Source organism: Myceligenerans halotolerans (assembly GCF_054782975.1).
In genome coordinates, this window is record NZ_BAAGRL010000026.1 from 1 (window position 1) to 57328 (window position 57328).

The following is a 57328-nucleotide window of genomic DNA, read 5'->3' on the forward strand; positions in this document are numbered from 1 at the left end:
CCGCGAGGCACGACTGCCAGACCAAGCAAAATCACGCCTCCACGGTTTCAAGGGATTGCCACCCTTGCCCCGCCCAGGCCGCCGGCCCGACGAGGTCCGCAGGCTCTTGTTCGCGGGCTTCTTACCCAACCCGTCCAACGACGGTGGCCCACCGCTGTTCGACGAATCCAGACCCACCCGCCGTCGCGGCTCGGCGTTCTCCAACGCCAACGCCGCGTTCGACCGCTCCAGATCCACCAGCCGCGCTTCCAGGCGCACCATCATCGCGAGGGCTTCCTCAAGCGACGGCGCGGACACACACCGAACCTACCCCACACCACCCCATCACCGCAGGTCAGCCACTACGCTGAACAGTCACAGATGCCGGGTGATTTTGTCGCTGGTCGCCTCGGAGATGAGCGGTTCCTGGGATGGGCAGAGGCCTATCGAGCATTGCCGTGAGAACGGTGGCTTGCGTGGGTGTTCTATGTTCCCGGTCGGAGACCTGAGGTAGACGCGATTGCAGTCCGCTTGCCGCCTGCAGTCAGCCCCAGCACAACAACACCGATCGCGGCCGCCAGCGCCAGGAACGCCCCTGCATACCCCGCCCCGGCGATCACGAACCCGAGCGTGAACGCACCCGCGCCGAGTCCGCCGTCGTAGGCGATGTTCCAGATGGTGCTGGCTGCGCCATGGTGGCCGGGCCCGAGGGTGCGCATGACGGAGACGAAGGAGTCGTTCTGTGTCGCGCCGAATCCGATGCCGAGCAGGAACGCTCCGAGGAGGAACCACGGGCCGCCGGCCAGGGACACGGCGATGAGGGCGACGCCTGCGGCGCACGTCAGGCCTGCGGGCAGGAGGAGCTTCCCGGTGCCGATCCGGTCGCCCACGGCTCCGGCGGCCAGGCGTGCCGTGACCAGCGCGACCGATGCGGTCAGCAAGGCGAGAGCGATGTCCCGTTTGCCCGGCCCGGCTACCGGGAGGAAGGTGGTCGCGGCGCCGAAGGCGGCCGCGGCGAGGAGGAAGATCCCGATCGGGCGGACGATGTGCCGTGCTGCGGCCAGTGACGCGAACGTGAAGCTCCCGCGACGACGGCCGGGCAGGCCGACGGCGATGAGTGAGCCGGCCAGGGACGCGGCGCCTGCGAACCAGAAGGTGACGTCGAACCCCCAGGTCTGGGCCGCCCAGACACCACCTGGCAGCGCGACCAGGTTGGGTAGGGCCGCCGACGTTCCGTAGAGGGCGGCGGAGCGAGCGAAGCGGCCGCTCGCCGCCAGCTCGCCGACCAGGGTTCCGCCCGCGACGACGACCAGCGCGAACCCCGCACCCCGCGCCACGGACAGCGCGAGGATCGGTGCCAGGTCGGTGGTCAACAGGTAGAGAGGCGTCGGGATGCCCAGAAGCGCGGCGCCCACGACGACCATCGTGCGCAGGTCGAGCAGGCGGAACAGCCACGGCATCGCCAGTTGTGCGGCGACCGTACCGGTCATCATCACGCCGGTAGTGCTGCCCATGGCCGCACTACCGGCACCGCCCTCGGCGGCCCACAGCGGCACGACCGACAGCAGGGCCGCGTAGTTCGTGAGCGCGAGGAAGGTGACGACCAGGAGCACGGTGAAGCCGCGCGACTTGTGAGTCACGTCGCCTGGGTTCCCTGCCGTCGAGGTCGTGGTCATACGGCGAGTGTGGGGCCGCCACGCCGCACGGGACAAGCGAGTTCCGCTTTACCGGGATTCACGCGGGCTGAACGGTGGAAGCTGCTTCAGGGGACAGGGCGCCGGTGTCGGCGCAGCCCGGGACCACGAGACCATACGCCCCATAGTGCGCGGCCCGCTCGCCCGCTCCAAGCCGCGGGCTCGACCGTCACCCGTCAGGGCGCCGTCTGCGTCCGCTGGTGTTCGGCGCCTGAGATTGGTAGTGGAGGTCCGTTGCGGTTCGTCGCGAACCGCAATCGTGCGTCGGCCGGCGTCGGCGAACCGCAGCCTGCGTCCGCCGATCGCCGTCGAACCGCAGCCTGTGTATGCCGACCGCCGCCGAGCCGCAGGGACACGCCGACAACACCGGGAATTGTCGGCGTGTCACTGCGGCTCGGCGACGGAAACCGTTCTCGAACTGCGGTTCGACCGACACTGGCGCACTCAGGGTGCGGTTCGGCCGACACCGGCGGACTCAGGCTGCGGTTCGCCGACGCCAACGAACTCACGGTGCGGTTCGAGCGCAGGGAACCGTCGCGCGGCTGCGGTTGGACCCGTGGGGTCGGCATGACGTTGCGGTTCGCCGGAAACAGCCGGTATGAGATTGCGGTTCGCGACCAACCGCAGCGGACCTCCACCACGAATCTCCGGCGCAGGACGCCAGCTCGTGTTCGGCGCACCCGCCAGTCGGTTTTCAGCACACCCGCTACCCGGTATTCAGCACACCAGGCGCCAGCGTCCGGCCACCCGATCAGCGCGCCCCGGCCCGCCCCCCTCCTCACCACGTCGTCTTCATCGGGCGGTACTTCTCGTCGCTCGGCGGGACGTCCATCGTCTGCAGGGTGAAGCCCATGACGTCGGCGAACACCGGTGCGGCGACGTCGCCGCCGTAGATGCTGCTCTTCGGGGAGCGGAGGAACACGCCGACGGTGTAACGGGGGTCGTCGGCGGGCGCGACGCCCACGAACGACGCCATGTAGGTCTGCTTCCCGTTCTCCAGCCACATCTGTGCGGTACCGGTCTTGCCGGCCACGCGGTAGCCGGGCACGTTCGCGTTGGCGGCGGTGCCGTCGTCGTCGGTCACGGCCTCCATCATGTGCAGCAGGGTGTCGGCGGTGTCGGTGGAGATGACGCGCTCGCCGTCGGGCCGTTCGGCGGCGGACTCGGCGCCCTCGGCGTCCGTCGTCCCGGCCAGCAGCGTGGGCTGCAGGCGGATGCCGCCGTTGGCGACGGTGGAGAAGACGCCGGTCGCCTGGATGGCGTTCACCGCCACGCCCTGGCCGAACAGGATGGTGTCGCGGGTACGCATGTCCCACGTCTCGACGTCGTCGGACGGCATGAGCCCGGCCGACTCGCCGGGCAGGCCGAGGCCCGTCATCTGCCCGAACCCGAACTTCTTCAGGTAGTCCAGGCGTGTCTGGAGCGGGATCTTCTCGCCCGCCATGACGGTGCCCACGTTCGAGGACTCCGCGAGCACGCCCGCCAGGGTGAGGCGTTCGACGGCGTGCTCGTGCGAGTCGCTGAACGTCTGGCCCGTCGGCGCCGTCCACCGGTACGGCACGGTGAAGCGCGAGTTCGGCTTCCAGGCGTCGGTCTCCAGCGCGGCGGCCATCGTGATCACCTTGCCGGTGGAGCCCGGCTCGAACACCGCCGTCACGGCGTTCGACTGCCGCGCCACGGCGGCCGTCGACCGGTCGTTCGGGTCCGGCGCGTCGGAGTCGGCCAGGGCGACCACCTCGCCGGTCCGCACGTCCTGCACGACCGCGATCCCGTAGGCCGCACCCGTCTCGCGGACGGCTTCGTCGACGGCGTCCTGCGCCTTCCACTGCACGTCGTGCACGAGCGTCAGGCGCACGTCGTCGCCCGGCACGGCCGGAGTGTTCTCCTGCTCCGCCGCAGGGATGCGCAGGCCGTCGCGCGAGCGCTCGTACGTCTCGGAGCCGGGAGTGCCTGCCAGCACGTCGTCGTACGCGGCCTCGACGCCGGCCTGGCCGGCCTGCTCCCCGTCGACGAAACCCAGCAGCCCCGCACCCACCGTGCCGGCCGGGTAGGTGCGCTTGCTGACCAGGTCGGTCCGGATGTACGCACGCAGCCCGAGCTCCGCGATCGCGCGCTGGGCGCGCGGCACCACGTCCTTGGCGAGCACGACGTACCGCGACTCGCCCACCAGCTGGGCGGCGAGCTCGGCGTCGGGGATGTTCAGCACGGGGCCCAGGAGCTGGGCCACGCCCAGCGCGCCGTCCTGGACGGCGTCGCCCCGCGAGTCGACGCGGCCGTGCCCGCGGAAGTCCTTGATGGCGACCGGGTCCGCTACGACGGTGTAGCGGTCCACGGAGGTGGCCAGCACGACGCCGTCGGCGTCGGTGATGTCCCCGCGGTGCGCGGGCGTGACGGCGGTGGCCAGGCGGGCCGCCTGCGCGTCCGCGGCCAGCGCCGGACCCTGGATCACCTGCACCTGCACCAGCCGGGCCACGAACACCAGGATGATCACCGCGGTGACGCCGATCAGCCAGCGCTGCCGCACCTCCGGCCGGCCCGGGGCCGGGCGCGTCGGGGTGAAGCGGCGGCCCTCCAGGGGTGCCGGGCGCCGGGCACCGGCCGCGCCCCGCGTCCTCTCGGAGGACGCCCGCCGCTGCTCCGGCGGCGCCTGGAGGCCGAGACGAGACGTGGCGGCGGGCTTCTTGCGGGCGGGCGGGCGGCCGCCCGCCCGCTTCGCGCCCGACCGTTTCCTGGCGCCGTTCGTGCCGGACGGCTTCGCCGCGCCGTTCGTGCCGGACGGCTTCGCCGCGCCCTTCGTGCCGGACGGCGTTGCTGCGCGCTTCGTGCCCGACGGCCTGGCACGCGGCGTCGCGCCCTTCGTCTCCGGCCGCTTCGCCCCCGACCGTTTCGTGCCCGACGACGCCCGCCCGGCCGCCGCCCCGCGCGACGAGTCACGCGGGGCGGACTTCCGGGCGGACGCGGCCTTCGCGGTGCCCTGCGGTGCCGCCCTGGCCCCGCTCGCCCGCCCGGCCGCACCTTTCGAGCCCTTCGACGGCGCGCCGCGCCCCGACGACGCCGTCCCCCGGGGCGCTGGTGAGCGACCGGGCTCGCGCGGCGTCGTCACTTGTCGTTCCCCTGCACCACCTTGCCGGTCTTCACCGAGAGCATGGTCGGGTTCTCGGCCGGGACCATCCCGTACAAGCGCGCGGTGTCGGCGAGGTCCGCCTCGGCCTGTGCGATGTCCTCCTGGAGGCCCTGCACGTCCTGGGCGGTGCGTCCCACGTCGCTCTGGAGCCGCGCCATCTCGTACGAGCCGCGCGCCAGCGTCGTGTTCAGCACGAGCGCGGTGACGAGCGCGCCGAGCAGGATCGTGGCGCACAGCACGAGGAACGGGACCTTGGACCGGGCATGCAGGGGCGCGCGGACGACGTCGAACCGGCGGCCGGTCCGTCCGGCGCCGCCGGGGATCGCCGTCAGCGAGGGCCGGCGGTTCGCCGGGCGCGACGGCGACCGGGTGGGTGCGGTACTGGTCCGCGCGGCGGTGGCGCGTGCTGCGCTCATCGGCGGTCCTCCTTGCGTGCCTGGTGCTTCCGGGGGGTCTCGTGGTCTGCCCGGGCACGCGTGCCGCGTGCCTCGCGCAGATGGTCCGGGGTGGGGCGCAGACGCCGGGCGGCCCGCAGGCGGACCGACGCCGAGCGCGGGTTGCGCTCCAGCTCCGGCCCGTCGGCGGTCTCCGCTCCGCGGGTCAGCGCCTCCAGGTAGGGCTTGTGGGTCTCGGGCTCGACGGGCAGGCCGGGCGGGGCCGACGACGTCGTCCCGCGCTGCAGGGCCCGCTTGACGATGCGGTCCTCCAGCGAGTGGTACGACTCGACGACGATCCGTCCGTCGGTGGCCAGCGCCTCGATCGCCGCCGGGACGGCCCGCTCGAGCACCTCGATCTCGCCGTTCACCTCGATTCGCAGCGCCTGGAACGCGCGCTTGGCGGGGTGCCCGCCGGTCTTGCGGGTCGCGGCCGGGATCGTGGCGCGCAGCAGGTCGACCAGGTCGCCGGAGCGTTCCCACGGCTCGGACTCGCGCCGCCGGACGATCGCCCGCGCGATCCGGGGGGCGAACCGCTCCTCGCCGTAGTCCCGCAGGATCCGTGCGAGCTCCCGCTCGTCGTAGGTGTTGAGCACGTCGGCCGCCGTGTGCCCGCGGGTCGGGTCCATCCGCATGTCGAGCGGCGCGTCCTGGGCATACGCGAACCCACGGTCGGTCTCGTCGAGCTGCAGCGAGCTGACGCCGAGATCCATGAGCACGCCCTGCACGGCGCCCGGGGTGCGGCCGCCGGCGGCGTGGTCGGCGACGACGTCGCCGATCTCGTCGTAGACCGCGTGCACCGGCGTGAACCGGTCGCCGAAGCGCGCCAGGCGCTCGGACGCGAGCCGGAGGGCCTCCGGGTCGCGGTCGATGCCGATCACGCGGGCCGTGGGCACCTGCTCCAGGACGCCCTCGGTGTGGCCGCCCATGCCGAGCGTGCAGTCGACGAGCACGGAACCCGGCCCGGCGAGAGCCGGGGCGAGCAGGTCGACGCAGCGCTGCAGGAGGACGGGCAGGTGCCGGTCCTCCGCGCCGCCGGCGCGTTCCTGGGTCGCGTTCATCATGTCCCGCCCTCCTTCCATTTTCATGCCGTTATCGTTACTTGCCGGATTCTTTTGTTTTGCCCAGGTGCCGAGGGCCACGCCCCGGCGAGCGGGGCCGCCCGGTCAGGTCTCCCTCCGCGCTTCTGGCGCCGGGGAAGTGCGCCAGACCTCGCGGGAGGAGGCCTCACCGGACGGCCGGGAGTCAGATGCCGAGGTCCGAGATCGCCTCGGCGATCCCGGCGTAACCCGCCTCCTTCTCCTCCGAGTAGGCCGCCCAGGTCTCCGCGTCCCAGACCTCCACGCGGGTGCCGACCCCGATCACGACGACGTCGCGACCCAGGCCCGCGTACTCGCGCAGGGGTGCGGGAATGGATACCCGGCCCTGCTTGTCGGGCACCTCGTCCGAGGCGCTCGACAGGAACATCCGCAGGTAGTCGCGCGCCTGCCGGCTCGTCACGGGCGCGGAACGGACCTGCTCGTAGATCCGGCCGAACTCGTCCATCGGGAGCAGGAACAGGCACCTGTCCTGACCGCGGGTCATGACCAGCCCCCCGGCGAGACGACCCCGGAACTTGGCGGGAAGGATGAGCCGGCCCTTCTCGTCGAGCTTCGGGGTGAACGTGCCGAGAAGAAGGCCCAGGCCGGTGAACGCGCCCGCCGGCAACCCGGATGTCGCAGTGTCCACGGCCCGCACCTCCCCTCGCGCTCCCGCGGCCTCCACGCTACTCCACTTTGCTCCACATAGCCTGAGATTTGATCGCGGCAACTCGTGCAGGTAATGTCAATGTGCAGGTCAAGAACATAAAGACGCGGTGGAGGAGTTGCGGAAATCGCGCGTGTTCCCTTCCGGGCCATCCGGGCGCTCGACGCAAAGCGCCGGGGCGGGCGCCCGGAGGTGCCGGACGCCCGCCCCGGCGGACACATGACACGGGGTGGACGACCGGCCGGAACCGGACGTCCACCCCGTGGTCTACGTCGAAGACCGGTCGACGGTCAGGAAGAACCGCAGACGCTGCCTCCGAGACGGATGTCGTCGGCCGACGGCGTGGTGCCGTCCGGCATCGTCGCCACGAAGCCGACCGTCGCCGACTCCCCGGGGTCGAGGCCGGTGTTCCACGACGGCGCCGCGGCCGTGACCGCCGTGCCGTCCTGGTCGACGTCGGCGCCCCAGCCGCTGGAGATCTGGATACCCGCCGCGAACGACCACTCGATCACCCACGGATCCACGGTCTCCGAACCGGTGCTGGTCACCGTGACCTCACCCTGGAAGCCGCTGCCCCACTCGTTCACGACCTGCCATCCGGCCACACAGTCCGGCGCCGGAGCCGTCCCGGTGGGATCGGGGCTCGGTGTCGTCGTCGGCGTGGGAGTGGGTGTCGGAGTGGGCGTCGTCCCGGTGAACTCGCCCATGACGATGCCGCGGCCGTTCGTACCGACGTAGACGCGGCCGTACACGTCCGGGTCGCCGGTGACGACCTGGCCCGTCCATGCGAACTGGTGCTCGTCGTCGTTGATCCGGACCCAGGACGCTCCGGCGTCGTCGGACCGGAACAGGCCCCGAACACCGTCCACCTGCGCCGAGACATAGACCGCCGGGTGATCGAACCCGGGGGCGGGCGCACCGAAGCCGACGGCGTCGGCCTCGTCGACGCCGGCCAAGGCAGCGAACGTGGCGCCGCCGTCGGTCGAGTGCCACAGCCCGTACGGACCGTCGTCGTCGCTCCCGGCGACGAAGATCTCGCCGGACCGTCCCGGCACCGCCCCGAACCGCACGTCCCCGGTCGGCAGGCCGGCGGCGTCGGAGGCCGTGAACGTGGCGCCGCCGTCGTCGGAGGCGTAGAACGTCCCGCCCGCCATGGCGTAGAAGCGCTGCGGGTCGGAGCGGTCGGCCTCGACCCGTGCGCCGGCGGGCACGCCCGACGACGCCGTCCAGCTCGATCCGAGCGTCGTGGACACGTGCACGTCCGCGCCGTCCGGGCTCCACAGGATCCGGGAACCGTCCGCGTTCAGCGCGACGGTGCCCGGCCCCGACACGCCGCCCGGTTCCTGGGCGGCCCACCACGAGTCGCCGCCGGACGTCGACACGCCCAGGTGCCCGGCGCCGTCCTCGTCCGACTCGCCGACGCGCACCATCGTGTCCGGTGCGTCCTGCGCGAAGTCCACGCCCAGCACGCCCGTCTGGTACGGCTGCGTGTAGTGGAAGCGGTCGGGGACGGTGGCGACGTCGTCGTGCACGAAGCCGCCGATGTCGTACATCCCCGAGATGAGGTCGACGTCGCCGGGCGGTGCGGCGAGGTCCTGGACCGCGGTCTCCTCGATGCCCTGGGCGCGGACGCCGATGCCCACGATGCCGCCCTCGTCCCACGCGGTGAGGTTCTCGCCGCCGTAGACCGTGGCGCCGGTGCCGTACAGGAAACTGTCCGAGTCGAACGGGTCGATCTCGAAGGACTCCGTCATCCAGCCGAGCTTGGGGCTGGGGTCGTCCGGCGCGTCCTGGTTGCCGAAGTCGAGCCACGGCGCCCCGGAGATGTCGAGCGAGTAGCGCAGGGTGCGCTCCGGGTAGGCGGCCCATTCCCAGATCGGGCTCCACGTCTCGCCGCGGTCGGTGCTGCGGTAGACCTGGATGTCCGGCCACCACGAGATCTGGCTGACGACCATGATCGTGTCCGGGTCCTGCCGGTCGATCGTCAGGCCCGAGTAGCCGAAGTAGGCGTCCGGGTCGTCCGACGGCACGGGGCTGATCCGCGTCCACGCGCCGGTGGCGGTGTCCATGCGCCACGCGTCGCCGAGCGCGCCGTCGTAGGGGCCGCCCGTGTCCGAGGTCGCCAGGTAGAACTGGCCGCCCGCGGTGTCGAGCACCGCCTTGTGCGGGACGAAGCCCGTGGGCTGGCCGGGCACGCGCTCCCACGTGGCGCCCGCGTCGGTGGAGCGGTAGACGTTGTTCTCCTTGTCGGCGACGCCGACGTAGACGGTGTTGCTCGGACTGCCCGCCGGCGCGCCGGCGGGGTCGAACTCGGCCCACAGCACGCCCTGGTTGCCGGTGAGGTAGTCGTTCGGATCCGACGGGTCGGCGACGTAGTTGCCCGGGTTCGGGAAGTTGCCGACCTCGGACCAGGTGGCGCCGCTGTCGGTGCTGCGCCACAGCCCGTGGCCGCCCTCCGTGCCGAGGTACAGCACGCTCGGGTCGCTGGGGTCGACGGCGAGCCGCTCGCCCATGCCGCGCCCCGGCATGTTGCCGCCCACCTTGAACGGCAGATCGGTCCTGGCCCAGGTCTCGCCCCGGTCCGAGCTGCGCAGGATCGCGCCGTTGTTCGGGTCCCAGGAGTTCGTGTAGGAGCCGACCATCGCGTAGACGTTGTCGGCGTCCGTCGGGTCCGGGGCGATCGACAGGACGCCGCTGTGGCCCCAGTCGTCCCAGCCGACGTGGTCCAGCAGCGGGATCCAGCGACTGGTCCCCGGGTCCCGGCGGTACGCGCCTCCGACGTCGGTGCGGACGTAGGCCAGGCCCTGCTCGGCCTCGCTGTACACGATGCCGGGGACGAAGCCGCCCCCGACGATCTCGACGTTGCCCCACTCGTAGTCGGTCTGCTGCGCGGTCACACTCCGCGCGGCGGACGCGGGCGTGGTCTCGGCCGCGGTGCTCACCGCGGCGACCCCCAGCCCGGTCGCTCCGAGTCCCAACCCGGCAAGGGCTGCGACGACTGGCCGAAGTCTCATCCGTGCTCACCTCTTCGTGCCGACACCTCAGGGGCCGGCCTGGCCCCCGGCGGGCACGGCTCTGTGCCCGGCACGGGCAACGTAGTTGAAGCGCTTCGACGATCGGAGGAAGCTAAACGGTTAGGCCTGCGGGTCGCGCATCCCTCGAGCGACGAGAAGTACCGCCCGATGAAGACGACGTGGTGAGGCGCGGACCCGCCGGGTCAGGATCGTCACAACACCGCTGCGTACGGCAGCCGCGCCCGCAGACGGTAGGTTCTACCCCGTGACATCCCCGCAAGCTCGGATCCGCCCGGATCACGTGACACCGCATCGGGCGAGCGACCTGGCGGCGGCCCTCGGAGCAGCAGTCCCCGACACGGACGCCGAGGTCACGGGCGTCGTCTCCGACAACCGCGCGGCAGGACCGGGAGATCTCTTCGTGGCCCTGCCCGGTGCGCGCGTGCACGGAGCCCGGTTCGCCGCCGACGCCCTCGCGCGCGGCGCCACGGCCGTCCTCACCGACCCCGCGGGAGCCGCGCTCCTGGCCGGGGAGAGCGCACCCGTCGTCGTCGTCCCCGACCCGCGCTCCGCGGCCGGACCCGCCGCCGCCCGCGTGTACGGCACGCCCGCCGAACGGCTCCTCACCTTCGGTCTCACCGGCACCAACGGCAAGACGACCACCACCTACCAGCTCGACCACCTGCTGCGGGCGCTGGGCCGGACGAGCGGCCTCGTCGGCACCGTGGAGACCCGGTCCGGCGACCGCGTGCTGCCCAGCGTCCTGACCACGCCCGAGGCCGCCGACCTGCAGGCCGTCCTCGCCGCGATGGTGTCCGACGGCGTGGACGCGCTCGCCATGGAGGTGTCCTCGCACGCCATCGCCCAGCACCGGGTGGACGGCGTCGTCTACGACGTGGCCGGGTTCACCAACCTCACGCAGGACCACCTCGACTTCCACGGCGACCTGGACACGTACTTCGCCACGAAGGCCGAGCTGTTCACGCCCGCGCGCTCCCGCCGCGGCGTCGTCGTGGTCGACGACGAGCACGGCGCCGCGATGGCCCGCCGCGCCGAGGTCCCCGTCGCGACCCTGTCCACCGGCACGGGCACCCGGCCGCAGGACGCCGGCGCCGACTGGACGGTGTCCGGCATCGCGCCCGACGGCACCGGGTCCGCCTTCACGGTCACCCACCGCGACGGCCGCACCCTGCGCACGCGGACCGCGCTGCCGGGCGGCTACAACGTCGCCAACGCGGCGCTCGCGGTCGTCATGGTGCTGGAGTCCGGGGCCGGCCTCGACGCGGTCGACGCGGCGCTCCGGTCCTCCGGCGGCCTCACCGCCACCGTGCCCGGCCGCATGGAGGTGCTGGCCACCGCGCCGCGCGTCGTCGTCGACTTCGCGCACAACACCGAGGCGCTCGAGCTCGCGCTCTCGGCGCTGCGCCCCACGACGCGGGGCCGGCTGTCGGTGGTCTTCGGCGCGACCGGCGACCGTGACCCCGGCAAGCGCCCCTTCATGGGGGCGGCCGCCGTGCGCGGCGCCGACGTCGTCGTCGTGACCGACGACGACCCGCACGGCGAGGACCGCGCCGCCGTGCGCGCCGCCGTGCTCGCCGGGGCCCGCGAGGCGCTGGCGGGCGCCGGCCGCGACGTCGGGCTGACCGAGATCGCGGACCGGGCCGACGCGATCGCGCGGGCCGTCGCCGAGGCAGCTGCCGCGGACACCGTCCTGATCGCCGGACGCGGCCACGAGACCATCCAGGAGATCGCGGGCGTGGACCACCACCTGGACGACCGCGAGGAGGCCCGCGCCGCACTGGCGAGGCGGCCGGAGTCCGACGTGGTCGGCGCGATGGCGCGAGATCGGTCGCCCGAGGGACCGATCACGCGACGTCCCGCCGACGACGTCGACCATCACCACGAGAGGACAGACGGAGCATGATCGAGCTGACTGCGGCGGAGGTCGCCGCAGCCACCGGGGGGACGCTGCACGGGGAACCGGACGCACGCGTGACCGGACCGGTGGTCACCGACTCGCGGAAGGCGGAGCCCGGTGCGCTCTTCGTCGCGTGGGAGGGCGAGTCCGCTGACGGGCACGCGTTCGTGCCGGCCGCGGTGGCGGCCGGTGCCGTCGTCGTGCTCGCGGCGCGTGAACTGCCCGGCGCCGGCGTGCCCGTCGTCGTGACGCCGGACCCGCAGCGCGCGCTCGGCGACCTCGCCCGCCACGTGCTGGCGCGGGTCCGCGAGGAGAACCCGGACCTGCGGGTGGTGGCGGTGACCGGCTCGGTCGGCAAGACCACCACGAAGGACCTGCTCGGCGCGCTGCTGCGGCCCGAGGGCGCCACGATCGTGCCCGCCGGCTCACTGAACAACGAGGTCGGGCTGCCGATGACGGTGCTGGAGGTCACGCCCGCCACGCGGTTCCTGGTGCTGGAGATGGGCGCCGACGCGCCGCGCAACATCGAGTACCTCACCTCCGTCGCGCCGCCCGACATCGGCGTCGTGCTCGCCGTCGGCGTCGCGCACGTCGGGAAGTTCGGCGGCGTCGACGCGATCGCGCGGACCAAGGGCGAGATGGCGGAGGGCACGCGGCCGGGCGGCACCGTCGTGCTGAGCGCCGACGACATGCGCGTCGCCGCGATGGCCGAGCGGGTCGACCGCGCGGCCGGGACCGCCGTCGTCACCTTCGGCACGATCCCCACGGCCGACGTCCGCGCGCAGGACGTGACGACCGGGCCGGACGGCCGCGCGTCGTTCACGCTGCGGGTGCGCCCGGAGGTGCTCGGACCGGCCGGCTCCGCCCGGAACGGGGCCGACGACGGCGAGCCGTCCCGCGCGGACGGTGTGCCGGCGCCGGAGCCCGCGGAGACACCCGTGTCCCTCGCCCTGGTGGGCGAGCACCACGTGTCCAACGCGCTCGCGGCGACCACGGTGGCGTTGCGCCTCGGTCTCGACCCGGTGACGATCGCCGGCCGGCTGGCCGACGCCGGACCGGCGAGCCCGCATCGGATGGCCGTCACCGAACGGCCCGACGGCATCACCGTGATCGACGACGCCTACAACGCCAACCCGGACTCGATGCGGGCCGGGCTCAAGGCGCTGGCGATCGTGGCCGGGCGCGAGCGGCGGTCGGTCGCCGTGCTCGGCGAGATGCTCGAACTGGGCGACGACTCGCGCGTCGCGCACCACGACGTCGGCCTGCTGGCCGTCCGGCTCAACATCAAGCTCCTCGTCGTGGTGGGCGAAGGGGCGTACCACATTCATGAGGGAGCTACCCAGGAGGGTTCCTGGGGGGAGGAGACGGTGTTCGTGCCGGACATCGAAGCGGCGGCGCACTATCTGGACGGCGAGCTGCGCTCGCGCGACGTGGTGCTGGTCAAGTCGTCACTGGGGGCCGGGCTCTGGCGCCTGGGCGACCACCTCGCCGGAACCGGCGCGCCGATCGCGGCGCCGACCGGGCAGGAGGCCGCCCGGTGATCGCGATCCTGGTCGGCGCGGCCGTCGCGCTCCTCGTGGCCCTGTTCGGCACGCCGCTGTTCATCCGCTTCCTCATCCACAAGAACTACGGCCAGTTCGTCCGCCAGGACGGGCCCACCGCCCACTTCACCAAGCGCGGCACGCCCCAGATGGGCGGCGTCGTGATCATCGTCGGGACGCTCGTCGGTTTCGCGGTGTCGATGATGGTCAGCCAGCGGCTGCCGAGCGTGTCGGCGCTGCTGTGCCTGTACCTCATGGTGGGCCTCGGCTTCATCGGCTTCCTCGACGACTTCACGAAGATCCGCAAGCAGCGCTCCCTCGGCCTGACGGCGCGCGCCAAGCTGATCGGCCAGGGGTTCATCGGAGTCTCGTTCGCGGTGCTCGCACTCGGCTTCCCGAACGAGAACTCCCGCACCCCGGCGTCCACGAAGATCTCGTTCCTGCGCGACACGAACATCGACCTCGCGTTCTTCGGCGCGACCGTGGGTCTCATCCTCTTCGTGGTCTGGGCGAACCTGCTGGTCGCGGCCTGGTCGAACGCGGTGAACATCACCGACGGTCTCGACGGCCTCGCCACGGGCGCCTCCCTCATCACGTTCGGCGCCTACGTGCTGGTCGGCGTGTGGCAGCTCAACCAGTCCTGCCAGCGCTTCGCCGCCGCCGGGCCGAGCTGTTACGAGGTGCGCGACCCGCAGGACCTCGCGATCATCGCCGCCGCGATCATGGGCGCCTGTTTCGGCTTCCTGTGGTGGAACGCGAACCCCGCGAAGATCTTCATGGGCGACACCGGGTCGCTTGCGCTCGGCGGCGCATTCGCCGGCCTGTCGATCCTGTCGCGCACCGAGCTCCTCGCGGTGATCATCGGGGGCCTGTTCGTCATCATCGTGGCGTCCGTCCCGATCCAGATCGGCTCCCTCAAGCTGACCGGGAAGCGCGCCTTCAAGATGGCGCCGCTGCACCACCACTTCGAGCTGTCCGGGTGGGGCGAGGTGACCATCGTCATCCGGTTCTGGCTCATCGCCGGCCTCTTCGCCGCGCTCGGCATGGGCATCTTCTACGCCGAATGGGTGGTGTCGTGACGCAGGGACCGGCGTCGTCCGGTGGAGGGCGCCCGGCGGCCGGCGGCGCAGATGCGGACCGGCCGGTCATCGAACCGGCGGTGCCGCTGGAGCGCGCCCGCGTCGTCGTCGCCGGATACGGTGTCACCGGCCGTGCGGTGGCGGCGGCACTGCGCAGCCGCGCCGCGAGCGTGACCACGGTCGACGCCCGGTCCGACGACGCCGACATCCGCCTCCCGTCCCCAGCGGCCACCGACGCCGCGGCCACGCTGCCGACCGACGACGCCGCCACGCCGTCGGCGACCACGCCATCTCGCCCGGCGGGAGCGCGACCACCCAGTGAAATGGCGTGGTCGCGCGCCGACGACGTTGTCGTGGCGGACGTCGTCGCCGGGGCCGACCTCGTCGTGGCCTCGCCCGGGTGGGCGCCGTCGTCGCCGCTGCTCGTCGCCGCGGGGGCGGCCGGGGTGCCCGTGTGGAGCGAGATCGAGCTGGCGTGGCGGCTACGGGTGGAGCGGGCGCCGTCGGACGGCGCCGGTCCCGGCCCGGCGCAGGACGGAGCGGGGCGCGGCCCCGCGCCCTGGCTCGCCGTCACCGGGACCAACGGGAAGACCACCACGGTCGAGATGCTCGACTCGATCCTCACGTCCGCCGGGCTGCGGTCCGCGGCGGTCGGGAACGTGGGCCGTCCGCTGATCGAGGCCGCGCTGGACCCGGAGCTCGACGTGCTCGCCGTGGAGCTGTCCAGCTTCCAGCTCCACCACACCCACACGATGGCCGTCCAGGCCGCCGCCGTGCTCAACATCGCCCCCGACCACCTCGACTGGCACGGCTCGCTCGACGCGTACGCCGCGGACAAGGGCCGGATCTACGAGCGGGCCCAGGTCGCGTGCGTGTACAACACGACCGACCGGCGCACCGAGGACCTCGTCCGCGCGGCCGACGTCGGCGAGGGCGCGCGGGCGGTCGGGTTCGTCGCCGGTGTCCCCCGGCCGGGCGACGTCGGCCTCGTGGAGGACGTGCTCGTCGACCGCGCGTTCCACCTCGCCGCCGACGACCCCGCACGCCACGGATCGGCCGCCGAGCTCGGCACGCTCGCCGACCTCGCGCACCTGGCCGGCGGCAGCACCCCGCCCGCGCACCTCGTGGCCAACGCCCTCGCCGCCGCCGCGCTCGCCCGCGCCCACGGGGTCCCGGCCGCCGCGGTCCGCGACGGACTGCGCGCCTTCGCGCCGGGCGACCACCGGATCCAGCGCGTGGCCGAGATCGGCGACGTCGCGTACGTGAACGACTCCAAGGCGACCAACGCGCACGCCGCCGCGGCGTCGCTCGCCGGGTTCCCGCACGGCACCGTCGTCTGGGTGGCCGGCGGACTGGCCAAGGGCGCCGACTTCGACGAGCTCGTCGCCACCCGCGCGGACCGGCTGCGCGCCGCCGTCGTCATCGGGGCCGACGCCGCGCCGATCACCGGCGCGCTCGCGCGACACGCCCCCCAGATCCCCGTGGTCCGGATCGATCCCGGCGACACTGGGACAGTGATGCGGCGGGCCGTGTCCGCCGCCCGCGGCCTGGCCCGGGCGGGCGACACGGTGCTGCTGGCCCCTGCCGGCGCGTCGATGGACCAGTTCGCCTCCTACGCGGCCCGCGGCGAGGCGTTCGCCGCAGCGGTGCGCCAGGAGGCGGACCGGGACGGCGCGCACGACGGCGCCGGGCGCCGTCACTGACGAAGCGAGGGGAGCATGGCGACGACGTCGTCGGCCGGACGCGCGCGCGGCGAGCGCGAGTGGCTCGGCCAGTGGAACAACGCCGTGACGAGCTACTTCCTGCTCATCGGCGCCACCGGACTGCTCACCGTGATCGGGCTGGTCATGGTGCTGTCCAGCTCCGCGGTCACGTCCATCGCCGACGGCGACTCCCCGTACCGGGACTTCCTCACCCAGGCGCAGTACGCGCTCATGGGCCTGCCCGTCATGTTCGTCGCGTCACGCGTGCCCGTGCGCTGGTACAAGCGCCTCGCCCTGCCCGCCCTGCTGGTCGCGGTCGCGCTGCTGATCCTCGTGATCTTCCTCGGAGAGATCCGCAACGGGCAGCAGAACTGGCTCGTCCTCGGGCCGGTCAGCTTCCAGCCGTCCGAGCTCGCCAAGTTCGCGCTCGCGCTCTGGCTCGGCACGGTCCTCGGGCGCAAGCACGCCCTGCTGGGCTCGTGGTCGCACGCGATCATGCCCGCGGTGCCGGGCGCCGTCGTCGTGCTCGGGCTGGTACTGGCCGGGGGCGACCTCGGCACGGCGATCACCGTCGGTCTGCTGGTGGCGGGCGCGTTCATCGTGGCCGGCGTGCCCGCGGGGCTGCTGGGCCTGGGCGCCGCGGTGGCCGCCGTCGTCGGCTACGCGTTCGTCGTGCTGCAGGAGAGCCGGGACCGCCTCGACCGCATCCTGGCCACCTACGGCGCCGACTGCGACGTGACGAGCGAGTGCTACCAGTCGCTGCACGGCAAGTTCGGCCTCGGCACGGGCGGGCTGTGGGGCGTCGGGCTCGGCGCGAGCCGCGAGAAGTGGTCCTACCTGCCCGAGGCGCACAACGACTTCATCTTCGCCGTGATCGGCGAGGAGCTCGGCCTGCTCGGCACACTGCTCGTGCTAGGCCTCTTCGCCGTCCTCGGGCTGGCGATGAGCCGCATCGTGCGGCGGCACGAGGACCCGTTCGTCAAGGTCACGACGGCCGCGGTGGCGTGCTGGATCGTCGGGCAGGGACTGGTGAACATCGGGGTGGTCATCGGCCTCCTGCCGGTGATCGGCGTGCCCCTGCCCCTGGTGTCGGCGGGCGGATCCGCCCTCATCACGACGATGGGGGCCCTGGGAATGGTGATCTCGTTCGCACGGACCGAGCCCGGCGCGTCGGAGGCGCTCGCCGCACGCGGTAGCGTCGTCCGCAGATCGCTGGCCGTGCTCGGCGCGGCGACGAGAAGGAAACGATGACGAGGTGGAACTGAGTTGACCCAGACAGACGTCCGGTCGGTGGTACTCGCCGGAGGCGGGACCGCGGGACATGTGAACCCCCTGCTCGCAGTCGCGGACGAGATCCGCCGCCGCGAGCCCGAGGCCCGGGTGCTCGCCCTGGGGACCGCTACCGGCCTCGAGGCCGAGCTGGTCCCCTCCCGCGGCTACGAGCTGCGGCACGTGCCCCGGGTGCCGCTGCCCCGCAGGCCGTCCGCCGACCTGTTCGCGCTGCCCGGCCGGCTGCGCGAGGCCGTGCACGCCGCCGAGGCCGCGATCGAGGAGATCGACGCGCAGGCCGTCGTCGGGTTCGGCGGCTACGTGTCCACTCCCGCGTACCTCGCCGCGCGGCGCAAGGACGTCCCCGTCGTCATCCACGAGCAGAACGCCCGGCCCGGCCTCGCGAACAAGCTCGGCTCCCGCTGGGCCGCGCGGGTCGGCCTGACGTTCCCCGGCACCGCGCTCAAGGGCGGGGTCCTCACCGGCCTGCCGCTGCGCGCCGAGATCGCCGCCCTCGTCGACCAGCGCGCCGCCGACCCCGCCGGGACCCGCGCCCGGGCGGCCGCCACCCTCGGACTCGACCCCGCCCGGCCCACCCTGGTCGTCACCGGCGGCTCCCTCGGCGCACTCAGCCTCAACCGCGCCGTCGGCGGCGCCGCCCGGGCCGTCACCGCCACCGGCGCCCAGGTGCTGCACCTGACCGGCAAGGAGAAGGACGGCCCGGTCCGCGAGCTGGCCGCAGCTCTGCCCGCCGACGCCGCGGCCCGCTACCAGGTGCGCGACTACCTCGCCGAGATGCAGCTCGCGCTCGCCGTCGCCGACGTCGTCGTGTGCCGCGCAGGCGCGGGCACCGTCAGCGAACTGGCCGCCCTCGGCATCCCCGCCGTGTACGTCCCGCTGCCCATCGGCAACGGCGAGCAGCGGCTCAACGCCGCCCCCGTCGTCCAGGCCGGCGGCGGACTCCTCGTCGACGACGCCGACCTCACGGCCGACTGGGTCGCCGGCACGATCCCCGCCCTCCTCGGCGACCCCGAGCGGCTGGAGGTCATGGCCAAGGGCGCCGCGACCGCCGGCATCCGCGACGGCGCCGCTCGCGTCGTCGACCTCGTCGCGGAGGCGATCGCGTGACCCACGCCGCACCCGACCCGGGGCGGGGCCCCGGTCGCGGACCGGGGGGACGCGGCCGCGACGAGACCGCCGGTCTCGGGCGCGTGCACATGATCGGCATCGGCGGCGCCGGCATGTCCGTCGTCGCCCACCTGCTGCACGCCCGGGGCGTGGCGGTGCAGGGCTCCGACGGCGCCGACTCTGCCGCCGTCGCCCGGCTGCGCGCGGCAGGCGTCCCGGTCTGGGTGGGGCACGACGCCGCGCACGTCACCGGCGACGGGGACGGCACGGGCGACGACGCGGCCGGCGACACCGGCCCGGCCGACACCGTCGTCATCTCCAGCGCCGTGCGCGAGACCAACCCCGAGCTGGCCGCCGCCCGCGCCGCCGGGCTGCGCGTGCTGCACCGCTCGGAGGCGCTCGCGGCGCTGATGGCCGGCGGCCGGGGCGTGGCCGTGGCGGGCGCGGCGGGCAAGACGACGACGTCGGCCATGCTCGCCGCCGTGCTGCGCGAGGCCGGGGCCGACCCGTCCTACGCGATCGGCAGCACGGTCCGCACGGCCGACGGCGAGACGCCCGGCGGGCATCTCGGATCGTCGGACATCCTGGTGGCCGAGGCCGACGAGTCCGACGGCTCGTTCCTCAACTACGAACCCGTGGTCTCGGTCGTGACGAACGTGGAGCCGGACCACCTGGACCACTGGGGCACGGCGGAGGCCATCCACGCCGCGTTCGTGGAGTTCGCCGGGCGCCTGGCGCCCGGCGGGACCCTCGTCGCGTGCGCCGACGACGACGGTTCGCGCGCCGTCGCGCGGGAGGTCGCCGCCGGCGGAGGGCGGGTGATCACCTACGGCGAGTCCGACGACGCCGCCGTGCGGATCGCGGATCTGACCACCGCGGCGGACGGTTCCACGGCGACGCTGGACGGTGCGCTGCTCGGGCCGCAGCCGCTGGCGCTGCGGCTGACGGTGCCCGGCAGGCACAACGTGCTGAACGCCACGGCCGCCGTGGTCGCCGCCGTGCTGCTGGGCGTCCCGCCGGCCGACGCCGTCGCCGCCGCCCGGGCCTTCGTCGGTACCGGCCGGCGGTTCGAGCCGAAAGGTGAGGCCGGCGGCGTGCGCGTGGTCGACGACTACGCGCACCACCCCACGAAGGTGGCGGCCCTCCTGGAGGCCGCCCGGACGGTGGCCGCGCCCGGCCGGGTCCTGGTGCTCTTCCAGCCGCATCTGTACTCGCGCACCCGGGACTTCGCCGCCGACTTCGCGCGGGTCCTCTCCCTCGCGGACGAGGTGGTCGTCACCGGGGTGTACGCGGCACGGGAGGACGCGGACCCGGCGGTCGGCCCGCGTACCATCACGGGGCTGATGCCGCCGGACACGGCGCACGCCGTCGACGACATGCACGACGCCGCGCGCGCGGTGGCGGACCTCGCCCGGCCGGGGGACCTGGTGCTCACCGTCGGGGCGGGGGACGTCACGATCCTCGGGCCGGAGATCCTGGCCCGGCTCGCCGAGCGCGCCACGGCCGGGGAACCGCGGGCTGCGGGGAACGCGAGCGGATGAGACAGCCGTCCACCCCGGCGCGGCGGGGGCAGCCTCCGGCGAAGGACCCGGCGCGGGCCAAGAGCCGCGGCGCGGGCGCCTCGGCCGGGGCGGAGCACGAGGAACGGGCGACTCCGGCGCGGACCCCGGGCGGGACCGCCGCGGCGGCGGACCGGCCCGGGCCCCCGACGGGGCCGGTGAGCATGGTCGACAAGCTCGCCGAGCGGGACGCCGAACGCAGGGCCATGGCGCGCACCCGCCTCTGGCGCCGCGTCGCCTGGGCGACGGGCGGTGCGGCGGCGGCCGTGGCGCTGGGCTGGCTGGCCTTCTTCTCGCCGGTGCTGGCGCTGGACACCGAGCGGGTCACGGTGTCGGGCGAGGGCACCACCATCGACGTCGGCGAGGTCCGCGACGAGATCTTCCCCGAGCGCGGCGTGCCGCTGCCCCGGCTCGACACCATCGCGCTGCGCGAGCGGGTCCTGGGGCTGAACGGGGTCAAGGACGTGCGGATCATGCGCGACTGGCCGCGCGGCCTGACGGTCGAGCTCACCTCGCGCGAGCCCGTGGTCGCCGTGCCCGACGGCGAGGGGTACGCGCTGCTCGACGAGGACGCGGTGCGGGTCGGGACCGCCACGTCGGCGAGGAACGTGCCCGTGGTCAGCGTGCCGCTGTCCGACGACCCCGGCTCGCGCGCCGCCCTCTTCGCCGCGCTGGACGTCATGGCGGCGCTGCCGCCGGGGCTCGCCGGCAAGGTCGCGTCGGTCACTGCCGACACACAGGACGACGTGCGCACCCGCCTCGTCGACGGCACCGCGGTGGTCTGGGGGAGCGGCGACCGGCTGGAGCTGAAGGCGCGCGTGGTCACCACCCTCCGCGCGGCGGAGCCGGACGCGCGCATCATCGACGTCTCGTCCCCGGACCTCCCGGTCACGCGCTGAGATCACCCGTGCCGGGGCCGCGCGGGGAGATCGTGCGGGGGATCTCGCGGGGAGATCGCGCGCGGCGAAATCACACGAGTGTGATTCGAGCGTGCATCGCGGCGCGACACGCGCGACGATGTTCTTGGACCGGCAGTGGTACGCACATACCGTCGGAGTCAGCAGCAACGTGACATAACACTAACCCTCTACCTTAACCTGAGACTTTCTCGCGGGACAGGGGGCGGTCGCAAGGACCCGGATCGAAAGGCGACGACGTGGCAACTCCGCAGAACTACCTGGCAGTGATCAAGGTGGTCGGCATCGGGGGCGGTGGTGTGAACGCCGTCAACCGCATGATCGAGGTCGGCCTCAAGGGCGTCGAGTTCATCGCGATCAACACCGACGCGCAGGCGCTCCTCATGTCGGACGCCGACGTCAAGCTCGATGTCGGTCGCGAGCTCACCCGTGGCCTGGGCGCCGGCGCCGATCCCGAGGTCGGCAAGAAGGCGGCCGAGGACCATGCCGAGGAGATCGAGGACGTGCTGCGTGGCGCGGACATGGTCTTCGTCACGGCCGGCGAGGGCGGTGGCACGGGCACGGGCGGCGCGCCCGTGGTGGCGCGTATCGCGCGGTCCCTGGGCGCCCTGACCGTCGGCGTCGTGACCCGCCCCTTCACCTTCGAGGGCCGCCGCCGGGCCGTCCAGGCGGACCAGGGCATCGAGAACCTGCGCGACGAGGTCGACACTTTGATCGTCATCCCGAACGACCGGCTGCTGTCGATGTCGGACCGCAACGTGTCCGCGATCTCCGCCTTCCACTCGGCCGACCAGGTGCTGCACTCCGGTGTCCAGGGCATCACCGACCTCATCACCACCCCCGGCCTGATCAACCTCGACTTCGCCGACGTGAAGTCCGTGATGCAGGGTGCCGGGTCCGCGCTGATGGGCATCGGCTCGGCCCGTGGCGAGGACCGCGCCGTGCAGGCCGCCGAACTGGCGATCTCCTCGCCGCTGCTGGAGGCGTCGATCGACGGCGCCCACGGCGTGCTGCTCTCGATCCAGGGCGGCAGCGACCTCGGGCTGTTCGAGGTGCACGAGGCCGCGCGCCTGGTGCAGGAGGCCGCGCACCCGGAGGCGAACATCATCTTCGGCACGGTCATCGACGACGCCCTGGGCGACGAGGTGCGGGTCACCGTCATCGCGGCGGGGTTCGACGGCGGCGTCCCGCAGCAGCGCAAGGACTCCGGCGCGCTGGGCACGATCACGGGCGCGCGTTCGTCGTCCCCCGCCACCGCCCAGATGCCCGCCGTCTCGTCGTCGGACGCGGCGCGCCGGGCGCCGGAACCCGTGCCCGCGCCCCCGGGGGACGACCGTCCCGTGTCGTTCCCGCCCGCGGCGGTGACCGCGCTGCCGCACGTCGTGACCGACGACGGCGGGGACGACGTGCCCGAGAGCCTCGACGAGCCCGCGGTGGTGGTCTCGCCCGCGTTCGACCGGCGGGACGCCGACGGCGCCTCGGGGCACGGCACGCGCGTGGAGGTGCCGCCGATGTTCGACGAGGCGTCGCGCCGGGCGAGCGAGGAGCTCGACGTGCCGGACTTCCTGAAGTGATCCGTGCCGGCCTGACCCGGACGACCCCGTAGGCTCCCGGCCCATGACAGCGGCCACCGGCATCGACACGATCCCCGCCGAGCTCGGCGAGGGCGTGCTGGCGTTCTTCACCACGGCGGCAGGCGGCGTCTCCCCGCCGCCCTGGGCGGGGCCGTCCGGCCCCGGCCTGAACCTCGGGCTCAACGTGTCCGACGACGCCGGTCGCGTCCGGGCGAACCGGGCCCGGCTGGGCGCGGCCCTGGACGGCATCCCGGTGGCCTTCGCCACACAGGTGCACTCCGACCGGGTGATCCCGCTCGGCTCCGAGGAACGCGGGCAGTGGCACGCCGAGCCCGCGCCGGATACGGCGGGCGACGGCGACGCGCTCGTGACCACCGAGCGCGGGCTGGGCCTCGGCGTCCTGGTCGCGGACTGCGTGCCCGTTCTGCTCGCCGATGCCGAGGCGCGGGTGGTCGGCGTCGCGCACGCGGGGCGCAAGGGCACGGCCGCCGGAGTGGTGCTGCGTGCGCTGGAGTCCATGACGGCGCGCGGCGCTCGGCCGGACCGGGTGCGCGCCGTGGTGGGCCCGGCGGTGTGCGGACGCTGCTACGAGGTGCCCGGGGAACTGCGCGACGAGGTGGCGTCCGCGGTGCCCGGCGCCTTCGCCGAGACGTCGTGGGGGACGCCGGCCCTAGACCTGCCGGCGGCCGTCGGGGCCCAGCTGTCCGGGGCCGGGGTCGCCGTGACCCGTGTCCCGCACTGCACCCTCGAGGACGAGGCGTTCTTCTCCCACCGCCGGGCGACGGCCCGCGGGACGGCCACCGGCCGGCAGGCGGGCGTCGTCGCGCTGGTCTGATCGGATGTCAGTGCTCGTCGCGCCATCTCCTCGTGTTCCGCTCCGGGCGCATGCCTCGTCCCTCGGCCCGCACCCTGCGCCGCACCCTTCGTCGATGTCAGACACCCCGGCTACCGTTCGAGTCCTGACCTGCGGAAGCACAAAGCTGTAATTTCAGTGGGCGTGAGTTGAACAACTTTGGCAAAGTTGGTCATGGCACGGCGTGTCGCACTTCGGTGTCGGAACGCGCCAGGCTACTTTTGTCAAGCCGCACGGGTTCGTGCGGCCGCACGCAGGCCGACCGGATGGCGGAGAAGGATTCGCAAGAGGGCGACGAACGGAGAGAGCGATGGCCGGAGCGCTTCGAAAGACCATGCTGTATCTGGGCCTCGCCGACGAGCAGGGCGAGCGGGACGCGTACTACGACGAGTACGAGGACGTGGAGGAGACCGTGCAGGACCACCGACACGCCCAGGTGACCCCGCTGCACCCCGACGGCGCGCCCGATGTCGCGCTGTCCACGTCCGAGCTGCGCCGGATCACCACGGTGCACCCGCGCTCGTACAACGACGCGCGGATGATCGGTGAGGCGTTCCGCTCGGGCACGCCGGTGATCATGAACCTCACCGACATGGACGACGCCGACGCCAAGCGCCTGGTCGACTTCTCGGCCGGCCTCATCTTCGGACTGCACGGCTCGATCGACCGCGTGACCAACAAGGTGTTCCTGCTGTCGCCGGAGCACGTGGAGATCGCGGGCGAGGAGCGCGTGGCCGAGCCGCCCGCCACGGGCAAGGGCGGGTTCTACAACCAGAGCTGACGTTTCACGTCCGCGGGGCCGCTTCCTGCCGACCGGTCGGGCGCGCCGGGCATCCTCCGGGGTGCCCGGCGCGCTGTTACCGCGTCCTGGCGCCCGTCGCGTAGGTTTGTCCCGTGGCTCTGTTCTGGGGAATCATCGACTTCGCGTTGTTCGCGTTCCTGCTCCTGCTCATCGGACGGCTGATCTTCGACTGGGTGCAGTACTTCGCCCGTGACTGGCGCCCGTCCGGTGTCGTCCTCGTGATCGCCGAGGCGATCTACACCGTGACGGACCCGCCGCTGCGGGTCCTGCGGCGGGTCATCCCCCCGCTGCGGCTGGGCTCGGTCCAGTTGGACCTTGCTTTCATGGCGCTCTTTTTCCTGGTGGTTATTGCCAGAACGATCGTCGGTAGTCTCGCCATTGCGACGGCATGACTGTGACCTACGTCATGAGATGCCCTCCGGGCATGTGATGAATTCGTGACCGGGTACGGTCCTGGTGTCCAGCTCGGTAACAATCCGCTAACGTGGGAACCCGGCGGGCGCGCCGGCCGCCACCATCACCGGTGAGCGCAGGTGTCCACCGAGCAATTCCGGCTTCAAGGCATTGAGGTGACATGCATGGCACTGTTGACAGCTGAGGACATCCTGAACAAGAAGTTCTCTGCAACAAAGTTCCGTGAAGGGTACGACGTCGAGGAAGTTGACGACTTCCTCGACGAGGTCGTGCGGACCCTCACGTCCGTCCAGGAGGAGAACGAGGGGCTGCACTCCAAGCTGGCAGCTGCCGAGCGGCGTATTGCGGAGCTCTCCCGGGGCGACGGTGCCGTGCAGCGCCAGGCCGCGCCCGTGCCGGCGCCGGCTCCCGTCGCCGCGCCGATGGGCGGCCCGCAGGGCGCGCCCGAGCCGGAGAACGCCACGGGCATGCTCCAGCTGGCCCAGAAGCTGCACGACGACTACGTGCGCTCCGGCCAGGAGGAGGGTGACCGGCTGATCAGCGAGGCGAAGGCCGAGGGTGCCCGGATCGTGCGCGATGCCGAGGAGACGAGCCACCGGACCCTGTCGCAGCTCGAGCAGGAGCGTTCGCTGCTGGAGCGCAAGATCGACGAGCTCCGTCTCTTCGAGCGCGACTACCGCACTCGTCTCAAGAGCTTCCTGCAGAACCTGCTCGGTGACCTCGACGCCCGGGGCTCCGCCCTCCCGCAGGGGCGCGCGAACCAGCCGCAGGGTCGTCCCGCGGAGATGGCACAGGGAATCTGACGCCTGAGCGGGCGGGATGGGTCACCGGCCCCCTGCCCGCGGTCGCGAGGGCGCCGAGCGCCGGCCCCGGAGAACGACCTCATTGCCACCGGCGCGCGGCGGCACCGACAGTGGCCCGTGCAGCGAGATTCGTCGTCAGTTCGGCGAGTCCCGTTGTGCGGGCCGCTTCTTGTGCCTACGCTACTCGGACTTGACTCGGGGCGGCCGTGAAGGGGATCCCATGACCAAGCTTTCGACGACTACGCGCACCGCGCTGAAGCAGTCGTTTCCTCGACTTGCCAAAGATGTGAAGAAGTTCCCGGTGCGTGATGGTGAGGACCCGTGGACGTTGCGCGAGGTCGAGGAGCTCGCGGCCCTGCTCCTGGAGGACAAGGAGCGTCTGGAGGGTGAGTTGCGGGCCGCGGATGCCGAGTTGAGCGACCTCCTGCGCAACTCGGGCGACGGCGCGGGGGACGACCAGGCGGACTACGGCTCCAGCGCGCTCGAGCGCGAGCAGGAGCTGACGCTCGTGAACAACATGCGCGACCTGCTGGACCAGACGTCGCATGCCATCGAGCGGATCGCGGCGGGTACGTACGGGGTCTGCGAGGTCACGGGCATGCCCATCGGCAAGGCGCGTCTCCAGGCGTTCCCGCGGGCCACTCTGTCGGTGGAGGCCAAGGCTCGCGAAGAACGCCGCTAAGGGCGGGCGGAAGGCGAGGCGAAAGCCTCCGCCGCGCGGATTTTCGGTCGAATATCAATGTGGTGATGTCTGGGTTGTGGGAGTTGCAGGCACATTGTCCGGGGTTTCCATCCTGGAATGTCGTAATCCTTCTCGATGCCGCGCATGGCGTTCCGATTGACAAGGTGAATTTCTCGGAAGATGCTCATCGCGATGAATCACACGCGTGTCATTCATGCGGGTGATTCATCGATATTCATTCGACGCTATTTCGAGGAGACACAATGATGCGAGGATTCCGCGTGGCAGGTCGCGCAGCGGCGGCCGTGGTGATGGCGGCCGGTCTGATCGGCGCTGCCGCGACGGGCGCGAACGCGTCGGTCGTGACGACCGACGGTCCGGGCGACGGCAGCCTCAACGTGCTGAACAACGTCTGCGTCGCGCCCTGGTACTGGGAGGGCCCGCTCAACGTCAGCAACACCGGCAACCTGACCGAGTACATCGCGTGCAACGGCCAGCCGGCGGAGCTCGGTGGCGACGGCTCGATCAACGTGCTCAACAACGTCTGCGCCCTGCCGTGGCACTGGGACGGCCCGCTCAACGTGCTCAGCAGCGGGAACATGACCAAGTACGTGGCCTGCAACTCGCACTCCGCCTCGTGACCGAGTGCATGGCCCGCAGCTGACGTCCCACATCGCTTTGCGCGTCCTCCCAGCAATCGCATGGTGAGCGGAAGTCGCTGCATCTGGTGAGGCTCTTTCCCGGAGTTCCGGGAAAGAGCCTCACCTTTTTCCGTGCCTGGCCTTCCGCCGGCCGAGCGGGGCGTGGCCGGTCCAGCGCCCGCTGCATGGGAGACTTTGCCTGATGTCTACTCCCGCAGAACCCTCCGCCGCGGCCGGCGGCGAGACGGATGCCCCGGCCACGCCCCCGCCGTCGGGCAGTCGCGTACTGGTCACCTGGACCGTCGTGCTCGCGGCCGTCGTCCTCGTCGCGGACCAGATCACCAAGTGGTGGGCCGAGTTCGCACTGGTCGAGGGCGGGGATCCGATCCCCGTGATCGGCGAGCTCCTCCAGTTCCGCCTGGTGTACAACCCGGGCGCCGCACTGTCCATCGCCACCGGGATGACCTGGGTCCTGACGATCATCGTGGTGGGCGTGGTGATCGCGATCCTGCGGCTGATGCGCAGGATCGGCTCGCGCGGCTGGGCCGTGTCGCTCGGCCTGCTGCTCGGGGGCGCCGTCGGCAACCTCGTGGACCGCCTGCTGCGGGACCCCGGTTTCGCCCGCGGGCACGTGGTCGACTTCATCGACTACGCCGGGTTCTTCGTGGGCAACGTGGCGGACATCGCGATCGTGGTCGCGGCGGTCTGGATAGCGGTCCTGTCCCTGCTGGGGATCGGCGTGGACGGCCGGCGGGAGAACGACTCGCGGCACGCGGCGCAGGCGCCGGACAAGAACGGTACGCCACCGCCCCGCGGCGCGGACGACGTCGCCGGGCCTGCCTGATGCCGCTGCGGACGCTGCCCGTTCCCGACGGGCTCGACGGCGATCGGGTCGACGCCGCCCTCGCGCGGATGCTCGGCCTCTCCCGGACGCGCGCGGCCGATCTCGCCGCATCGGGCGCGGTGCGCCTGGACGGCCGCGAGGTCGGCAAGTCGGACCGGGTCCTGGCGGGCGCGAACCTCGAGGTCGACGTGCCCGACGAGCGGCCGGCGGCCGAGCTCGTCGCCGAGCCCGTCGAGGGCATGGACATCGTGCACGACGACGACGACATCGTCGTGATCGACAAGCCCGTCGGCGTGGCCGCCCATCCGTCACCGGGGTGGAACGGGCCGACCGTCGTCGGGGCGCTGGCCGCGGCCGGCTACCGGATCTCCACCTCGGGCGCACCGGAACGGCAGGGGATCGTGCACCGGCTCGATGTCGGGACGTCGGGACTGATGGTGGTCGCGAAGTCGGAGGCGGCGTACTCGGCGCTGAAGCGGGCGTTCAAGGAGCGCGCGGTGGAGAAGGTCTACCACGCGCTCGCGCAGGGCCACCCGGACCCGACGTCGGGCACCATCGACGCCCCGATCGGGCGGCACCCGAGCGCGGACTGGAAGTTCGCGGTGACGGCCGCCGGCAAGCCGTCGGTGACCCACTACGAGACGCTCGAGATGCTGCCGGCCGCCTCCCTGGTCGAGATCCACCTGGAGACCGGGCGGACGCACCAGATCCGGGTGCACTTCGCCGCGGTGCGGCACCCGCTCGTCGGGGATCTCACCTACGGCGCCGACCCGGTGCTGGCGGGCAGGGCGGGCATCGCGCGCCAGTGGCTGCACGCGGTGCGCCTCGGGTTCGAGCATCCCGCCACAGGGGAGTGGTTCGAGGTCGCCTCGGACTACCCGGAGGACCTCGCGGCGGCCCTGGACGTCGTCGGCGGAGAGTACCGCTGAAGCGGTGATCTGGCAGGTCGTGGCCGTGGCGGCGGGTGTACCGCGGGTATCGTGCGCGTCGTCCTTCGTCGGTGTCGGTGACCCCGCATAGGATCGCCCCATGCCCACCGCGACTGCCCCTTCCCCGGCCTCGAAGAGCGAGGACTTCGTCCATCTCCACGTCCACACGGAGTTCTCGATGCTGGACGGCGCGGCGCGCATCGGTGACCTCATGGACGAGGTCGGGCGGCAGGGCCAGAAGGCCATCGCGACCACCGACCACGGGTACCTGTTCGGCGCGCACGAGTTCTGGGCGCAGGCCCAGAAGAAGGGCATCAAGCCGATCATCGGCGTCGAGGCGTACGTGACGCCGGGCACCAGCCGGTTCGACCAGACGCGGGTGCGGTACGGCGAGGCGGGGCAGGAGTCCGACGACGTGTCGGCGCGCGGTGCCTACACTCACATGACGCTGCTGAGCAAGAACAACACCGGCATGCACAATCTGTTCCGTGCCTCGTCGCTGGCCTCGATCGAGGGCCAGATGGGCAAGTGGCCCCGGATGGACCGGGAACTGCTGGAGCGGTACTCCGAGGGGCTCATCGCCACGACCGGCTGCCCGTCGAGCGAGATCCAGGTGCGGTTGCGACTGGGCCAGTGGGACGAGGCGGTGCGGCAGGCCGGCGAACTGCAGGAGATCTTCGGCAAGGAGAACTACTTCGTCGAGCTGATGGACCACGGGCTCGACATCGAGACCCGCGTGACCAAGCAGCTCATCGAGCTGAGCAAGACGATCGGCGCGCCGCTGGTGGCCACCAACGACCTGCACTACGTGCGCGAGGAGGACGCGACCAGCCAGGAGGCGCTGCTCGCGATCAACTCCGGGTCCACCCTGGACGACCCGAACCGGTTCCGGTTCGGCGGCACGGGCTACTACGTGAAGTCGGCCGCCGAGATGCGGCAGATCTTCAAGGAGTTCCCCGAGGCGTGCGACAACACGCTGCTCATCGCCGAGCAGTGCGAGGTCTCGTTCAACGACCAGGCCAACTACATGCCACGCTTCCCCGTGCCCGAGGGGGAGGACGAGATCTCGTGGTTCATCAAGGAGGTCGAGGCGGGGCTGCTGCGCCGGTATCCGGACGGGTACTCGGACGCGGTGCGCAAGCAGGCGGACTACGAGGTCGAGGTCATCATCCAGATGGGCTTCCCGGGGTACTTCCTCGTGGTCGCCGACTTCATCAACTGGTCCAAGGCGCAGGGCATCCGCGTGGGACCGGGGCGCGGATCGGCGGCCGGGTCGATGGTGTCCTACCTGATGGGAATCACCGAGCTGGACCCGTTGGTGCACGGCCTGATCTTCGAGCGTTTCCTCAACCCGGAGCGCGTGTCCATGCCCGACGTCGACGTGGACTTCGACGAGCGCCGGCGCGGTGAGGCCATCCGGTACGTCACGGAGAAGTACGGCGACGACCGCGTGGCGATGATCGTCACCTACGGCACCATCAAGGCCAAGCAGGCCGTCAAGGACTCGGCCCGGCTGCTCGGCTTCCCCTTCGCCATGGGGGAGAAGCTCACCAAGGCGATGCCGCCCGCCGTGATGGGTAAGGACATCCCGCTGTCGGGCATCTTCGACCCCAAGCACGAGCGGTACTCGGAGGCGTCGGAGTTCCGCCAGGTGCACGACACCGACCCTGAGGCCCAGCGCGTCGTCGAGCTCGCGCGCGGCATCGAGGGCCTGAAGCGGCAGTGGGGCGTCCACGCGGCCGGTGTCATCATGTCGAGCGACCCGCTGATCGACATCATCCCGATCATGAAGCGCCCGCAGGACGGCGCGATCATCACGCAGTTCGACTACCCGACGTCCGAGGGCCTCGGCCTCATCAAGATGGACTTCCTGGGTCTGCGCAACCTCACGATCCTCGACGACGCGCTCGAGAACATCGTGATGAACGGCAAGGACCCCGTCGACATCGAGAACGTCGGACTCGGCGACAAGCGCACCTACGAGCTCCTCGCCAGCGGCAACACGCTCGGCGTGTTCCAGCTCGACGGCGGCGCGATGCGCTCCCTGCTGCGGCAGATGCGGCCCGACAACTTCGAGGACGTCTCCGCCGTCATCGCCCTGTACCGGCCCGGGCCGATGGGCATGAACTCGCACATCAACTACGCGCTGCGCAAGAACGGGCAGCAGAAGATCGAGGCGATCCACCCGGAGGTCGTCGAGCCCTTCGCGGAGATCCTCGACGAGACCTACGGCCTGATCGTCTACCAGGAGCAGGTGCAGCGCGCCGCCCAGATCATGGCCGGCTATTCCCTCGGACAGGCCGACCTGCTGCGTCGCGCCATGGGCAAGAAGAAGCCCGAGGTGCTGGCCAAGGAGTTCGTGAACTTCGAGAAGGGCGCCAAGGACAAGGGGTACAGCGACGGGGCGATCAAGGCCGTCTGGGACACGCTGGTCCCGTTCGCCGGCTACGCGTTCAACAAGGCGCACTCCGCCGGCTACGGCCTCGTCGCGTACTGGACCGCGTACCTCAAGGCGAACTACCCGGCCGAGTACATGGCCGCCCTCCTGCAGTCCGTGGGGGACAACAAGGACAAGATGGCGCTCTACCTCAACGAGTGCCGCCGCATGGGCATCACCGTGCTCCCGCCGGACGTCAACGACTCCGCCGTGAAGTTCACCGCCGTCGGGGGCGACATCCGCTTCGGCCTCACGGGCGTGCGCAACGTCGGCAAGAACGTGGTCGACGCGATCGTGGCCGCCCGCGAGGAGCGCGGCGCCTACACCTCGTTCACCGACTTCCTGGACAAGGTGCCGGCCGTGGTCTGCAACAAGCGCACCATCGAATCGCTCGTCAAGGCCGGCGCCTTCGACTCCCTCGGGCACACGCGGCGCTCGCTGCTCGTGGTGCACGAGCAGGCGGTCGACTCGGTGATCAGCGTCAAGCGCAAGGAGGCGGAGGGCCAGTTCGACCTGTTCGCGGACATGGGCGGCGGTGACGCGGGCGACGACGGCGGGATGAGCTTCGCGGTGGAGGTGCCCGAGCTGCCCGACTGGGAGAAGAAGCAGAAGCTCGCCTTCGAGCGGGAGATGCTCGGGCTGTACGTCAGCGACCACCCGCTGTCCGGACTGGACCACGTGCTGTCCCGGGCGTCGGACACGTCGGTGGCCTCCCTGCTCGGCGACGGTGAGCGGCCGGAGAACTCCGTGGTCACGGTCGCGGGCCTGCTCACCTCCGTGCAGCGCAAGATGAGCAAGAACGGCAACCCCTGGGCCGCGGTCACCCTCGAGGATCTCGAGGGCGCGGTCGAGGTGATGTTCTTCGGGGAGACGTACCTGGCCTACTCGACGGTGCTGGCCGAGGACCAGGTGGTGGTGCTGCGCGGGAAGGTGCGCAAGCGTGACGACCAGGTCTCGCTCCAGGCGATGGAGGTCGCGCTGCCGGACATCACGGTGGGTGCGGACTCCCCGCTCGGCGTCACCGTGCCGCACACGCGGGCGGTCGAACCGGTGATGGTGCGGCTGCGCGAGGTGCTCGCCGAACACCCCGGATCGGCCGAGGTGCACGTGGCCGTGGACGAGCCGGGAAAGCGGACCGTCGTGCGGGCCGCCGACTCGCTCCGTGTCGAGAAGACGCCCGCGCTGTTCGGCGACCTCAAGGCCCTGCTCGGGCAGAACTGCCTGTCATGAGCGATCCGGCGACAGTGCGAGAGGACGAGGACGGGATGACCGACGACGTGGTGACCGGGGAGGACATCGCCGGGGACGAGGCAGCCGGAGCGGAGATCGCCGGAGACGAGATCGCCGGGGACGAGGCCGCCGAGGGCCGGCCCGCCGCGGAGACGGAGCCTGCCGACCGTTACGACGAGCGCGACCACGAACGGTTCGCCCTGGTCCCCGCGGCGTACGTCCTGCTGCGGCGCGAGGTCCCGCCGGAACCCTGGACGGGCGGCACGGGGCGCAGGGGCCTGCCTCCCGGACCGGGCGCACCCGGCTCCGCCGAGGTGCTGCTCCAGTTGCGGCAGAACACCGGGTACCGCGACGGCTTCTGGGCGTGCGCCGCGGCGGGGCACGTCGAGGAGGGCGAGTCCGTCGTCGAGGCTGCCGTGCGAGAGGCCGCGGAGGAACTCGGCGTGACGGTGGACCTGGCGGATCTGCGGCCGCTCACCGTGCTGCACCGGGGCGAGCCGGGCGGGCCCGCGATCGAGCAGCGCGTGGACTTCTTCTTCGAGACCACGCGCTGGGAGGGCACGCCCCGCATCCTGGAGCCGGAGAAGACGGCGGACCTCGCCTGGGTGCCGCTCGCGGAGCCGCCCGTCTCGCTCGTGCCGCACGAGGCCGTCGTGCTGGACGCGGTCCGCGTCCGTGAGTCGGGTGGTCCTGCTGTGCCGTGCCTCATGACGTTCGGGTTCGGCGCCGCGGCGGGGCGTGCCGAGTGATCCGGCTGAACCCGGAACAGCTCGTGTTCGTCACCGAGCGACACCTGGCCACGCTCACCACGCTGCGGGCGGACGGCACGCCGCACGTGGTGCCCGTGGCGTTCACCTGGGACGCCGCCGCCGGCGTCCTGCGCATCACCGCGAACCGCGGTTCGGTCAAGGCGCGGAACGCGCGCGGGTACCCGCGCGGCGGCGGGACGGCACCCCGGGCCGCGGTCTGCCAGGTCGACGGCGGCCGCTGGATCACCCTGGAGGGCCCGATCGAGGTGAGCGAGGACCCGGAGGAGATCGCGTCCGCCGTGGAACGCTACGCGAAGCGGTACCGCACCTTGGGGCCGAACCCGGAGCGCATCGTGCTGCGGCTGACCCCGGACAAGGTCATGGCGAGCACGTACATGGCGTGACCTCCGCGGGACGGCACCCGGCGGACACGACCCTCAGCCGACGACGGCGCTCTCGTCGCCGCCCGGGCCCCGCACCGTCACGCGGTCGCCGCGGGTGAGCTGCCGGCCCCGGCGGGTCTCCGCCTGGCCGTTCACCAGGACGTCCCCCGCGGTGACGAGCTCACGAGCCTGCACGCCGTCCTCGGCGAGGTTCGCCAGCTTGAGGAACTGCCCGAGCCGGATCGACTCGTCCCGGATCGGGACACGGTCGGGTTCGGGCAGGGCGCCGGGCTGCGGGTCACGGATCTTCACGCCTCCATCATCGCGCACCGCGGCGCCCGTCGTCGGCCGGGCTGTGCACGGCAAGGCATGGCCGTTGCCCGTAGGGCATCCCTACCCTACGATGTAGGGCATGAACAAGACGAGCATCTATCTTGACGATGAGATGCGTGCTGGTCTCGCCCGAGTGGCAGACGTTACCGGGCGTTCCCAGTCGGAACTCGTCCGGGATGCGATCGATCAGCTTATCCACGATCACCTGCGTACCCGTCCGAGGATGAAGGGGCGCCTGCGGCAGCACGGGCTCGCCAGGCGCGTGGACGACCTTCTCGAGGGGTACGGCGAGTGATCGTCATCGCCGACACAGGAGGGATCGTGGCGGCGATGGATCCCGGTGAGCCGCATCACGAGGAGTACCTTGCCGCGCTGGAGTCCGCTCGGACGGCTGTCATCACTCCGCTCGTGATCGGCGAAGTGCACTATCTGCTGAGCGCCGCGGGAGAGCACCTCGCCGCGCGCGACTTCCTGGAGAACGTCACCGATGGCTTCTTCGACCTCTGGAACCCGAGCGCGGAAGACTACGGAGTCGCGCGCGGCCTGATCAAGAAGTGTGAAGGCAAGATGGAGCGCAAGCGCCGCAAGCCCGGATCGCTCGACCTGGCCGACGCCATGAACGTCGTTGCCGCGGAGCGCTGCGGGACGAACCTCGTCGTCGCCACGGATCACGACTACCGCGTGGTGACCCCGCTGAGCGGTCACACCCATCTCACGATCGTCCCGCTGGACGATCGGGCGACGTGAGAGCGGTGCGGCGGGCCGCGGTCGCGGCCCGTCCAGGACCCGGCCACCACCGCCGTCGTCCACGCACGGAAACTAGACTGAGCGCCGTGATCCAGCGCATCGACCTGACCGGGCGCGACCTGACGTCCCCGGCCGCACGCCGCGACCTGCTCGCCACCCTGCCCCGCGCCGAGCTGCGCGTGGACGACGCCGTGCGCGCCGTCGAGCCGATACTGCATCAGGTGCGCGACGGCGGCGCGGGCGTGCTGCGCGACCTCGCCGAGCGGTTCGACGGCGTCCGCCCCGAGCACCTGCGCGTCCCGCCCGAGGCGCTCACGACCGCCCTCGGCACCCTCGCCCCGGACGTCCGCGCAGGGCTGGACGAGGCGATCCGCCGCGTGCGCGAGGTGCACGCCGCCCAGGTCCCGGCCGAGAGGGTCACGGAGACCGCCCCGGGCGCCGTCGTGCGGCAGCGGTACGTGCCCGTGCAGCGCGTCGGCCTCTACGTGCCGGGCGGCCTGGCCGTCTACCCGTCGAGCGTCGTGATGAACGTCGTCGCGGCACAGACCGCCGGCGTGCCCGGCATCGCCCTGGCATCGCCGCCGCAGAAGGACCATGGCGGGCTCCCGCACCCCACGATCCTGGCCGCGTGCGCACTGCTCGGCGTCGACGAGGTGTACGCCGTCGGCGGCGCGCAGGCCGTGGCGATGTTCGCCTACGGGGCAGCGGGCACCGCGCCGCAGGACGGCGAGACGCTGTGCGAGCCGGTCGACGTCGTCACCGGGCCCGGCAACGTCTACGTCGCGACGGCCAAGCGCCTGGTGCGCGGCATCGTGGGGATCGACGCCGAGGCGGGACCCACCGAGATCGCAGTCCTCGCCGACGGCACGGCCGACGCCACGCACGTCGCCCTCGACCTCATCAGCCAGGCCGAGCACGACCCGATGGCCGCCTCCGTGCTGGTCACGGACTCGACCGAGCTCGCCGACGCCGTCACCGAACGCCTGGCCCGCCTCGCCGAAGCCACGAAGCACGGCCTGCGGGTGGCCAAGGCCCTGGACGGCCCGCAGTCGGCGATCGTGCTCGTGGACGACGTCGTCGACGCCGGGCTCGCCGTCGTCGACGCCTACGGCGCGGAGCACCTGGAGATCCAGACCGCCGGCGCCGCGGAGCTCGCCGGCCGGGTGCACAACGCGGGCGCGATCTTCGTGGGACCGTGGTCGCCGGTGTCGCTGGGCGACTACCTGGCGGGGTCCAACCACGTGCTGCCCACCGGGGGGACCGCGCGGTTCGCGAGCGCGCTCGGCGTGCACTCGTTCCTCAAGCCCGTCCAGGTGATCGAGTACACACGGGACGCGCTGGAGCAGGTGGCCGGGCACATCACGGCGATCGCGAACGACGAGGACCTCCCGGCGCACGGCGAGGCGGTGCGGGGCCGGTTCGCCTGAGCCTGTGGATGACGGGGCGCGGCACCGGGATCCGGTGGGAGACTGGTCGCCGTGCCCTCGACGCCCTCGACCTCGCCGCCTGACATCGGTACCGCAGCGATCAAGCATCTCGTCGGCGGGGGTGCCTTCGAACGGGGGCGGCGATACCAGGCCGACGGGCGGGTGCTGCGCCGCAGATGGGATCCCGCGGCGCGGATCCTGACCGGGAGGGTCGACGGCAGCACGAGCCGCCCCTACGAGTGCGACATCCAGTTCACCGTGAACTCCGTCGGCCGGTACACGGTGGCCGGGACCGAGTGCTCGTGCCCCGTCGGCGCGTACTGCAAGCACGTGGTCGCGGTGCTGCTGGACGTCCAGCAGAACGCGGCGCCGGGCGCCCCGTCCGCGCCGGTGGCGTCGCGCGCGCCGTGGCGCGGCTGGATGCAGCAGGTCATGTCGGCCCCGGCAAGGACGCCACGCGTGCCGGGTCCCGAGGACGCCGAGCCGGAACTGGCCCTCGGCATCCAGGTGCGCGAGCGTGCGGAGGGCGCGGTCCTGCAGGCGAAGCCCGTGCGCCGGACCCGGAAGGGCACGTGGAGCAAGAGCAACGACGTCACGTGGGACTCGCTGCGCTACGGGTACGGCTACGGTCCCGGTCACGTGGTGGGCCGCACCGACCGGCGCGTGCAGGGCTGGTTCGCCGAACTGGGTGAGCTCGCCGGAATGCGCTACGGGACGGGCGCCTGGCGCGACCTCGGTGACTTCGGCCGCCTGCTGTGGCCGCTGCTCGCCGAGGCCGGGACGCTCGGCGTGCCCGTGGTGGGTGTCCGGCGCGGCGACGAGGTACGCATCGCGTCGTCGTCGGGCATGGCGGTCGACGTCCGGCGGGCCGACGGCGTGCCGGGGGTGCGCCTGGGGACGTCGGTCATGTTCGACGGCGAGGAACCGGCTCGGGACTCGGCGTCCGGCGCCCTGAACGAGCACGGCCTGTTCGCGGTGACCCCGCTGGGCGCCACGCGCCGCCTGATCACGATCGGGCCGACGGCGGACCCGCTGACCGACGCGCAGCTGCATGCGCTGGCCATGCCGGAGCTGGACGTCCCGGAGCGGGACGTGCCGGAGTTCCTCGCCGACTACTACCCGCGACTGCGCAACCGCGTGAAGGTCCGGGCGGCGGACGACATCGAGCTCCCGGAGACGTCCGGGCCGGTCCTCGTCTGCACGGTGGTCTTCTCGGGACCGGAGCGGGCGACGGTCAGCTGGTCCTGGGAGTACGGCACGGGCCCCCTCGCGCGGCGCTACGCCGTCGGCGACGGCGGCGGGATCGACCTGCGCGACATCGACGCGGAGGCGCGGATCGCCGCCGAGGCCTCGGCGGCGGTGCGGCGCAGCACGAAGTTCGCTGGCTTCCGGCTGGTGGACCGGCACGAGGTCGGCGGCCTGGCGGTGCTGGAGCTCGGCACCGAGGTGCTGCCCGCGCTCGAGGCGGTGGCCGACGTCCGCGTCGAGACGCACGACCGCCCCGACTACACCGAGCTGAGCGACGCGCCGGTGGTGTCGGTCTCCGCGGGCGAGTCCGGCGACATGGACTGGTTCGACCTCGGGGTCGCGGTGAGCGTGGACGGCCGCGAGGTGCCGCTGCCGGTGCTGCTGGGAGCGCTGACCCGCGGCGACGACCGTGTCGTCCTGCCCGACGGCGCCTGGCTGCGGACCGGCCACCCGTCCCTGGACCGTCTGCGGGTGCTGGTCGCCGAGGCGGTCCGGCTCAGCGACCGGCCCGGGAAGCTGCGGCTGTCCCGGTACAACGCGAGCCTGTGGAGCGACCTCGCCGAGGTGGCCGACGTCGTCGAGCAGAGCGAGTCGTGGCGACGCTCCGCCGACGGTCTGCTCGCCCTGGCCACCGGGTCCGGCCACCTGCCTGATCCGGAGGCCGACGTGCCGCTGCCGGCCGGGCTCAAGGCGGAGCTGCGGCCCTACCAGCGGCACGGGTACGCGTGGCTGACCTTCCTCGCGGAGCACGGGCTCGGCGGGATCCTCGCCGACGACATGGGCCTCGGCAAGACGGTGCAGACCCTGGCGTTCCTCGCGCGGGCGCGCGAGGGACTCGGGGGCGGGCCGCGCCGGGAACCGGGCGACAAGCCGTTCCTCGTCGTGGCGCCGGCCTCGGTGGTGGGCAACTGGGTGGCCGAGGCCGAGCGGTTCACGCCGGACCTGCGCGTCGTCGCGCTGTCGTCGACGCCGGGGAAGCTCCGCACGACGGCGCAGGAGGTCGCCGGTGACGCCGATGTCGTCGTCACCAGCTACGCGATCTTCCGCCTGGCCCACGAGGGCTTCCGCGAGGTCGACTGGGGCGGTCTCATCCTCGACGAGGCGCAGTTCGCGAAGAACCCCGCGACCCGGGCCAACGAGACGGCGAGACTGCTGCGCGCTCCCTTCAAGCTGGCGATCACCGGCACGCCCATGGAGAACAACCTCATGGAGCTGTGGGCCATGCTCGCGATCGTGGCGCCGGGGCTGTACGGGTCGGCCGGACGGTTCCGCGAGGACTACGTGCGCGTGGTCGAGGCGGGAGCGAAGGATCCGGAACTGGCCGAGGAGGCGGATCGGGCGGTGGCACGGCTGCGCCGCCGGATCCGGCCGCTCATGCTGCGTCGCACCAAGGGGCAGGTCGCGCCGGAGCTGCCCGAACGTCAGGAACAGGTGCTGGGTGTGGACCTGCACGCCAGGCACCGCGTCGTCTACGACCGTCATCTCCAGCGCGAGCGGTCGCGCATGCTGGGGCTGCTGGACGACTTCGACTCCAACAGGATCGCGATCTTCCGGTCCCTGACGATCCTGCGCCGCCTCGCGCTGGACGCGTCGCTCGTGGATCCCGGCTACGAGGGCATCCCGTCGGCGAAGCTGGACATGCTGGCGGAGCACCTGACGGAGGTCGCCGCCGAGGGCCACCGCGCCCTGGTGTTCAGCCAGTTCACGTCGTTCCTGGGGCGGGCGCGGGAACGGCTGGCGGGGGAGGGCGTCGCCACTGAGTACCTCGACGGGTCCACGACCCGGCGCGCCGAGGTGATCCGGCGGTTCAAGGACGGCGACGCGCCCGTGTTCCTCATCTCGCTCAAGGCGGGCGGGGTCGGGCTGAACCTCACGGAAGCCGACTACGTCTACCTCCTGGACCCGTGGTGGAACCCGGCGACCGAGGCGCAGGCGGTGGACCGGACCCACCGCATCGGGCAGACCCGCAACGTCATGGTGTTCCGCATGGTGTCGGCGGGCACGATCGAGGAGAAGGTCATGGCGCTCAAGGAGCGCAAGGCCAAGCTGTTCGACGCCGTCATGAACGACGACGGCGGCGCCTTCGCCGGAGGCCTGAGCGCCGATGACATCCACGGGCTGTTCGAGGAGGGCTGACGACGGAGTTCGGCCGGCCGGGCTCCGGCTCCGGGGAGACGGCGGCGCTCGCAGGCCGGAACCAGGTGACCGCTCAGCGTGATGGTACGCGCGCGGCGGGCAGGCTCCGGAAGCACGAGCATTCTGATCCTGCGCTGAGCTCGATAGGGTGTCGCGGGTGAGTGAAACCGCACGCCCGATGTTGTTTCTCGACGTCGACGGAGCCGTTCTGCCGCTGGGCGGCGGGGCGGGCGTGGTAGCGGTCGATGATCCGGCAGGGTGGCGTTCGGGGTCCAACCCGCGGCTCGCGACGGTGAGGCGAGGGCTGGGAGCGCGTCTGCTCGGGCTGGGGTGTGAGTTGGTGTGGGCGACGGCGTGGGGCGAGGACGCCAATGAGGTGATCGCTCCGGTTCTCGCGTTGCCGCGGCTTGCGGTGGTGGACTTCGACGAGCCGGACCTCCCGGTTCCGGCGGCGTTGCACTGGAAGGCTCAGCCTCTTGTCCGGTATGCGGAGGGGCGGCCGCTCGTGTGGCTGGACGACGAGATCCGTGACTTTGACCGGCAGTGGATCGAGGCGGCGCATCCTGGTCGTGCTCTGCTGCGCCGGGTGCACCCGACCGCGGGTATCACCGAGGAAGACCTTGAGGTTGTCGCGGCCTGGATCGCGGAAGTGGCCGGCCCTCCGCTGCACGATGATGTTCCGGCGCCGCTGCGCGTGATCATGGACGCGGTCTACGACTACGACGAGGGCCGCGGTGTCGACTTCGAGCCCCTGCGACAGGTGGAGCCGGTGGCGGAGACCGGCTGGTGGTTCCGCCTGTGGACGGGGAATCCCGAGGTGACGGGGCAGGAGGTGCGGCCCTTCGGCATGGATGGGGCCGGCGGGTATGTCGCCTCCTGGATGATCCGCGACGGCGTGGACCTGGCTGGTCAGCCCGTGGTCTACCTGGGTCCTGAGGGTGACGTAGCCGTCCTGGCTGCGGATGCGTGGGACGCTCTGTGGTTCTTCGCGCATGGACTCGGACCTCACGACGTGCAGGGCGAGCACTATGGGGGTGAGCGGTTCGGTAGAACCCTTGATCCGGAGCGCGTCGTCGTGCCTCACCCCGACCTGATGGATGCTGCCATGAGGCTGGCGCCCGGCCGCCGTCGGCCCGTGGACCAGATCACCACCGAGGCCACCGACGGACTACCCGCCTTGCGCATGTGGATCGATGCGCTATGCCGCTGAGCGCGTCGGATGGGCTCCTGTGGCCGGATCCTCCCGCGTTGCTCACACCGAGCGTGACCTGCAGCGGGCCGTTGTTCGCCATGCTGTGCGACCCGAGTCGACGCTCTCAGCAGTCCCGGCCCGCGGATCGAGTGTCGCGCTCGAGAAGGAGCGTTGAGATGGGTGTGGATGCCAGCCTCTACCGGGTTCATCAGGATGGCACTGGTCCGAGACGACGGCGCCTGGAACGAGTCGCAGCGGTCACGGATGCCGGAAATGTCGTGGCGCGGCTACCCGAAACCCACCCGGGCAGATTCTTCTCCCGGATCAAGCCCTACGGCTCACTGGTCCTGCACTCCGACGAACTGGCCGACTTCGCCGACCCCCTGACACTCGTCCAGGCGACCGTCAGGCCACAGGAGAAGAAGGTTGTCGCGACGTTGCTGGAGCTTTCCCGGCAGTACGCGGGCGAGCCGGGGATCGAACTACCTCTCGACGGCGAATGATGGGAATCGCCCTGACGTGCGAACGCCCAGGTAGGTGAACGGATCGTGGAGGCCGTCGGGGTCAGGCGGTACGGAACCGGGCAAGTGTGCGCTCCAGGATTCATCAGCGGTTTGCGCGTACGGCGTCGGTGTAGAGGTCGCGGGTGATGGTGGTCTCGTCGATGCCGAGGTCGGCCAGGACGGTGCGCACGGCGGTGAGGGCGGCGTCCAGGTCGTCGGGCACAGCGAGGGTCTCGACCTCGATCCAGATGCCGTCGATCTCGGGGACGCGTACAAGTGACGCGAGCACCCGGCGCCCGTCGACGCGCAGGTCGTAGTTGCGGCAGCGTTTCTCGAACGTGATGGTCGGGATGTAGCCGAGTCCGCGGATGATCTCGTGGACGGCGGCGGGGTCCTCGGCGCGAGTCTCGTGCTCGGGCTTGGAGCCGGACGCCTCATCGACCACCGGGCCCTTGTAAGTCAGGAGGGTGCGGGTACCGTCAGGGCCGTGGATCGTACGCACCCGCAGTTCGCGGCCGGCTGCTTCGAGCGATCCGTCGGGGCGGTCGTAGTAGGTGTCGGCGTAGACCTCCACGCGCGGCACGGCGCGTTCATCCAGGCGCCGCATGACCGCCTCGGGCTCATGAACTCGCGCCTTGAGTTCTGCCTCGATCATTACTCGCTGTCCTTCCTGCTCACACGGTGCGCTGCGCATCGGTCAGCATCGCATCGAACATGCGCCGGAAGCCGCGGTGCAGGGGTCCGACGTCGGTGGCCATTACCTTATAGGCCGCGGATTCGTGGCCTTCCCACCCCGCGTCGAACGTGCCGATGAACATCGCCGCGTCGCAGCGGATGATGCGCCACGTGGGCAGTGTGGAGTAGCGGTACACCTGGATGTCGACGCCGTCAGCCAGTTCACGCAGCCTCGATTCCGCGAGCCGGATCCCGTCGGCGAACGATGCGGACGACTCTCCGATCTCGGCAGCGCGTTGGTCGACAGCGGCGCACTCGGGGTCCAGGAGCAGCACTCGCACACGCACGCCCCCGGCTTCGATCCGGGCCCGCAACAGCGAGTCGTTCAACCCGAGGAGTCCGAGACCGCGAACGGCCAGGACGTCGATTTCCGCCGACTCTCGCGCAATCTGCCGGATCTCGGTCGCGGCCGAGCGCTGATCCGGGTAGACGCGCACGATCTCGGGGAAAGCCGCCAGGTCGAACGCCGGGCCGCCCTCGCTGCCATCGCGGGACGAGGCCAGCCCGAGCAGATGGCGCGCGTCGGAAGGCATCCGGAGCCCGGTCGCGATCCGCTCGAAGACGTCGAGCTTGTTGATCTCTCGCCGGCCGTTGATCACCTCGTTCACCCGTGCCTGGGTCATCCCGACCGCGGCGGCGATCGTTGCCTGGCTGGCGCCGGTGTGCTGCTGGACGAGACGGAAGACGTCGCCGACTCGGCGGGCCCGGAGCGCCTGCCGCACTTCGGCACGTTCCCAGACCTGGCCGGGGATCTCGATGTCGCCATTCAGGCCGCCCATGGTCATCTCCTACAGATGAGGTATCTCATCGTGAGATTACCGTCTGGGTATTGGGGCGGCGCAAGTCACCATCGCATCGTTCTCGCATGAACTTCACGACCGCAAGCCACGTTCGAGTCGAGAACACGGCCCAACTCGTCGCCTGCGACGTCGACGGCACGCTCATGGAAACCGGCCGTCCGCCGTCGGACGCCGCCGTTACGGCCATGCGCGAGCTCATGAACACCGGCCACCATCCTGTGCTGGCGACGGGCCGCTCGCTGGTCGGGGCGATCCAGGCCGCGCAGTGGCTCGGGCTTCGGGATGCCTTCCTCGTCACGTCCAACGGCGCGATCACTGCCCGCATCGGTGGCGGCAAGGTCACGATCGTCGAGCGCAGCTCAGTTGACGTCGAGAAGGTGGTGCGGTATGTCGCACCGAAGCTACGGCTACGGCTCGCCGCCGAGATTCCCGGGCACGGCTACCGGGTGAGTGCCCGGTTCCAGTCGCACGAACTGTCGGGAGTGTTGCAGCCGTCGAACCTCGAAGGGCTGTGGGCCACGCCGACGCCGCGCCTCTCGTTGGCCGGAGCCGGTGCAGGATGGCTCGCGGACGACCTGCTCAAGATGGGCATGTCCGTGCACTCACCGCACGCGGAGTGGGTGGACGTGATGGCCGGCAAGGTGTCCAAGGCGGCCGCGCTTGAGCGGGTGCGCGTGGCTCTCGGCATCCCTTCGGCGCGCACGGTCGCCGTCGGCGACGGCGGGAACGATGTCGAGATGCTGCGCTGGGCCGCGCGCGGCGTCGCCATGGGGCATGCGAGCGCGTCGGTGCGCGCGGCCGCGAACGAGGTCACCGGATCGATCGCCGAGGATGGCGTGGTGCGCGTGCTGCGGTCGGTGATCGGGAGGTGAGCGTCTTCGAGGGCGAGGAGGACTTCGCGGCAGAGTCGGCGAGTTCGCACCGCGTATGGGCGGTGGGTGACCGCGTGCGGCGCGTGGGTGGCCCGGAGATACTGCTCGGCTCGGTCGGGACCGTCGTCCAGGTCGGCATCCCCGGGAGATGGCCCATCAGGGTGGCGGTCGACGCTCGGATCGGATTCGGGGAAGTCCTCTGCGCCGCCTGGGAGCTCGCGCCGGAGGACGAGACGCCGGCCGACGAGGCAACGCCATGACCTGGCTGATGATCGGCTATCTCCTCCTGCTCGTCGTACTACTGGCCGTGCTGCGTGCCTCACGGGTACGGCGGTAAGCCCGGCTGCCTGCCCCTCGCCAGAGACCCCGACACACCCGCAGGGTCACCGAGATCAGCGGATTCCCAGCACGAACGGCAGCACCCGCGCGGCGCCCGCCTGACGCAGCAGCCGGGCTGCGACCGTGAGGGTCCAGCCCGAGTCGGTGTAGTCGTCGACCAGGAGCACCGTCCGGCCCGGCAGCCCGCGCAGGGCAGCCTCACCGAGCTGCAACTCGAGGCGACGGACGACTCCGGCGAGCCGCATCGCCGAGTTCACGTCGTGCCGCCCGGACCCTTCCTGCCCCGCCACCGGGCCGACCGCGCCGATCATGGGCACCCCCAGGTATGCGGCCAGGCCGGTGGCCAGGTGATAGGAGAGTTGCGGACGCGCCATCGAGCGCACACCGACGACGCCCTCCACCAGGAGGCGGCCCTGCCCCGCATCGACCGCGCCGGGTGAGCCGTCGGCGGGCCCGGCCTCCTCGTCGTCGCCCTGCCCGGCGGTCTCCCGCAGCGCGGGCCACTCGTCCAGGACGCGGGCGGCCGCACGCCGGAGCGACACCGGCAGCTCACCGTCGGGCGTGCCGGGAGAGAACAGGTCCCGCAGCGGCCCGGACCAGCCGAGCCCGTCCAGCCGGGCGATCGCACGCCCCGGCTCGGACTGTTCCTCGGCGGGGATCTTCCCGCGGAGGTCCAGCCCGAGGGTCGACAGGCCACTCGGCCACATCCGGCGCGCCTCGATCGACGCGCCCGGCCGGTCCATCTCGGCGCGCGCCTCGGTGATGGCCTCCGGGTCCGGCGGATCGGGCAGGTCGACGCCGCCGCACCGGTCGCAGCGCCCGCAGATCCAGTCCCCGGCAAGGTCCGGGTCGTCGAGCTGGGCTCGCAGGTATGCCATGCGGCAGCCGGGCGAGGCGACGTAGTCCACCATCGCCTGCTGCTCGGCGGACCGGGTCGCGGCGACCCGCTCGTAGCGCTCGCGGTCGTAGGCCCACTCCCTCCCGGTCGACTCCCAGCCGCCCTTGACCCGGCGCACCGCGCCGTCGACGTCGAGCACCTTGAGCATGGTCTCCAGCCGGGACCGCTTGAGGTCGACGTGCGTCTCCAGCGCGGCCGTCGACAGCGGCGCCCCGTTGCGGCGCAGTGCGTCCAGGGTGGCGCGCACCTGTGGCTCCGCGGGGAACGCCTGGGCGCCGAACCAGTCCCAGATCGCCTTGTCCTCGTGACCGGGGAGCAGGACCACCACCGCCTGGTCGACGCCACGCCCGGCACGGCCGACCTGCTGGTAGTACGCGATGGGGGAGGAGGGGGCACCGAGGTGCACGACGAACGCGAGGTCCGGCTTGTCGAAGCCCATGCCCAGGGCGGACGTGGCGACGAGTGCCTTGACGCGGTTCTCCTTGAGGTCGGCCTCGAGCTGCTCGCGCTGCGCGGGCTCCGTGCGCCCGGTGTACGCGGCGACGCCCAGGCCGGCAGCACGGAGCTGGTCGGCGACCTGCTCCGCCGCCGACACGGTCAGGCAGTAGACGATGCCCGAGCCCTCGACGTCCTGCAATGTCTGCGCGAGCCATGCCACCCGGGTCGGCTGGTCGCCCAGTTCCAGGACCGCCAGGTGCAGCGACTCACGGTCCAGGGCCCCTCGCAGCACGAGCACGTCCTCCCGCGGACCGGCGTTCCCGGGTCCGTGCTCACCATCGGCCGTGCCGGAGCCCCCGGTCACACCGAGCTGCTCGGCGACATCATCCGTGACGCGCTGGTTCGCGGTGGCCGTGGTGGCGAGCACCGGGATGCCGGGCGGCAGGTCCGCCAGGAGCGTCCGGATGCGCCGGTAGTCCGGGCGGAAGTCGTGTCCCCAGTCGGAAATGCAGTGCGCCTCGTCGATGACGACGAGGCCGGCGTCGGCGGCCAGCCGGGGCAGCACGTCGTCGCGGAACGCCGGGTTGTTCAGCCGCTCGGGCGAGCACAACAGCACGTCCACCGTGCCGGCCGCGATGTCGGCGTGGACCTGGCCCCACTCGGTGACGTTGGAGGAGTTGATCGTCACCGCGCGGATCCCGGCGCGCTCGGCCGCGGCGACCTGGTCGCGCATGAGCGCCAGCAGCGGGGACACGATCACGGTGGGTCCCGCGCCACGGGCCCGCAGCAGCTTCGTCGCCACGAAGTACACGGCCGACTTGCCCCATCCGGTGCGCTGTACCACCAGGGCACGACGATGGAACGCGGCCAGCGCCTCGATCGCGCGCCACTGGTCCTCCCGCAGCGCGGCGTCCTCCCGCCCGACGAGAGCCCGCAGCGCCACCTCTGCCTCTCCCCGCAGCCCGGCACCCGGAGCGGCGGAGACCGGCTTCGGGCGCGGCTCCGTATCCCGGCGTGGCTCCTGCTCCGCGGCCGCCGGTGGCTCCCCGGCCGGTTCGCCGGACGGCGCGTCGTGCGCACCGGGCGCCCCGCCGTCGTCGGCCCTGGTCCTGGGGGTGGAACCGCTCGACCCGGCCGCCTCGTCGAGCAGCCCGCGCAGCATCTGCAGCCTGGCCGCCTGCGCTTCGGGGGTGTTCCTGGCCGAGGGCGGCAGCGCGGGTTCGCCGAGCTCGACGAGGACGGCATCCTCGTCCGGCGGCTCCTCCACGGCGAACGGAAGGTCTGCAAAGGGATCGTTGGTCACGCTGTCGATCGTAGGGGCGACCACTGACACGCGTGCGGTCCGGCGCCGAGGCTGTGGAAAAGTCCCTACGAGGCCGTCCGCTCGCGCCGGAGCGCCATGCCCGAGCCGACAACCGCCGTGATGTCCGCCATCGCGGCGACGATCTCCGCCGTTCCCGCGAACTCGAACGGCGTCAGCACGCCGAAGAACCCGACGGTCGCCGACAGCAGGTACGCCGTCAGGGTGAGCAGGCCGAACCCGATCCCGCCGAGCAACGGCAGCCAATGGCGCCAGACGAGGATCGCCACGGCCAGGGCCGCTCCGCCCACGGCGTTCAGCAGGAACATCGGGCCGACGATGTCGATGTCCTGGTACCCCTGGATCCACAGGACCAGATGGACCAGCGCGGAGACGAAAACGCCCGCCGCGCCGAACCACCGCCAGACGGTCGCGGGAGGAGGCCGATCCTGATCCATCGCTGGCGTGTCCTGCGGTGACGGGTCCATGATCGACATGTTGCCGAATCCGGCGCCGCTTCGCCAGGGCGCCTCTCCGATCGACGACGACGGACACGAAGGACGACGCCGGAGGCGCTCATGATGCACACCCGACCTGGCCCCTCGGAGGCCACCGCTCCCGCGGCACCACACGACGCCGCCCGCGAGGTGACGCGCCGCGAGATCCTGCGCGGGGCGGGCGCCGCCTCCGGGGCGCTGGCGGGTGGCGTCGCGCTCGCCGCCTGCTCGGGAGGCGGGGAGGGGTCGGCGGGCACGAGCCCGGACGGCCCGGCGGCGGGCGTCGTCGTCGTTCCGCTCGCGGACGTTCCGGTCGGCGGGGCGGTGTCCGCCACGATCGACGGGCAGGAGGTTCTCGTCACGCAGCCCGCCGAGGGTGAGGCCCACGTGTTCAGCGCGATCTGTACCCACCAGGGCTGCACCGTCGCGCCGGGTGACGGCGATCTCGCCTGCCCGTGCCACGGATCGCGCTACGCGCTCGCCGACGCGGCGGTCGTGGCGGGCCCCGCGCCCGAGCCGCTCCCGGAGATCGCGGTCGTGGTGGACGACGGCGGCGACGTGGTGACCTCGTAGCGCGGCAGGAGGGACGCCCGCTGGGCGGACTCCGCGCAGCCGTGTCGGTCCCCTTCCGTAGACTGGCCCGGTGATCGCATCCCGTACCGAGACCCGGCCCGGCGGCGCCGCCGCGCCCGGCGGACCTGCCCCGTTCCGGGGCCTGCCGATCCGGCCCGAGCTCGCGCACGAGCAGCCGTACGGCGCCCCGCAGCTCGACGTCCCGGTGCTGCTCAACGTGAACGAGAACCCGTACGCGCCGGCTCCCGAGGTGATCGCGACGATCGCCCAGGAGGTCGCCGCCGCCGCGGCGTCGCTCAACCGCTACCCGGACCGCGACTTCGCCGCCCTGCGCGAGGAACTCGCGGACTACCTCGCGCTCGAGTCCGGCGTCCCCATGGAGCCCTTCTCGGTCTGGGCGGCCAACGGCTCCAACGAGGTGATGCTGCACCTGCTGCAGGCGTTCGGCGGGCCCGGTCGTACGGCGCTGTCCTTCGCGCCCACCTACTCCATGTACCCGGAGTACGCCCGTGACACCCACACGCGCTGGGTGACCGCGCGTCGCGAGGACGACTTCAGCGTCGACCCGGCGACGGCGGCCGCCGCGATCACCGAGCACCGCCCGTCCGTGATCCTGCTGGCCAGCCCCAACAACCCGACGGGCACGGCACTGCCGCTGAGCACCGTCGAGGCGATCCTGGACGCCGCGTCCGCCGTCGACCCGGCCACGCCCGCCGTGGTGGTCGTGGACGAGGCCTACGCCGAGTTCCGCCGCGCCGGCACACCCAGCGCGGTCAGCCTCCTGGCGAGCCACCCCAACCTGGCGGTCACCCGCACCATGTCCAAGGCGTTCGCGCTCGCCGGTGCCCGCGTCGGCTACCTCGCCGCGCAGCCGCACCTCGTGGACGCGCTCCGCGTGGTCCGCCTGCCCTATCACCTGTCCGCCGTCACGCAGGCGGTCGCGCGCGCGGCGCTCCGGCACCGTGACGCACTGATGGCGCAGGTCGGCAGCCTGCGCGGCGAACGCGACGAGCTCGTCGCCTGGCTCCGCGAGCAGCGTGCCCCGGGCGGCGCCCCGCTCCGGGTCGCCGATTCCGACGCCAACTTCGTCCTGTTCGGCACCTTCGCCGACCGCCACGCCGTCTGGCAGGGCCTGCTCGACCGCGGGGTGCTCATCCGTGAGACCGGCCCGGACGGCTGGCTGCGCGTGTCCGTCGGCACGCCCGACGAGAACGCCGCGTTCCGTGACGCCCTCACCGACGTGGTCGACGCCCTCACGCACGTGACCGAGGAGACCGCATGACGCCCGCCCCGCGCACCGCCCGTATCGAGCGCGCCACCTCCGAGTCCAAGGTCACCGTCGAGCTCGACCTCGACGGCACCGGCCGCACCGACATCGCCACGGGCGTGCCCTTCTACGACCACATGCTGACCGCGCTCGGCAAGCACTCGCTGATGGACCTCACCGTCCACGCCGCCGGCGACACGCACATCGACGCCCACCACACCGTCGAGGACGTCGCGATCTGCCTGGGACAGGCGCTGCGCCAGGCGCTCGGCGACAAGCAGGGCATCACCCGCTACGGCGACGCCACGGTGCCCCTCGACGAGGCGCTCGTGCTCGCCATCGTCGACGTCTCCGGCCGCCCGTACCTCGTGCACGAGGGCGAGCCTGCCGGACAGGAGTACCACCTGATCGGCGGACACTTCACCGGCAGCCTCACCCGGCACGTGCTGGAGTCGGTCGCGCACCACGCCCACGTCACGCTGCACGTGCGCGTGCTCGCGGGCCGCGACCCCCACCACATCGTCGAAGCTCAGTTCAAGGCCCTGGCGCGTGCCCTGCGCGCCGCCGTCGCCCGCGATCCGCGCGTCGAGGGCATCCCGTCCACGAAGGGTGCGCTGTAACGTCCATGACCGACACACCCCGTCCCGCAGGCAGCCCCGGCGAGAACGAGCCGGAGCTCCCCGACATCCCCGACGACCTGAGCTCGCTGGGCGATCTCGGCATCGAGGTCCCGGACGACCTGTCAGAACTCACCCAGCCGTCGTCCGACCCGGACATGGCCGTGCTGATCACCCAGATCGCGGGCGCCGAGCCGCTCGCCGCGGCGGCGTCGCTGGCCGGGCTGGACCTGGACGCGGTACCCACCGAGGTCGGCGCGCTCGCCGTGCTGCGCGACCCGTCCGGCGGCGGTCCCGACGCGGCCGCGGCCGCGCTGTCGCAGGTCGTGCGCGGCGTTCCGCTGGTGCAGGTCACCCGCAAGGGCGAGCAGCTGACGTGCGTGCGCTGGTCCGACGGGGAGCGCGGGGACGAGATCTCCCCGGCACTGCTGCTCGGCGGGGCTCCGCAGACCGTCGAGGACGTGCTGACGGGCTTCGCGAAGCCGGCGGACATCGAAGGCGTCGTGGCCTCCGGCTCGATCGGCAAGATGAAGGCCATGCGCATGCTGAGTTCGGCCGCGCGCAAGGCCCGCAAGGCGAGCCGCGGCAAGCCCGGCCGGAGGGACGACGCCTGATGGGTTCGCGCGTCGTCGTCCTCGACTACGGCTTCGGCAACGTCCGCTCCGCCACGCGCGCCCTGGAACGGGTCGGTGCGGAGGTGACGCTCACCGCCGACCGGGCCGCCGCCCAGGACGCGGACGGCCTCGTGGTGCCCGGCGTCGGAGCGTTCGGCGCCTGCATGGCGGGGCTCCGGAAGGTCCGGGGCCACGAGGTGATCGCGCGCCGCGTCGCGGGCGGCCGCCCGGTGCTCGGCATCTGCGTCGGCATGCAGATCCTGTTCGACGCCGGCGTGGAGCACGGCGAGCGCGCCGAGGGCATGGGGGAGTGGACCGGGACCGTCGAGCGTCTCGACGCCCCGGTGGTGCCGCACATGGGCTGGGCCCCGGTCGAGGCCCCCGAGGGGTCCCGGCTGTTCGACGGCATCGGCCACGAGCGTTTCTACTTCGTCCACTCGTACGCGGCGCAGACCTTCACGCTGGGACACGACGCGTCCGCCGACCCGCGCTTCCACCCGCCCCTGGTGACCTGGGCGCACGCGGGCACGCCCGAGCACGGCACGCGGTTCGTCGCCGCCGTGGAGGACGGGCCGCTCGCCGCGACACAGTTCCACCCCGAGAAGTCCGGCGACGCCGGCGCCCGGCTCCTGGAGAACTGGGTCCGCGGGCTCGGCTGAGCGCGCGTCAACGATCAGACCGGCATCATCGACAGACAGAGGGAATCCATGACCGACCGACTGGTGCTGCTGCCCGCCGTCGACGTCGCGGACGGCCAGGCCGTCCGCCTCGTGCAGGGCGAGGCCGGCTCCGAGACCTCCTACGGCGACCCGCTCTCGGCGGCGCTGGACTGGCAGAGCGGGGGCGCGGAGTGGATCCACCTCGTGGACCTCGACGCGGCCTTCGGCCGTGGCTCGAACGCGGAACTCCTTGCCGACGTCGTCGGCCGCCTGGACGTACAGGTGGAGCTGTCGGGCGGGATCCGCGACGACGACTCGCTCGCCCGGGCGCTCGCGACGGGGGCCCGCCGGGTCAACCTCGGCACGGCCGCGCTGGAGGACCCCGCCTGGACGGCGAAGGTCATCGCGGAGCACGGCGACCGGGTCGCCGTCGGGCTGGACGTGCGTGGCACGACGCTCGCCGCGCGCGGCTGGACGCGCGAGGGCGGCGACCTGTACGAGGTGCTCGAGCGGCTCGACGAGGCGGGGTGCGCACGCTACGTCGTGACGGACGTGACGAAGGACGGCACGCTCCGCGGCCCGAACCTGGACCTCCTGGCCGACGTCGCCGAGCGGACGCCCGCGCACGTCGTGGCCTCGGGCGGGATCTCGTCCCTGGACGACCTGCGGGAGCTGCGTGCCCTTCGGACGCCCGGGGGGAGGCCCGTCGAGGGGGCCGTCGTCGGCAAGGCGCTGTACGCGGGGGCGTTCACGCTGCCCGAGGCGCTGGACGTGGCGGGCCGGCCGTGACCGGGAACCGCTCGATCCAGCCGACCAGCCAGTTCGCCGGCGACGACGGCTCGGCCGACCCGGAGCTCACCCGCCTGCTGGCACTGCACTCCACGGGGGCCGTCCCGCTGGCGGACGTCGTGGCCCGTCTCGGCGTCACCCGCGTGCTCGTGCCGGTGCTGGCCGAGCTCGCGGTCGGGGAGGACGTGGCGGGCCCGGAGGGGCAGACGCTGCACATCGACAAGGAGGCGTCGTCGGGCGTGGTGGCGCTCCGGGCACCGGACGGCCGCCGGGCGCTGCCGGTGTTCACGTCGGTGGCGGCGATTGCCGCCTGGCGCGCGGACGCCCGGCCGGTTCCGGTCGAGACCACCCGCGCCGCGCTCTCGGCGGTGAACGAGGACTGGTCGCTGCTCGTCGTCGACCCCGGCGGGCCGGTGACCGTGCAGGTGCCGCGACCGGCCGTCTGGGCGCTGGCGCAGGGGGAGCAGTGGCGCCCCGCGCTCGAGGCGACCGAGGACGGGCTGCGGGTCGAGCGCGAGGTCGCGCAGGCCGTGACCGTGGCGGCGGCGCCCGTGCAGCACGTGGTCCGCGCGCACGCGGAGCCCGGCCGCAAGGCCGAGGTGGCCGTGGTGCTGGCGCTCGATCCCGGCCTCGACCGGGCGGGGCTGGACACCGTGCTGGGGCAGGTCAACGCCCGGCTCGGCGCGTCCGACGTGATCTCGGGGCGGGTCGACTCGCTGGAACTGCGTATCGGCGCGGCGCGCTAGGGTCGCGCGCGACGCCGCCTGCTCACGACGCCGCGCAGGTCGCGACGTCCTCGAACGCCGCGGCGTCGGCGAGCATGTCCCGCACGGTGGAGATCGGGACGAGCAGGCTGTCGTCGTCGGCGGTCTTCGCGTAGACCACGCCGATCACCCGGCCCTGGCTGTCCAGCGCCGCCGAGCCGGACGAGCCCGGCTCCACCTTCGCGTCCGTGACCAGTACCTCGCCGAGGTTGGCGTTCAGGGGGTCCCGCGTCGAGCCGATCACGAGCCCCGAGGAGATGGTCAGCTCCCCGCCGGAGGGGTAGCCCACGATCGTCACGTCGTCACCCTGCCGCGGATCGGCCTCCGCGAGCACCGGGTAGGAGGGCAGCGAGTCACGGGTGCGCACGATCGCGAGGTCCGCCAGAGTGGCGGTCGCGGCGGTGCCGACGTCGATGTCACTGCCGTCGTACGTGCTGACCTCGAGGTTGTCGCTGTCGGCGACCACGTGCTTGTTGGTGATGAGGGTGTGCGCGTCGATGGCGAAGCCCGACCCGGTGGACAACTCGTCGCACCCGACGTTGCGTACGCGCACGGCCATCCGCTGCACGGCGTCGAACCCGTCCGGCGAGATCGTTTCACTGCCTTCGGCCGGCTCCAGATCGGCCACCCGCGACGGAATGATCTCGCTCGGCACGGGCTCGGGCAGCGGTGGCAGCACCCCGCACCCCGCGGTCGTGGCGGCGATCAGGGTGGCCAGGGCGACGACGCGGCCGCCGCGCCTCACGACCGGAGCTCCTGCTGCAGCGCGTCGTTGGCGTCGTTGGCCTTGTCGCAGAGGTCGCCGACCTGGTTCTTGAAGCGGGTCAGGTCGGTGGGATCGTAGGCGTCGGCGTCCTCCAGGTAGCCGATGAGCTGCTCCTGCGCGTTCACGCACTGACCGAGGGCGACGGCGACCTTCGCCGCGGCCTCGCTGACGCGTGCCTGGTAGTCGAGGTGCTGCTGCGACGCCACGTTCTCGTCGCCGAGCTGCGCCTTCTCGTTGGCGAGCTCGCTGATCCTGCCGGTCGCGGCGGCCAGCTGGTCGCGGGCGGCGGTGAGCTCCGCGTTCGCGCCGTCGAGCTGCTGGTCCAGCGCCGCGGCCTCCGAGGCGTAGCGGTGCGCCTCGCTCTCCCACTCCTCGGCGGTGCGCTGCCACTGCGTCGTGGTCACCCAGAGGTACCCGGCCAGCATGAGCGCCAGGACCAGCAACACCGCGAGCCACGGGGCGGCGCCGGCCCGTGGCCTCCGGCCGGAGGGCGGCGGAGGCGGCGCACCGTACCCGGCAGGTGGTGGCGGGACGGGAGGAGTCGTGGTCATGGTCCTACCTCGGTCGTGGACACGTCGGCCGACGTCGCGGAGTCAGACGACGGAGCCGGTGTACTTCTCGCCGGGGCCGTCGCCCGGCTCGTCGGGGATGACGGAGGCTTCGCGGAACGCGAGCTGGAGCGAGCGCAGGCCGTCGCGCAGCGAGCGGGCGTGCTGGTTGCCGATGTCCGGCGCCGACGCGGTCACGAGCGCGGCCAGCGCCGTGATGAGCTTGCGCGCCTCGTCGAGGTCCAGGTGCTCGCTCGCGTCGTCGCCCTCGGCGAGGCCGCACTTGACGGCGGCGGCGCTCATCAGGTGGACCGCCGCGGTCGTGATGACCTCGACGGCCGCCACGTCGGCGATGTCACGGGCGGCGTCGCCGGCGTCCTTCTCGCTGGTGGTGCTCATGAACCCATCTTTTCATCCGCAGCGCGGTACGCTCACCACTGAAGCGCTTCAGCAGAGCCTTCCTCTCCACGGAATGCACTCCCGGCGGAACGCGCCGCCGAATCGTGATCCGTGAGCCGCGTGTCACAGCGCCGCCGCTGGGACGGCCGACGTCGTGCGTGCTAATCTGGTCGGCGACCAACCCGGTGATTCGTACTCCGGGTGCATCAAGTGGATTTCATCCCACCCGAGTCGCGACCGCGCGCCACGCGCCGACAGTGTCCGGGTCCTGGTCGGGCAGTCGCGTTCGTACAGCGCGCGGCTCGCCCCACCGATGATGGCCTCCGCTGATGCTCAGGGCGGGGGCCCTTCTCGTTCCTGGTGGTCCACCTGCAACCTCCTAGGAGCATCACCATCAGCGAGCCTCGCATCAACGACCGGATCCGTGTTCCCGAGGTCCGGCTCATCGGCCCGGGCGGGGAACAGGTCGGCGTGGTTGCCACGGCAGTCGCCCTGAAGCTTGCCCAGGACGCTGACCTCGACCTCGTCGAGGTCGCCCCGAACAGCCGGCCGCCTGTCGCCAAGCTCATGGACTTCGGTAAGTTCAAGTACGAGTCCGACATGAAGGCGCGTGAGGCGCGGCGGAACCAGACGAACACGATCCTCAAGGAGATCCGTTTCCGTCTGAAGATCGACCCGCACGACTACGCCACCAAGAAGGGCCACGTGGAGCGGTTCCTCTCGGCGGGCGACAAGGTCAAGGTCATGATCATGTTCCGCGGCCGTGAGCAGTCCCGCCCGGAGATGGGCCGGCGCCTGCTCGAGCGGCTGGCCGACGACGTCGCGGACCTCGGCTTCGTCGAGTCCATGCCGAAGCAGGACGGCCGCAACATGACCATGGTCATCGGCCCGGTCAAGAAGAAGGCCGAGGCGGCGAAGGCCGAACGTCCGGCCAAGCAGCGCGGTCACGAGAAGCTGAGCAAGTCCCAGGCGCGCCGTGCGGCGGAGGCCGCGGCGGCAGCGGAGAACGAGCCCGAGGACGAGGGCGTGGCGGAGACCGCGGCACCCCCGGCGCCTCCGGCACCTCCCGTGTCCGCGCCCGAGGCGCCGGCTCCTCCGGCGCCGGACACCAAGAAGTCCGCGCCCAGGCCGCGCACGGAGCCTGAGTCGAAGTCGGCACCGAGGACCGCGGCGGCGAAGCCGGCGACCGCGAGGCCTGCGACCGCGCCGAGGCCGGAGACCGCGCCGAAGCCGGCCACGGCCAGGCCCGCGACCGCGCCGAGGCCTGCGGCCGCCAAGCCTGCATCCGCGCCGAGGCCGGCGGCTGCGCCGAAGCCCGCGTCCGTGCCGAAGCCGGCCGCGAAGCCCTCGGCTCCCAAGCCTGCCGCACCGAAGCCACGCGAGCCGCGCAAGGGCTGAGCGACAACCACAGACCACCCTGACACCGGGACCGCCTCATCGGGCCCGGTACGCAGTGCCGGGCCCGCGGGCCCGGCTGACATGAGGAGAGACGGCAGTCATGCCGAAGAACAAGACGCACTCCGGTGCCAAGAAGCGGTTCCGGATCACCGGCAGCGGCAAGGTCATGCGCGAGCAGGCCAACCGCCGGCACTACGCCGAGCACAAGCCGACCACGCGTACCCGTCGCCTGGCGATGGACCAGCCGGTCTCCCAGGCCGATGTCAAGAAGATCAAAAAGCTGCTCGGTAAGTGACCCGCCTCGCGCCGTGATGTCGACGGCGCTCCGGACCATTTCCAGCCCGAAGTACACAAGGAGCTACACGTGGCACGCGTGAAGCGGGCGGTCAACGCCCAGAAGAAGCGTCGTACGACCCTCGAGCGGGCCAGCGGTTACCGCGGCCAGCGCTCGCGCCTCTACCGTAAGGCGAAGGAGCAGGTCACCCACTCGCTGGTCTACAACTACCGCGACCGGAAGGCGCGCAAGGGTGACTTCCGCAAGCTGTGGATCCAGCGCATCAACGCTGCGTCCCGCGCTCAGGGTCTCACCTACAACCGCCTCATCCAGGGCCTGAAGGCCGCCGGTGTCGAGGTCGACCGCCGCATGCTCGCCGAGCTCGCGGTCAACGACGTGGCCGCGTTCAACGCGCTCGTCCAGGTCGCGAAGGACGCACTCCCGGCGGACGTCAACGCCCCGGCCGCGGCCTGAGGTTGACGAAGGACCACCCGGACGCCCGGACGGGGCCCAGCACCCTCGACGTGACGCTCGCGAATCCGCGGGCGGACCGCGTCAGGCAGGTGCGGGCCCTGTCCGGGCGTTCGGCGCGCTCGCGGCACGGGCTGTTCCTCGTGGAGGGGCCGCAGGGCGTGCGCGAGGCGGTTCGCTGGGCGGCGGACGGGACCGTGCGTGACGTCTACCTGACACCTGCTGCCGTGGAGCGGTATCCCGAGATCGTCGATGCGGCGCGGGACAACGCCGCCGGGCAGGCCGCACGCACCGGGACCGCCGCCGGGACGCTCCGGATCCACGTCGCGACGCCCGAGGTGCTGGAGGCGATGAGCCAGGACGCACAGGGCGTGCTGGCGGTGCTGCGCATCGGGAGTGCCGAGCCCGGCGCCGAGCTGTCGGGAGCGCGGCTGGTCGCGGTCCTGGCCAACGTCCGCGACCCGGGCAACGCCGGGACGGTGATCCGGGCCGCCGACGCCGCCGGGGCCGGCGCGGTCGTCCTCGCGGGCGAGAGCGTCGACATGCACAACCCCAAGGTCGTGCGTGCGACGGCGGGCTCGCTCTTCCACCTGCCCGTCGTGACCGGGCGCGCGCTGGCCGACGTCGTCGCGCGTCTCCACGAGGCCGGATTCCAGGTGCTCGCCGCCGACGGCGACGGGGAGCACGACCTCGACGACCTGCAGGACACCGCCGGGCAGGGCCGGGCGCCCGACCTGGCCGCGCCGACCGCCTGGGTGTTCGGCAACGAGGCGTGGGGCCTGCCGGCACAGGACCGCGCGCTGGCGGACGCCGTCGTGCGCGTGCCGATCCGCGGCAGGGCGGAGTCCCTCAACCTGGCGACGGCCGCGGCGGTCTGCCTCTACGCGAGCAGCCGCGCGCAGCGCTGACACGACGCGTTCGCGGCGGTGGCCGTCCCTCCCTCCTCCCGCCACCGCGAACCCCTGGCACCGGATGCCGCCCGCCACTAGCGTGGCGGCATGAGATATGTGCCGGACCTCACTCGCCTCGTCGACGCCGCCGCCGAGCAGTTCGGCGTCCGGCAGGTCTACGGCGAGGCGTACGAGCGTGACGGGAAGCTCGTGATCCCCGTCGCGCGCGTCTGGAACAGCGCGGGCGCCGGCGGCGGGGGCGGTGCCGAGGACTCCGACGGCGGGCCCGAGGGCGGCGGCGGGGGCGTCGGGTTCGGCCGCCACGCCATGCCCGCGGGCGTCTTCGAGCTGGACGACGACGGAGCTCGCTGGATCCCCGCCGTGGACG

The 57328-nt window shown here is 72.3% G+C and carries 54 protein-coding genes and 1 pseudogene (1 of these 55 cut by a window edge); 40 read left to right on the forward strand and 15 right to left on the reverse strand.

Annotated features, from left to right (window positions below):
* The 7 genes and pseudogenes from ACYVK5_RS17420 to ACYVK5_RS17450 form a co-directional block, all read right to left on the reverse strand.
* Positions 1-297, reverse strand: a pseudogene (locus tag ACYVK5_RS17420) (hypothetical protein); the annotation flags it as partial.
* Between the two features lie 167 nt (positions 298-464).
* The gene (locus tag ACYVK5_RS17425; protein WP_460707224.1) at positions 465-1655 is read right to left on the reverse strand and encodes an MFS transporter; all 1191 of its coding nucleotides are present in this window, start codon (positions 1653-1655) and stop codon (positions 465-467) included.
* 796 nt (positions 1656-2451) lie between these two features.
* Positions 2452-4776 carry a peptidoglycan D,D-transpeptidase FtsI family protein gene (locus ACYVK5_RS17430; protein ID WP_460707225.1) on the reverse strand — a complete coding sequence of 775 codons (2325 nt, stop codon included), beginning with the start codon at positions 4774-4776 and terminating at the stop codon, positions 2452-2454.
* A complete protein-coding gene (locus tag ACYVK5_RS17435) occupies positions 4773-5213 on the reverse strand; it encodes a hypothetical protein (protein WP_460707226.1) in 441 nt (146 codons plus the stop codon). The genes ACYVK5_RS17430 and ACYVK5_RS17435 overlap by 4 nt, the downstream gene beginning before the upstream one ends.
* Entirely contained in the window at positions 5210-6292 is a 1083-nt protein-coding gene (gene rsmH, locus ACYVK5_RS17440) for a 16S rRNA (cytosine(1402)-N(4))-methyltransferase RsmH (RefSeq protein WP_460707314.1), read from the reverse strand. Before rsmH ends, ACYVK5_RS17435 begins: the two co-directional genes overlap by 4 nt.
* 184 nt (positions 6293-6476) lie before the next feature.
* The gene (gene mraZ / locus ACYVK5_RS17445) at positions 6477-6914 is read right to left on the reverse strand and encodes a division/cell wall cluster transcriptional repressor MraZ (protein ID WP_460707315.1); all 438 of its coding nucleotides are present in this window, start codon (positions 6912-6914) and stop codon (positions 6477-6479) included.
* 353 nt (positions 6915-7267) lie between these two features.
* Entirely contained in the window at positions 7268-9991 is a 2724-nt protein-coding gene (locus tag ACYVK5_RS17450; protein WP_460707227.1) for a cellulose binding domain-containing protein, read from the reverse strand.
* 265 nt (positions 9992-10256) lie between these two features.
* Here ACYVK5_RS17450 and ACYVK5_RS17455 point away from each other — a divergent pair, with 265 nt between their 5' ends.
* From ACYVK5_RS17455 to ACYVK5_RS17550, 20 genes are all read left to right on the forward strand, one after another.
* Complete coding sequence (locus ACYVK5_RS17455; RefSeq protein WP_460707228.1) at positions 10257-11915, forward strand: UDP-N-acetylmuramoyl-L-alanyl-D-glutamate--2,6-diaminopimelate ligase; 1659 nt, start codon at positions 10257-10259, stop codon at positions 11913-11915.
* Positions 11912-13450 (forward strand): UDP-N-acetylmuramoyl-tripeptide--D-alanyl-D-alanine ligase, encoded by a 1539-nt coding sequence (locus ACYVK5_RS17460; protein WP_460707229.1) that lies wholly within the window; start codon positions 11912-11914, stop codon positions 13448-13450. The genes ACYVK5_RS17455 and ACYVK5_RS17460 overlap by 4 nt, the downstream gene beginning before the upstream one ends.
* On the forward strand, positions 13447-14529 hold the full coding sequence (gene mraY, locus ACYVK5_RS17465) for a phospho-N-acetylmuramoyl-pentapeptide-transferase (RefSeq protein WP_460707230.1): 1083 nt from the start codon (positions 13447-13449) through the stop codon (positions 14527-14529). Before ACYVK5_RS17460 ends, mraY begins: the two co-directional genes overlap by 4 nt.
* Positions 14526-16232 carry a UDP-N-acetylmuramoyl-L-alanine--D-glutamate ligase gene (gene murD, locus ACYVK5_RS17470; protein WP_460707231.1) on the forward strand — a complete coding sequence of 569 codons (1707 nt, stop codon included), beginning with the start codon at positions 14526-14528 and terminating at the stop codon, positions 16230-16232. Before mraY ends, murD begins: the two co-directional genes overlap by 4 nt.
* 15 nt (positions 16233-16247) lie before the next feature.
* Positions 16248-17483: a putative lipid II flippase FtsW gene (ftsW, locus tag ACYVK5_RS17475; protein WP_460707232.1), complete on the forward strand. Its 1236-nt coding sequence runs from the start codon at positions 16248-16250 to the stop codon at positions 17481-17483.
* Between the two features lie 15 nt (positions 17484-17498).
* Complete coding sequence (gene murG / locus ACYVK5_RS17480) at positions 17499-18629, forward strand: undecaprenyldiphospho-muramoylpentapeptide beta-N-acetylglucosaminyltransferase (RefSeq protein ID WP_460707233.1); 1131 nt, start codon at positions 17499-17501, stop codon at positions 18627-18629.
* An 89-nt stretch (positions 18630-18718) separates the two neighbouring features.
* Positions 18719-20170, forward strand: coding sequence for a UDP-N-acetylmuramate--L-alanine ligase (gene murC, locus ACYVK5_RS17485; protein WP_460707316.1), 1452 nt, complete (start codon positions 18719-18721; stop codon positions 20168-20170).
* Positions 20167-21087 (forward strand): cell division protein FtsQ/DivIB, encoded by a 921-nt coding sequence (locus tag ACYVK5_RS17490; protein WP_460707234.1) that lies wholly within the window; start codon positions 20167-20169, stop codon positions 21085-21087. The genes murC and ACYVK5_RS17490 overlap by 4 nt, the downstream gene beginning before the upstream one ends.
* 257 nt (positions 21088-21344) lie before the next feature.
* The gene (gene ftsZ / locus ACYVK5_RS17495; RefSeq protein ID WP_460707235.1) at positions 21345-22679 is read left to right on the forward strand and encodes a cell division protein FtsZ; all 1335 of its coding nucleotides are present in this window, start codon (positions 21345-21347) and stop codon (positions 22677-22679) included.
* A gap of 43 nt (positions 22680-22722) precedes the next feature.
* Complete coding sequence (gene pgeF / locus ACYVK5_RS17500) at positions 22723-23514, forward strand: peptidoglycan editing factor PgeF (RefSeq protein ID WP_460707236.1); 792 nt, start codon at positions 22723-22725, stop codon at positions 23512-23514.
* 328 nt (positions 23515-23842) lie between these two features.
* A complete protein-coding gene (locus tag ACYVK5_RS17505; protein WP_460707237.1) occupies positions 23843-24313 on the forward strand; it encodes a cell division protein SepF in 471 nt (156 codons plus the stop codon).
* A gap of 113 nt (positions 24314-24426) precedes the next feature.
* Positions 24427-24726, forward strand: a complete 300-nt coding sequence (locus ACYVK5_RS17510) for a YggT family protein (RefSeq protein ID WP_460707238.1) — start codon at positions 24427-24429, stop codon at positions 24724-24726.
* Positions 24727-24912: 186 nt separating this feature from the next.
* Positions 24913-25551, forward strand: a complete 639-nt coding sequence (locus ACYVK5_RS17515; protein ID WP_460707239.1) for a DivIVA domain-containing protein — start codon at positions 24913-24915, stop codon at positions 25549-25551.
* Positions 25552-25771: 220 nt separating this feature from the next.
* On the forward strand, positions 25772-26233 hold the full coding sequence (locus tag ACYVK5_RS17520; RefSeq protein ID WP_460707240.1) for a TraR/DksA family transcriptional regulator: 462 nt from the start codon (positions 25772-25774) through the stop codon (positions 26231-26233).
* Between the two features lie 281 nt (positions 26234-26514).
* Positions 26515-26874 carry a hypothetical protein gene (locus ACYVK5_RS17525; protein WP_460707241.1) on the forward strand — a complete coding sequence of 120 codons (360 nt, stop codon included), beginning with the start codon at positions 26515-26517 and terminating at the stop codon, positions 26872-26874.
* A gap of 202 nt (positions 26875-27076) precedes the next feature.
* Positions 27077-27718, forward strand: coding sequence for a signal peptidase II (locus ACYVK5_RS17530; RefSeq protein WP_460707242.1), 642 nt, complete (start codon positions 27077-27079; stop codon positions 27716-27718).
* The gene (locus tag ACYVK5_RS17535) at positions 27718-28647 is read left to right on the forward strand and encodes an RluA family pseudouridine synthase (RefSeq protein WP_460707243.1); all 930 of its coding nucleotides are present in this window, start codon (positions 27718-27720) and stop codon (positions 28645-28647) included. Before ACYVK5_RS17530 ends, ACYVK5_RS17535 begins: the two co-directional genes overlap by 1 nt.
* Positions 28648-28747: 100 nt before the next feature.
* The gene (dnaE, locus tag ACYVK5_RS17540; RefSeq protein WP_460707244.1) at positions 28748-32314 is read left to right on the forward strand and encodes a DNA polymerase III subunit alpha; all 3567 of its coding nucleotides are present in this window, start codon (positions 28748-28750) and stop codon (positions 32312-32314) included.
* Positions 32315-32349: 35 nt separating this feature from the next.
* On the forward strand, positions 32350-33063 hold the full coding sequence (locus ACYVK5_RS17545; RefSeq protein WP_460707245.1) for an NUDIX domain-containing protein: 714 nt from the start codon (positions 32350-32352) through the stop codon (positions 33061-33063).
* Positions 33060-33467 carry a pyridoxamine 5'-phosphate oxidase family protein gene (locus ACYVK5_RS17550; RefSeq protein WP_460707246.1) on the forward strand — a complete coding sequence of 136 codons (408 nt, stop codon included), beginning with the start codon at positions 33060-33062 and terminating at the stop codon, positions 33465-33467. The genes ACYVK5_RS17545 and ACYVK5_RS17550 overlap by 4 nt, the downstream gene beginning before the upstream one ends.
* Before the next feature lie 33 nt (positions 33468-33500).
* Here the strand turns inward: ACYVK5_RS17550 and ACYVK5_RS17555 are convergent, their stop codons facing one another.
* Positions 33501-33758 carry an RNA-binding S4 domain-containing protein gene (locus tag ACYVK5_RS17555; RefSeq protein ID WP_460707247.1) on the reverse strand — a complete coding sequence of 86 codons (258 nt, stop codon included), beginning with the start codon at positions 33756-33758 and terminating at the stop codon, positions 33501-33503.
* 100 nt (positions 33759-33858) lie between these two features.
* Between ACYVK5_RS17555 and ACYVK5_RS17560 the strand changes: the two genes are divergently transcribed.
* The 6 genes from ACYVK5_RS17560 to ACYVK5_RS17585 all read left to right on the forward strand — a co-directional run bounded on the left by ACYVK5_RS17560 (position 33859) and on the right by ACYVK5_RS17585 (position 41032).
* Positions 33859-34074 carry a ribbon-helix-helix protein, CopG family gene (locus tag ACYVK5_RS17560; protein WP_460707248.1) on the forward strand — a complete coding sequence of 72 codons (216 nt, stop codon included), beginning with the start codon at positions 33859-33861 and terminating at the stop codon, positions 34072-34074.
* Positions 34071-34526 (forward strand): type II toxin-antitoxin system VapC family toxin, encoded by a 456-nt coding sequence (locus ACYVK5_RS17565; RefSeq protein ID WP_460707249.1) that lies wholly within the window; start codon positions 34071-34073, stop codon positions 34524-34526. Before ACYVK5_RS17560 ends, ACYVK5_RS17565 begins: the two co-directional genes overlap by 4 nt.
* An 86-nt stretch (positions 34527-34612) precedes the next feature.
* Entirely contained in the window at positions 34613-35953 is a 1341-nt protein-coding gene (gene hisD, locus ACYVK5_RS17570; RefSeq protein WP_460707250.1) for a histidinol dehydrogenase, read from the forward strand.
* Positions 35954-36004: 51 nt separating this feature from the next.
* Positions 36005-39337, forward strand: a complete 3333-nt coding sequence (locus ACYVK5_RS17575; RefSeq protein WP_460707251.1) for a DEAD/DEAH box helicase — start codon at positions 36005-36007, stop codon at positions 39335-39337.
* A gap of 157 nt (positions 39338-39494) precedes the next feature.
* A complete protein-coding gene (locus tag ACYVK5_RS17580) occupies positions 39495-40547 on the forward strand; it encodes an HAD domain-containing protein (RefSeq protein WP_460707252.1) in 1053 nt (350 codons plus the stop codon).
* Positions 40548-40807: 260 nt separating this feature from the next.
* A complete protein-coding gene (locus ACYVK5_RS17585) occupies positions 40808-41032 on the forward strand; it encodes a hypothetical protein (RefSeq protein ID WP_460707253.1) in 225 nt (74 codons plus the stop codon).
* 103 nt (positions 41033-41135) lie between these two features.
* On the opposite strand, the gene cyaB is transcribed toward ACYVK5_RS17585, so the two are convergent.
* Positions 41136-41687, reverse strand: coding sequence for a class IV adenylate cyclase (gene cyaB, locus ACYVK5_RS17590; RefSeq protein WP_460707254.1), 552 nt, complete (start codon positions 41685-41687; stop codon positions 41136-41138).
* Between the two features lie 19 nt (positions 41688-41706).
* Positions 41707-42546, reverse strand: coding sequence for a helix-turn-helix domain-containing protein (locus ACYVK5_RS17595; RefSeq protein WP_460707255.1), 840 nt, complete (start codon positions 42544-42546; stop codon positions 41707-41709).
* A gap of 86 nt (positions 42547-42632) precedes the next feature.
* Between ACYVK5_RS17595 and ACYVK5_RS17600 the strand changes: the two genes are divergently transcribed.
* Complete coding sequence (locus ACYVK5_RS17600; RefSeq protein WP_460707256.1) at positions 42633-43439, forward strand: HAD family hydrolase; 807 nt, start codon at positions 42633-42635, stop codon at positions 43437-43439.
* The gene (locus ACYVK5_RS17605; RefSeq protein ID WP_460707257.1) at positions 43436-43699 is read left to right on the forward strand and encodes a hypothetical protein; all 264 of its coding nucleotides are present in this window, start codon (positions 43436-43438) and stop codon (positions 43697-43699) included. The genes ACYVK5_RS17600 and ACYVK5_RS17605 overlap by 4 nt, the downstream gene beginning before the upstream one ends.
* A gap of 132 nt (positions 43700-43831) precedes the next feature.
* Here ACYVK5_RS17605 and ACYVK5_RS17610 read toward each other — a convergent pair whose 3' ends face one another.
* Complete coding sequence (locus ACYVK5_RS17610) at positions 43832-46417, reverse strand: RecQ family ATP-dependent DNA helicase (protein WP_460707258.1); 2586 nt, start codon at positions 46415-46417, stop codon at positions 43832-43834.
* Between the two features lie 65 nt (positions 46418-46482).
* Positions 46483-46872, reverse strand: a complete 390-nt coding sequence (locus ACYVK5_RS17615) for a hypothetical protein (protein WP_460707259.1) — start codon at positions 46870-46872, stop codon at positions 46483-46485.
* A gap of 123 nt (positions 46873-46995) precedes the next feature.
* Between ACYVK5_RS17615 and ACYVK5_RS17620 the strand changes: the two genes are divergently transcribed.
* The 7 genes from ACYVK5_RS17620 (at position 46996) to ACYVK5_RS17650 (ending at position 52176) form a co-directional block, all read left to right on the forward strand.
* Entirely contained in the window at positions 46996-47484 is a 489-nt protein-coding gene (locus ACYVK5_RS17620; RefSeq protein WP_460707260.1) for a QcrA and Rieske domain-containing protein, read from the forward strand.
* Positions 47485-47626: 142 nt separating this feature from the next.
* Complete coding sequence (locus tag ACYVK5_RS17625; RefSeq protein WP_460707317.1) at positions 47627-48766, forward strand: histidinol-phosphate transaminase; 1140 nt, start codon at positions 47627-47629, stop codon at positions 48764-48766.
* Positions 48763-49371, forward strand: a complete 609-nt coding sequence (hisB, locus tag ACYVK5_RS17630) for an imidazoleglycerol-phosphate dehydratase HisB (RefSeq protein WP_460707261.1) — start codon at positions 48763-48765, stop codon at positions 49369-49371. The genes ACYVK5_RS17625 and hisB overlap by 4 nt, the downstream gene beginning before the upstream one ends.
* Before the next feature lie 5 nt (positions 49372-49376).
* Complete coding sequence (locus ACYVK5_RS17635) at positions 49377-49982, forward strand: hypothetical protein (protein ID WP_460707262.1); 606 nt, start codon at positions 49377-49379, stop codon at positions 49980-49982.
* Positions 49982-50641 carry an imidazole glycerol phosphate synthase subunit HisH gene (gene hisH, locus ACYVK5_RS17640; protein ID WP_460707263.1) on the forward strand — a complete coding sequence of 220 codons (660 nt, stop codon included), beginning with the start codon at positions 49982-49984 and terminating at the stop codon, positions 50639-50641. Before ACYVK5_RS17635 ends, hisH begins: the two co-directional genes overlap by 1 nt.
* Positions 50642-50689: 48 nt before the next feature.
* Complete coding sequence (priA, locus tag ACYVK5_RS17645) at positions 50690-51430, forward strand: bifunctional 1-(5-phosphoribosyl)-5-((5-phosphoribosylamino)methylideneamino)imidazole-4-carboxamide isomerase/phosphoribosylanthranilate isomerase PriA (RefSeq protein ID WP_460707264.1); 741 nt, start codon at positions 50690-50692, stop codon at positions 51428-51430.
* A complete protein-coding gene (locus ACYVK5_RS17650; protein WP_460707265.1) occupies positions 51427-52176 on the forward strand; it encodes an SseB family protein in 750 nt (249 codons plus the stop codon). Before priA ends, ACYVK5_RS17650 begins: the two co-directional genes overlap by 4 nt.
* A gap of 22 nt (positions 52177-52198) precedes the next feature.
* Here ACYVK5_RS17650 and ACYVK5_RS17655 read toward each other — a convergent pair whose 3' ends face one another.
* Genes ACYVK5_RS17655 through ACYVK5_RS17665 form a run of 3 tightly spaced genes read right to left on the reverse strand, consistent with a single transcriptional unit; the run spans position 52199 to position 53907 of the window.
* On the reverse strand, positions 52199-52939 hold the full coding sequence (locus ACYVK5_RS17655) for a S1 family peptidase (protein WP_460707266.1): 741 nt from the start codon (positions 52937-52939) through the stop codon (positions 52199-52201).
* On the reverse strand, positions 52936-53511 hold the full coding sequence (locus ACYVK5_RS17660; protein WP_460707267.1) for a hypothetical protein: 576 nt from the start codon (positions 53509-53511) through the stop codon (positions 52936-52938). The genes ACYVK5_RS17655 and ACYVK5_RS17660 overlap by 4 nt, the downstream gene beginning before the upstream one ends.
* 42 nt (positions 53512-53553) lie before the next feature.
* Entirely contained in the window at positions 53554-53907 is a 354-nt protein-coding gene (locus tag ACYVK5_RS17665) for a DUF1844 domain-containing protein (protein ID WP_460707268.1), read from the reverse strand.
* Positions 53908-54267: 360 nt separating this feature from the next.
* Here ACYVK5_RS17665 and infC point away from each other — a divergent pair, with 360 nt between their 5' ends.
* The 5 genes from infC to ACYVK5_RS17690 all read left to right on the forward strand — a co-directional run.
* A complete protein-coding gene (gene infC / locus ACYVK5_RS17670; protein WP_460707269.1) occupies positions 54268-55305 on the forward strand; it encodes a translation initiation factor IF-3 in 1038 nt (345 codons plus the stop codon).
* 100 nt (positions 55306-55405) lie between these two features.
* On the forward strand, positions 55406-55600 hold the full coding sequence (gene rpmI / locus ACYVK5_RS17675) for a 50S ribosomal protein L35 (RefSeq protein ID WP_460707270.1): 195 nt from the start codon (positions 55406-55408) through the stop codon (positions 55598-55600).
* 69 nt (positions 55601-55669) lie between these two features.
* Positions 55670-56053, forward strand: coding sequence for a 50S ribosomal protein L20 (gene rplT / locus ACYVK5_RS17680; protein WP_460707271.1), 384 nt, complete (start codon positions 55670-55672; stop codon positions 56051-56053).
* A gap of 50 nt (positions 56054-56103) precedes the next feature.
* Complete coding sequence (locus ACYVK5_RS17685) at positions 56104-56958, forward strand: TrmH family RNA methyltransferase (RefSeq protein WP_460707272.1); 855 nt, start codon at positions 56104-56106, stop codon at positions 56956-56958.
* Between the two features lie 90 nt (positions 56959-57048).
* A protein-coding gene (locus ACYVK5_RS17690; protein ID WP_460707273.1) for a hypothetical protein crosses the window boundary here: on the forward strand, positions 57049-57328 show its 5' portion. The gene runs 95 nt beyond the window's last position; the window shows 280 of its 375 coding nt (coding positions 1-280); the start codon lies at positions 57049-57051; its stop codon lies beyond the right edge, outside the window.

Coding starts and splice junctions, on each gene's coding strand:
- ACYVK5_RS17425 (WP_460707224.1), bottom strand. CDS start 1,655: ATGACCACGACCTCGACGGCAGGGAACCCAGGCGACGTGACTCACAAG.
- ACYVK5_RS17435 (WP_460707226.1), bottom strand. CDS start 5,213: ATGAGCGCAGCACGCGCCACCGCCGCGCGGACCAGTACCGCACCCACC.
- rsmH (WP_460707314.1), bottom strand. CDS start 6,292: ATGAACGCGACCCAGGAACGCGCCGGCGGCGCGGAGGACCGGCACCTG.
- ACYVK5_RS17450 (WP_460707227.1), bottom strand. CDS start 9,991: ATGAGACTTCGGCCAGTCGTCGCAGCCCTTGCCGGGTTGGGACTCGGA.
- ACYVK5_RS17460 (WP_460707229.1), top strand. CDS start 11,912: ATGATCGAGCTGACTGCGGCGGAGGTCGCCGCAGCCACCGGGGGGACG.
- ftsW (WP_460707232.1), top strand. CDS start 16,248: ATGGCGACGACGTCGTCGGCCGGACGCGCGCGCGGCGAGCGCGAGTGG.
- murC (WP_460707316.1), top strand. CDS start 18,719: ATGATCGGCATCGGCGGCGCCGGCATGTCCGTCGTCGCCCACCTGCTG.
- ACYVK5_RS17490 (WP_460707234.1), top strand. CDS start 20,167: ATGAGACAGCCGTCCACCCCGGCGCGGCGGGGGCAGCCTCCGGCGAAG.
- pgeF (WP_460707236.1), top strand. CDS start 22,723: ATGACAGCGGCCACCGGCATCGACACGATCCCCGCCGAGCTCGGCGAG.
- ACYVK5_RS17505 (WP_460707237.1), top strand. CDS start 23,843: ATGGCCGGAGCGCTTCGAAAGACCATGCTGTATCTGGGCCTCGCCGAC.
- ACYVK5_RS17515 (WP_460707239.1), top strand. CDS start 24,913: ATGGCACTGTTGACAGCTGAGGACATCCTGAACAAGAAGTTCTCTGCA.
- ACYVK5_RS17520 (WP_460707240.1), top strand. CDS start 25,772: ATGACCAAGCTTTCGACGACTACGCGCACCGCGCTGAAGCAGTCGTTT.
- ACYVK5_RS17530 (WP_460707242.1), top strand. CDS start 27,077: ATGTCTACTCCCGCAGAACCCTCCGCCGCGGCCGGCGGCGAGACGGAT.
- ACYVK5_RS17535 (WP_460707243.1), top strand. CDS start 27,718: ATGCCGCTGCGGACGCTGCCCGTTCCCGACGGGCTCGACGGCGATCGG.
- dnaE (WP_460707244.1), top strand. CDS start 28,748: ATGCCCACCGCGACTGCCCCTTCCCCGGCCTCGAAGAGCGAGGACTTC.
- ACYVK5_RS17545 (WP_460707245.1), top strand. CDS start 32,350: ATGACCGACGACGTGGTGACCGGGGAGGACATCGCCGGGGACGAGGCA.
- ACYVK5_RS17560 (WP_460707248.1), top strand. CDS start 33,859: ATGAACAAGACGAGCATCTATCTTGACGATGAGATGCGTGCTGGTCTC.
- cyaB (WP_460707254.1), bottom strand. CDS start 41,687: ATGATCGAGGCAGAACTCAAGGCGCGAGTTCATGAGCCCGAGGCGGTC.
- ACYVK5_RS17595 (WP_460707255.1), bottom strand. CDS start 42,546: ATGGGCGGCCTGAATGGCGACATCGAGATCCCCGGCCAGGTCTGGGAA.
- ACYVK5_RS17600 (WP_460707256.1), top strand. CDS start 42,633: ATGAACTTCACGACCGCAAGCCACGTTCGAGTCGAGAACACGGCCCAA.
- ACYVK5_RS17615 (WP_460707259.1), bottom strand. CDS start 46,872: ATGGATCAGGATCGGCCTCCTCCCGCGACCGTCTGGCGGTGGTTCGGC.
- ACYVK5_RS17620 (WP_460707260.1), top strand. CDS start 46,996: ATGCACACCCGACCTGGCCCCTCGGAGGCCACCGCTCCCGCGGCACCA.
- hisB (WP_460707261.1), top strand. CDS start 48,763: ATGACGCCCGCCCCGCGCACCGCCCGTATCGAGCGCGCCACCTCCGAG.
- ACYVK5_RS17635 (WP_460707262.1), top strand. CDS start 49,377: ATGACCGACACACCCCGTCCCGCAGGCAGCCCCGGCGAGAACGAGCCG.
- hisH (WP_460707263.1), top strand. CDS start 49,982: ATGGGTTCGCGCGTCGTCGTCCTCGACTACGGCTTCGGCAACGTCCGC.
- priA (WP_460707264.1), top strand. CDS start 50,690: ATGACCGACCGACTGGTGCTGCTGCCCGCCGTCGACGTCGCGGACGGC.
- ACYVK5_RS17660 (WP_460707267.1), bottom strand. CDS start 53,511: ATGACCACGACTCCTCCCGTCCCGCCACCACCTGCCGGGTACGGTGCG.
- ACYVK5_RS17665 (WP_460707268.1), bottom strand. CDS start 53,907: ATGAGCACCACCAGCGAGAAGGACGCCGGCGACGCCGCCCGTGACATC.
- rpmI (WP_460707270.1), top strand. CDS start 55,406: ATGCCGAAGAACAAGACGCACTCCGGTGCCAAGAAGCGGTTCCGGATC.